Source organism: Arenibaculum sp. (assembly GCF_035998295.1).
GTDB lineage: Bacteria > Pseudomonadota > Alphaproteobacteria > Azospirillales > Azospirillaceae > DASYHS01.
The window spans coordinates 1-53,487 of record NZ_DASYHS010000033.1 but is presented as its reverse complement, the minus strand read 5'-3'; the positions used below and the strand labels follow the sequence as shown (position 1 = coordinate 53,487).

General features: G+C 70.6%; 56 protein-coding genes. 34 read left to right on the top strand and 22 right to left on the bottom strand.

Going from position 1 to position 53,487, the window contains the following annotated elements; genetic code table 11:
* From VGO20_RS03390 to VGO20_RS03345, 10 genes are all read left to right on the top strand, one after another.
* The coding region (locus VGO20_RS03390) for an LLM class flavin-dependent oxidoreductase (RefSeq protein ID WP_327500879.1) at positions 1-1,231 on the top strand (1,231 nt) is incomplete at its 5' end.
* Positions 1,232-1,323: 92 nt separating this feature from the next.
* On the top strand, positions 1,324-2,250 hold the full coding sequence (locus VGO20_RS03385) for a ketopantoate reductase family protein (RefSeq protein ID WP_327500878.1): 927 nt from the start codon (positions 1,324-1,326) through the stop codon (positions 2,248-2,250).
* A gap of 48 nt (positions 2,251-2,298) precedes the next feature.
* Positions 2,299-2,982, top strand: coding sequence for an RraA family protein (locus tag VGO20_RS03380; RefSeq protein WP_327500877.1), 684 nt, complete (start codon positions 2,299-2,301; stop codon positions 2,980-2,982).
* Between the two features lie 75 nt (positions 2,983-3,057).
* Positions 3,058-4,104, top strand: coding sequence for a cytochrome c oxidase subunit II (coxB, locus tag VGO20_RS03375; protein ID WP_327500876.1), 1,047 nt, complete (start codon positions 3,058-3,060; stop codon positions 4,102-4,104).
* Positions 4,101-6,020: a cytochrome c oxidase subunit I gene (gene ctaD / locus VGO20_RS03370; protein WP_327500875.1), complete on the top strand. Its 1,920-nt coding sequence runs from the start codon at positions 4,101-4,103 to the stop codon at positions 6,018-6,020. The genes coxB and ctaD overlap by 4 nt, the downstream gene beginning before the upstream one ends.
* A 3-nt stretch (positions 6,021-6,023) precedes the next feature.
* Positions 6,024-6,626 (top strand): cytochrome c oxidase subunit 3, encoded by a 603-nt coding sequence (locus tag VGO20_RS03365; protein WP_327500874.1) that lies wholly within the window; start codon positions 6,024-6,026, stop codon positions 6,624-6,626.
* Positions 6,627-6,637: 11 nt separating this feature from the next.
* Positions 6,638-7,033, top strand: coding sequence for a hypothetical protein (locus VGO20_RS03360; protein WP_327500873.1), 396 nt, complete (start codon positions 6,638-6,640; stop codon positions 7,031-7,033).
* A gap of 35 nt (positions 7,034-7,068) precedes the next feature.
* Complete coding sequence (locus VGO20_RS03355) at positions 7,069-7,467, top strand: c-type cytochrome (RefSeq protein ID WP_327500872.1); 399 nt, start codon at positions 7,069-7,071, stop codon at positions 7,465-7,467.
* Between the two features lie 3 nt (positions 7,468-7,470).
* Entirely contained in the window at positions 7,471-8,049 is a 579-nt protein-coding gene (locus VGO20_RS03350) for a c-type cytochrome (RefSeq protein ID WP_327500871.1), read from the top strand.
* The gene (locus VGO20_RS03345) at positions 8,046-8,426 is read left to right on the top strand and encodes a c-type cytochrome (protein ID WP_327500870.1); all 381 of its coding nucleotides are present in this window, start codon (positions 8,046-8,048) and stop codon (positions 8,424-8,426) included. Before VGO20_RS03350 ends, VGO20_RS03345 begins: the two co-directional genes overlap by 4 nt.
* Here VGO20_RS03345 and VGO20_RS03340 read toward each other — a convergent pair.
* Positions 8,411-9,211 (bottom strand): cytochrome c oxidase assembly protein, encoded by an 801-nt coding sequence (locus VGO20_RS03340; RefSeq protein WP_327500869.1) that lies wholly within the window; start codon positions 9,209-9,211, stop codon positions 8,411-8,413. The genes VGO20_RS03345 and VGO20_RS03340 overlap by 16 nt on opposite strands.
* Positions 9,212-9,326: 115 nt before the next feature.
* Positions 9,327-9,743, bottom strand: coding sequence for a tautomerase family protein (locus tag VGO20_RS03335; RefSeq protein WP_327500868.1), 417 nt, complete (start codon positions 9,741-9,743; stop codon positions 9,327-9,329).
* 97 nt (positions 9,744-9,840) lie between these two features.
* On the opposite strand from VGO20_RS03335, the gene VGO20_RS03330 reads away from it, so the two are divergent.
* The 6 genes from VGO20_RS03330 to VGO20_RS03305 all read left to right on the top strand — a co-directional run bounded on the left by VGO20_RS03330 (position 9,841) and on the right by VGO20_RS03305 (position 17,423).
* Positions 9,841-10,704 carry a LysR substrate-binding domain-containing protein gene (locus tag VGO20_RS03330; protein ID WP_327500867.1) on the top strand — a complete coding sequence of 288 codons (864 nt, stop codon included), beginning with the start codon at positions 9,841-9,843 and terminating at the stop codon, positions 10,702-10,704.
* Positions 10,705-10,828: 124 nt separating this feature from the next.
* Positions 10,829-11,377 carry a vitamin K epoxide reductase family protein gene (locus tag VGO20_RS03325; protein WP_327500866.1) on the top strand — a complete coding sequence of 183 codons (549 nt, stop codon included), beginning with the start codon at positions 10,829-10,831 and terminating at the stop codon, positions 11,375-11,377.
* A gap of 8 nt (positions 11,378-11,385) precedes the next feature.
* Positions 11,386-12,210: an alpha/beta fold hydrolase gene (locus VGO20_RS03320; protein WP_327500865.1), complete on the top strand. Its 825-nt coding sequence runs from the start codon at positions 11,386-11,388 to the stop codon at positions 12,208-12,210.
* Between the two features lie 1,006 nt (positions 12,211-13,216).
* Positions 13,217-14,236, top strand: a complete 1,020-nt coding sequence (locus VGO20_RS03315) for a hypothetical protein (protein WP_327500864.1) — start codon at positions 13,217-13,219, stop codon at positions 14,234-14,236.
* 53 nt (positions 14,237-14,289) lie between these two features.
* On the top strand, positions 14,290-16,095 hold the full coding sequence (locus VGO20_RS03310) for a type I secretion system permease/ATPase (RefSeq protein WP_414639773.1): 1,806 nt from the start codon (positions 14,290-14,292) through the stop codon (positions 16,093-16,095).
* Positions 16,096-16,172: 77 nt separating this feature from the next.
* Positions 16,173-17,423: an HlyD family type I secretion periplasmic adaptor subunit gene (locus VGO20_RS03305; RefSeq protein WP_327500863.1), complete on the top strand. Its 1,251-nt coding sequence runs from the start codon at positions 16,173-16,175 to the stop codon at positions 17,421-17,423.
* A gap of 234 nt (positions 17,424-17,657) precedes the next feature.
* Here the strand turns inward: VGO20_RS03305 and VGO20_RS03300 are convergent, their stop codons facing one another.
* The 5 genes from VGO20_RS03300 to VGO20_RS03280 are packed head-to-tail and all read right to left on the bottom strand — an operon-like array spanning position 17,658 to position 22,386.
* Entirely contained in the window at positions 17,658-18,653 is a 996-nt protein-coding gene (locus tag VGO20_RS03300; protein ID WP_327500862.1) for a c-type cytochrome, read from the bottom strand.
* 10 nt (positions 18,654-18,663) lie between these two features.
* The gene (locus VGO20_RS03295) at positions 18,664-20,436 is read right to left on the bottom strand and encodes a GMC family oxidoreductase (protein WP_327500861.1); all 1,773 of its coding nucleotides are present in this window, start codon (positions 20,434-20,436) and stop codon (positions 18,664-18,666) included.
* 20 nt (positions 20,437-20,456) lie between these two features.
* On the bottom strand, positions 20,457-21,218 hold the full coding sequence (locus VGO20_RS03290; RefSeq protein WP_327500860.1) for a gluconate 2-dehydrogenase subunit 3 family protein: 762 nt from the start codon (positions 21,216-21,218) through the stop codon (positions 20,457-20,459).
* Positions 21,215-21,619 carry a hypothetical protein gene (locus VGO20_RS03285; protein WP_327500859.1) on the bottom strand — a complete coding sequence of 135 codons (405 nt, stop codon included), beginning with the start codon at positions 21,617-21,619 and terminating at the stop codon, positions 21,215-21,217. The genes VGO20_RS03290 and VGO20_RS03285 overlap by 4 nt, the downstream gene beginning before the upstream one ends.
* Positions 21,616-22,386 (bottom strand): c-type cytochrome, encoded by a 771-nt coding sequence (locus VGO20_RS03280; RefSeq protein ID WP_327500858.1) that lies wholly within the window; start codon positions 22,384-22,386, stop codon positions 21,616-21,618. The genes VGO20_RS03285 and VGO20_RS03280 overlap by 4 nt, the downstream gene beginning before the upstream one ends.
* Before the next feature lie 149 nt (positions 22,387-22,535).
* Here VGO20_RS03280 and VGO20_RS03275 point away from each other — a divergent pair, with 149 nt between their 5' ends.
* Positions 22,536-22,913 carry a c-type cytochrome gene (locus VGO20_RS03275; protein ID WP_327500857.1) on the top strand — a complete coding sequence of 126 codons (378 nt, stop codon included), beginning with the start codon at positions 22,536-22,538 and terminating at the stop codon, positions 22,911-22,913.
* A 45-nt stretch (positions 22,914-22,958) separates the two neighbouring features.
* On the opposite strand, the gene VGO20_RS03270 is transcribed toward VGO20_RS03275, so the two are convergent.
* Positions 22,959-23,258: an AzlD family protein gene (locus VGO20_RS03270; protein ID WP_327500856.1), complete on the bottom strand. Its 300-nt coding sequence runs from the start codon at positions 23,256-23,258 to the stop codon at positions 22,959-22,961.
* Positions 23,255-23,959, bottom strand: coding sequence for an AzlC family ABC transporter permease (locus VGO20_RS03265; protein WP_327500855.1), 705 nt, complete (start codon positions 23,957-23,959; stop codon positions 23,255-23,257). Before VGO20_RS03265 ends, VGO20_RS03270 begins: the two co-directional genes overlap by 4 nt.
* A 150-nt stretch (positions 23,960-24,109) precedes the next feature.
* On the opposite strand from VGO20_RS03265, the gene VGO20_RS03260 reads away from it, so the two are divergent.
* The 6 genes from VGO20_RS03260 to VGO20_RS03235 all read left to right on the top strand — a co-directional run bounded on the left by VGO20_RS03260 (position 24,110) and on the right by VGO20_RS03235 (position 29,951).
* Positions 24,110-24,574, top strand: a complete 465-nt coding sequence (locus VGO20_RS03260; RefSeq protein ID WP_327500854.1) for an Lrp/AsnC family transcriptional regulator — start codon at positions 24,110-24,112, stop codon at positions 24,572-24,574.
* 91 nt (positions 24,575-24,665) lie between these two features.
* Complete coding sequence (locus VGO20_RS03255; RefSeq protein WP_327500853.1) at positions 24,666-26,207, top strand: UxaA family hydrolase; 1,542 nt, start codon at positions 24,666-24,668, stop codon at positions 26,205-26,207.
* Between the two features lie 53 nt (positions 26,208-26,260).
* A complete protein-coding gene (locus VGO20_RS03250; RefSeq protein ID WP_327500852.1) occupies positions 26,261-27,115 on the top strand; it encodes a DeoR/GlpR family DNA-binding transcription regulator in 855 nt (284 codons plus the stop codon).
* Positions 27,116-27,142: 27 nt separating this feature from the next.
* Complete coding sequence (locus tag VGO20_RS03245; protein ID WP_327500851.1) at positions 27,143-28,111, top strand: sialic acid TRAP transporter substrate-binding protein SiaP; 969 nt, start codon at positions 27,143-27,145, stop codon at positions 28,109-28,111.
* Positions 28,112-28,122: 11 nt separating this feature from the next.
* Positions 28,123-28,677 (top strand): TRAP transporter small permease, encoded by a 555-nt coding sequence (locus tag VGO20_RS03240; RefSeq protein WP_327500850.1) that lies wholly within the window; start codon positions 28,123-28,125, stop codon positions 28,675-28,677.
* Positions 28,674-29,951, top strand: coding sequence for a TRAP transporter large permease (locus VGO20_RS03235; RefSeq protein WP_327500849.1), 1,278 nt, complete (start codon positions 28,674-28,676; stop codon positions 29,949-29,951). The genes VGO20_RS03240 and VGO20_RS03235 overlap by 4 nt, the downstream gene beginning before the upstream one ends.
* Positions 29,952-29,967: 16 nt before the next feature.
* Here the strand turns inward: VGO20_RS03235 and VGO20_RS03230 are convergent, their stop codons facing one another.
* Positions 29,968-30,984 carry a Gfo/Idh/MocA family protein gene (locus VGO20_RS03230; protein WP_327500848.1) on the bottom strand — a complete coding sequence of 339 codons (1,017 nt, stop codon included), beginning with the start codon at positions 30,982-30,984 and terminating at the stop codon, positions 29,968-29,970.
* A 113-nt stretch (positions 30,985-31,097) separates the two neighbouring features.
* Between VGO20_RS03230 and uxaC the strand changes: the two genes are divergently transcribed.
* The 8 genes from uxaC (at position 31,098) to VGO20_RS03190 (ending at position 38,226) form a co-directional block, all read left to right on the top strand.
* On the top strand, positions 31,098-32,507 hold the full coding sequence (gene uxaC / locus VGO20_RS03225; protein ID WP_327500847.1) for a glucuronate isomerase: 1,410 nt from the start codon (positions 31,098-31,100) through the stop codon (positions 32,505-32,507).
* A 38-nt stretch (positions 32,508-32,545) separates the two neighbouring features.
* Entirely contained in the window at positions 32,546-33,523 is a 978-nt protein-coding gene (locus tag VGO20_RS03220; protein ID WP_327500846.1) for a TRAP transporter substrate-binding protein, read from the top strand.
* A gap of 67 nt (positions 33,524-33,590) precedes the next feature.
* A complete protein-coding gene (locus VGO20_RS03215) occupies positions 33,591-34,169 on the top strand; it encodes a TRAP transporter small permease (RefSeq protein ID WP_327500845.1) in 579 nt (192 codons plus the stop codon).
* Positions 34,170-34,172: 3 nt separating this feature from the next.
* A complete protein-coding gene (locus tag VGO20_RS03210) occupies positions 34,173-35,453 on the top strand; it encodes a TRAP transporter large permease (protein ID WP_327500844.1) in 1,281 nt (426 codons plus the stop codon).
* A 9-nt stretch (positions 35,454-35,462) separates the two neighbouring features.
* Positions 35,463-36,239 (top strand): FadR/GntR family transcriptional regulator, encoded by a 777-nt coding sequence (locus VGO20_RS03205; protein WP_327500843.1) that lies wholly within the window; start codon positions 35,463-35,465, stop codon positions 36,237-36,239.
* A 30-nt stretch (positions 36,240-36,269) separates the two neighbouring features.
* Complete coding sequence (gene kduI / locus VGO20_RS03200; RefSeq protein WP_327500842.1) at positions 36,270-37,118, top strand: 5-dehydro-4-deoxy-D-glucuronate isomerase; 849 nt, start codon at positions 36,270-36,272, stop codon at positions 37,116-37,118.
* Entirely contained in the window at positions 37,115-37,879 is a 765-nt protein-coding gene (gene kduD, locus VGO20_RS03195) for a 2-dehydro-3-deoxy-D-gluconate 5-dehydrogenase KduD (RefSeq protein ID WP_327500841.1), read from the top strand. Before kduI ends, kduD begins: the two co-directional genes overlap by 4 nt.
* Positions 37,880-37,887: 8 nt before the next feature.
* On the top strand, positions 37,888-38,226 hold the full coding sequence (locus VGO20_RS03190; protein ID WP_327500840.1) for a cupin domain-containing protein: 339 nt from the start codon (positions 37,888-37,890) through the stop codon (positions 38,224-38,226).
* A 27-nt stretch (positions 38,227-38,253) separates the two neighbouring features.
* Here VGO20_RS03190 and VGO20_RS03185 read toward each other — a convergent pair whose 3' ends face one another.
* The 12 genes from VGO20_RS03185 to VGO20_RS03130 are packed head-to-tail and all read right to left on the bottom strand — an operon-like array spanning position 38,254 to position 50,870.
* Positions 38,254-39,054, bottom strand: coding sequence for a class II aldolase/adducin family protein (locus tag VGO20_RS03185; RefSeq protein ID WP_327500839.1), 801 nt, complete (start codon positions 39,052-39,054; stop codon positions 38,254-38,256).
* Positions 39,055-39,107: 53 nt separating this feature from the next.
* Complete coding sequence (locus VGO20_RS03180) at positions 39,108-39,941, bottom strand: IclR family transcriptional regulator (protein ID WP_327500838.1); 834 nt, start codon at positions 39,939-39,941, stop codon at positions 39,108-39,110.
* Positions 39,942-39,976: 35 nt separating this feature from the next.
* Entirely contained in the window at positions 39,977-41,113 is a 1,137-nt protein-coding gene (locus VGO20_RS03175) for an FAS1-like dehydratase domain-containing protein (RefSeq protein WP_327500837.1), read from the bottom strand.
* Positions 41,114-41,125: 12 nt separating this feature from the next.
* On the bottom strand, positions 41,126-43,219 hold the full coding sequence (locus VGO20_RS03170; protein WP_327500836.1) for an acetate--CoA ligase family protein: 2,094 nt from the start codon (positions 43,217-43,219) through the stop codon (positions 41,126-41,128).
* Complete coding sequence (locus VGO20_RS03165) at positions 43,216-43,638, bottom strand: carboxymuconolactone decarboxylase family protein (protein ID WP_327500835.1); 423 nt, start codon at positions 43,636-43,638, stop codon at positions 43,216-43,218. Before VGO20_RS03165 ends, VGO20_RS03170 begins: the two co-directional genes overlap by 4 nt.
* On the bottom strand, positions 43,638-44,870 hold the full coding sequence (locus VGO20_RS03160; protein WP_327500834.1) for an iron-containing alcohol dehydrogenase family protein: 1,233 nt from the start codon (positions 44,868-44,870) through the stop codon (positions 43,638-43,640). The genes VGO20_RS03165 and VGO20_RS03160 overlap by 1 nt, the downstream gene beginning before the upstream one ends.
* 20 nt (positions 44,871-44,890) lie before the next feature.
* Complete coding sequence (locus VGO20_RS03155) at positions 44,891-45,769, bottom strand: TauD/TfdA dioxygenase family protein (RefSeq protein WP_327500833.1); 879 nt, start codon at positions 45,767-45,769, stop codon at positions 44,891-44,893.
* A 44-nt stretch (positions 45,770-45,813) separates the two neighbouring features.
* Entirely contained in the window at positions 45,814-46,824 is a 1,011-nt protein-coding gene (locus VGO20_RS03150) for a ketopantoate reductase family protein (protein ID WP_327500832.1), read from the bottom strand.
* Between the two features lie 18 nt (positions 46,825-46,842).
* A complete protein-coding gene (locus VGO20_RS03145) occupies positions 46,843-47,628 on the bottom strand; it encodes an ABC transporter permease (protein ID WP_327500831.1) in 786 nt (261 codons plus the stop codon).
* Positions 47,625-48,542: an ABC transporter ATP-binding protein gene (locus VGO20_RS03140; RefSeq protein WP_327500830.1), complete on the bottom strand. Its 918-nt coding sequence runs from the start codon at positions 48,540-48,542 to the stop codon at positions 47,625-47,627. The genes VGO20_RS03145 and VGO20_RS03140 overlap by 4 nt, the downstream gene beginning before the upstream one ends.
* 33 nt (positions 48,543-48,575) lie before the next feature.
* Positions 48,576-49,682, bottom strand: a complete 1,107-nt coding sequence (locus VGO20_RS03135) for a mandelate racemase/muconate lactonizing enzyme family protein (RefSeq protein ID WP_327500829.1) — start codon at positions 49,680-49,682, stop codon at positions 48,576-48,578.
* A gap of 60 nt (positions 49,683-49,742) precedes the next feature.
* Positions 49,743-50,870, bottom strand: a complete 1,128-nt coding sequence (locus tag VGO20_RS03130) for an ABC transporter substrate-binding protein (RefSeq protein ID WP_327500828.1) — start codon at positions 50,868-50,870, stop codon at positions 49,743-49,745.
* A 159-nt stretch (positions 50,871-51,029) separates the two neighbouring features.
* Between VGO20_RS03130 and VGO20_RS03125 the strand changes: the two genes are divergently transcribed.
* The 3 genes from VGO20_RS03125 to VGO20_RS03115 form a co-directional block, all read left to right on the top strand.
* A complete protein-coding gene (locus tag VGO20_RS03125) occupies positions 51,030-52,019 on the top strand; it encodes a cyclase family protein (RefSeq protein ID WP_327500827.1) in 990 nt (329 codons plus the stop codon).
* 16 nt (positions 52,020-52,035) lie between these two features.
* Positions 52,036-52,797 (top strand): SDR family NAD(P)-dependent oxidoreductase, encoded by a 762-nt coding sequence (locus tag VGO20_RS03120; RefSeq protein ID WP_327500826.1) that lies wholly within the window; start codon positions 52,036-52,038, stop codon positions 52,795-52,797.
* A 17-nt stretch (positions 52,798-52,814) separates the two neighbouring features.
* A partial coding sequence (locus VGO20_RS03115) for a mandelate racemase/muconate lactonizing enzyme family protein (RefSeq protein ID WP_327500825.1) occupies positions 52,815-53,487 on the top strand: 673 nt, incomplete at its 3' end.

Genomic DNA, 53,487 nt, shown 5'->3' with positions numbered 1-53,487 from the left:
GGCCGAAGCCGCCGGCATCGACTTCGTGTTCATCGCCGACGGGCTGTACATCCACGAGAAGTCGGTCCCGCACTTCCTGAACCGGTTCGAGCCGATCGCGCTCCTGTCGGCCCTGGCCACGATGACCTCGAAGATCGGCCTCGCGGGCACGGTGTCGACCTCCTACAGCGACCCCTTCACGGCCGCCCGGCAGCTCGCCTCGGTCGATGCGCTGAGCGGCGGCCGGGCCGGATGGAACGCCGTGACCTCGGCGCTGGAAGGGGCCGGCAAGAACTACAGCCGGGCCCATCCCGACCACACCCTGCGCTACGAGATCGCCGAGGAGTATCTCGAGGTGATCAAGGGGCTGTGGGACAGCTGGGAAGACGACGCCTTCCTGCGCGACCGCGCGACCGGGCGCTTCTTCGATCCGGCCAAGATGCACCGGCTGGACCACAAGGGCCGCTTCTTCTCGGTCGAGGGCCCGCTCAACATCGCGCGCTCGGCCCAGGGCCAGCCGGTGGTGTTCCTGGCCGGGTCCTCGGACGAGGGCATCCGCGTAGCCGGCCGGCACGCGGACGCCGTGTTCAGCAACGGCGGGACCTTCGAGGAATGCCGCACCTTCTACCGCCGGGTCAAGGACAGCGCCGTGGCCCATGGCCGGCGCCCGGACGACGTCAAGATCTTCCCCGGCATCGGCCCGATCGTCGGCGCCACCGAGCAGGAGGCGGAAAGGAAGTACATCGAGATCCGCGACCTGATGTCGATCGACGACGCGCTGGCCTATCTCGGCCATTTCTTCGAGCAGCACGATTTCAGCGCCTATCCGCTCGACGGCCCCTTCCCCGACCTGGGCAACCTCGGCAAGGACGGCTTCCAGTCCACGACCGACAACATCAAGCGGCTCGCCCGCGAGCGCGGCATGACCTTGCGCGAGGTCGCGCTCGAGGCCGCGACGCGGCGCGTGCACATCGGCACGTCGGAAGGGCTGATCGGGACCGGGGAGAAGGTCGCGGACGAGCTGATCCGCTGGGTCGAGGGCGGGGCGGCCGACGGCTTCATGCTGGGGCTTCCGGTCGTGGGCTCCGGCCTGGACGACTTCGTGGAGCACGTGCTGCCGGTGCTGGCGGCGCGCGGGTACCACGACATGGCCCTGCGCGGCGCCACGCTCAGGGACCATCTGGGCCTGCCCTTCCGCGAGAACCGCCACGCCCGGATGCCCGAGCAGGACATGGCCTTCGCCGCCCGTTGAGGGCGGGGCTGGGGGGCGGCGGGACCGGGTGGACGGGCGCCTCGCCGCGGTGAGAGCATCCGGGACTTCGGTTCACTGGACGGATGGATGCGATGCGGATCGTCATCATGGGCAGCGGCGGCATCGGCGGCTATTTCGGCGCGAAGCTCGCCAGGGCCGGCCACGACGTCGTCTTCGTCGCCCGGGGGGAACACCTCCGGGCGATCCGGGAGAACGGGCTGCGCGTCAGCTCGGAGGTCGACGGCGACTGGACCGTCGACGCGCCGGCCGTCGCGACGCTGGACGGGCAACCGCCCGCCGACCTCGTCCTGTTCTGCGTGAAGTCGTTCGACACCGAGGATGCGGCCGAGCTGGTCCGGCCGGTGCTCGGCCCCGGCACCGGCGTGCTGTCGCTGCAGAACGGCGTCGACAACGAGGACAAGCTGGCACGCATCCTCGGTGCCGGCCGTGCGGTCGGCGGCATCGCCTATGCCTTCGTCCACATCGCCGCCCCCGGCGTGATCGCCCACCAGCAGCTCGCCCGCATCGTCTGCGGCGAGTTCGGCGGCACGGCTCCGGGACGCCTGCCGGCTTTCGCCGAGGCCGGGGCGGCGGCCGGCATCCGGGTGGACGTCGTCCCGGACATCCGCCGCTCGCTGTGGGAGAAATACGTGTTCCTGACCGCCTTCGCCGGCGCGACCGCGCTGACGCGGATGCCGGCGCAGGCGGTTCGGGAGGTGCCGGAACTGCGCCGCCTGTGGCAGCGCCAGATCGACGAGCTGCTGGCGCTGGCGCGGGCCGAGGCGGCCGGCCTGGACGAGGGGGTGGCGGAACGCTGCGCGGCCTTCCTCGGGTCGGTCGCGCCGATCAGCTACACCTCGCTCTATCACGACCTGATGCAGGGCAGGCGCCTGGAACTCGAGACGCTGCACGGCCATGCCGTCCGGCTCGGCGAGCGGCACGCCATCCCAACGCCGACGCTGTCCGCGGTCTATGCCGGCCTCCTGCCGTATCGCGACGGGCCCCCCAAGGTGACTTGAGCCGACCGCGGCACCCGCGGTCCACAACGTAGCATGGAGAACCGAGACATGTTGGAGTGGAGCACTGACGAGGAGCTGTTCGCGCTGATGCGGACCGAGCTTTCGACCTGCCCGGTGAGCGACGTGATGGAGCAGCTGGGCTTCCTGCACCCGATGCTGCCTCCCGAAATCCGCCCGGTGCGCAGCGACCTGGTCCTGGTCGGGCGCGCGATGCCGGTGCAGGACGAACCGCCGGTTCCCTACGGCGTCCCGGTGCGGTTCGATGCCAAGCCCTTCGGGCTGCTGTTCGAATCGATCGACGCGCTTCGCCCGAACGAGGTGTACATCGCGAGCGGCGGGCCGATCCACGCCGCGCGCTTCGGCGAGTTCCTGAGCATGCGGGCGCTGGCCCTGGGTGCCGCCGGCGCAGTCATCAACGGCAGCATCCGCGACGCCGGCCGCGTCCTCGAGCTGGGCCTGCCGGTCTTCGCCCAGGGCACCTACGCCTACGGCCTGCAGCGCCGGCACAACGTCGTCGACTACCGCTGCTCGATCAGGATCGGGGAGGTGCGCGTCAGGCCGGGCGACCTGATCTTCGGCGACGGCGACGGCGTCTGCGTCATCCCGCACGAGGCCGAGCGGGAGATCATCCCGAAGGCGGTCGCCAAGAACCGGCTGGAGCGCAGCGTGCGCGAGGAGATCCTCGCCGGCCGGAGCCTGGCCGACGCCTACGCCAAATACGCCGTGATGTAGGCGGCGCGAGGCACGCAACCGGAGCCTCGGACCAGAGACACGGAACCGCGGCGGCCCCCGGTCGTTTGCACTGGGATGACCGCCACGCCAAGCCCGTTCGGCCCGTCCGGCCGCCGCAGGACGGCGCAAGCGGCCGCCCGGCTCGCCGCAGCCGGCGCGCTGCTGGCCGGCTGTGCTAGCGACGGCAGCCAGTCCGCCCTGAACCCGAAGAGCCCCGACGCGGCGCTGATCGCGCAGCTGTGGTGGTGGTTCCTCGGCGTGTCGGCCGTGGTCTTGGCCGTCGTCGTCCTGGTCCTCGCAGTCGGGCTCCTGCGCGGGCGCGGTGCGCAAGGCGCGCGGCCCCTGCCGGAGAGCCGGCGGTGGGCGCTGGTGGTCTCCGGCGGCATCGTCGCCCCGGCGGTCGCGATCCTCGGCATCGTCGTGTCCGGCCTGTGGATCGGCCGCGAGACCGGCGCGCGGCCAACACCGCCGGACGTCACCGTGGAGGTGGCCGGCAAGCTCTGGTGGTGGGAGGTGCGCTACCGGGACGCGCAGGGCGGGCTGATCGCGACCACCGCCAACGAGATCCACCTGCCGGTGGGCCGCATGGTGCGGCTGCTGCTCCTGTCCGACAACGTGATCCACAGCTTCTGGGTCCCGAACCTCGACGGGAAGACCGACATGATCCCCGGCCAAGTGAACGAGCTGTGGTTCGCCCCGGGAGAGGCCGGGACCTATCGCGGGCAGTGCGCGGAGCTGTGCGGCGTGCAGCACGCGCTGATGGGCTTCCTGGTCGTCGCGACGGAGCCGGCGGAGTTCGAGGCCTGGCTGGCCCACCAAGCCCGTCCGGCCGCGGAGCCCGAAGGCGCGCTCGCACGGCGCGGGCGCGAGGTGTTCCAGCAGTCCTGCGCGCGCTGCCATACGGTCCGCGGCACCGCCGCCAGGGGCGGGCAAGGCCCCGACCTCACCCATCTCGCCGGCCGGCGCACGCTGGCGGCGGCGACGATCCCGAACACGCGCGGCCATCTGGGCGGCTGGATCGCCGACCCGCAGAGCATCAAGCCCGGCAACCTGATGCCGGGCTTCGCCCTCGACCCGCCCGACCTGCACGCGCTGCTGGCCTATCTGGAGCAGCTGGAATGACCCTGACGGACAGGACGTTCGACCCGGGGGCGCCGGCCGTCCGCGACGACCCCGAGGAGACCCGCCGGCTGGAGGAGACATGGCGGTCGCCGTCGGGGCCGGTCGGCTGGTTCATGCCGGTCAACCAGCGGATCATCGGCCGCCGGTTCATCGTCACCGCCTTCGTGTTCTTCCTGCTGGCCGGCGCGCTCGGCCTGCTGATACGCCTGCAGCTCGCGGTGCCGGAGAACTCCCTGCTCGGGCCGGAGCTGTACAACCAGATCGTGACCACCCACGGCACGACGATGATGTTCCTGTTCGCGATCCCGGTGGTGGAGGGGTTCGCGATCTTCATGGCGCCGATGATGATCGGCTCGCGGGACATGGCGTTCCCGCGCCTGAACGCCTTCGGCTACTACGTCTACCTGATCGGCGGGGTCGCCTTCTTCGGCTCGCTGTTCGTCGGCCTGGCACCGGCGGCCGGCTGGTTCAACTACGTGCCGCTGGCGAACAAGGAGTTCTCGCCGGGCCTCGGCGTCGGCATCTGGACGACGATGATCACCTTCATCGAGGTCTCGGCCCTGACCGCGGCGGTCGAGCTGATCGTCACGATCCTCAAGCTGCGCGCGCCCGGCATGTCGCTGAACCGGATGCCGCTGTTCGTGTGGTCGGTCCTGGTGATGGCGTTCATGATCCTGTTCGCGATGCCGACGATCATCGTCGCCAGCCTGCTGCTGATCCTGGACCGGCTGGTGGACACGAAGTTCTTCATCGTCGAGGCCGGGGGCGAGCCGCTGCTGTGGCAGCACCTGTTCTGGTTCTTCGGCCATCCCGAGGTCTACATCATCCTGGTGCCGGCCCTGGGCGTGATCTCCAGCGTCATCACGACCTTCACCGGCCGGCCGATCTTCGGCTACACGGCGCTGGTCGTCTCGCTGGTGGCGACCGGCTTCATCAGCTTCGGGCTGTGGGTGCACCACATGTTCGCGACCGGCCTGCCGCAGCTCGGGCTCAGCTTCTTCATGGCGGCAAGCGCGATGATCGCGATCCCCAACGGCGTGCAGGTGTTCTGCTGGCTGGCGAGCCTGTGGGGCGCGAAGATCCGGCTGGCGACGCCGATGCTATGGGTGCTGGGCTTCTTCGTGATCTTCGTGATCGGCGGGCTGACCGGCGTCATGGTGGCCTCGATCCCGTTCGACCTGCAGGTCCACGGGACATTCTTCCTGGTCGCCCATTTCCACTACGTGCTGATCGGCGGGGCCGTCTTCCCGCTGATCGGCGGGCTGTACTACTGGTACCCGAAGATGACCGGGAGGCTGATGAGCGAGCGGCTGGGAAAGTGGAGCTTCTGGCTTGCCTTCCTCGGCTTCAACCTGACCTTCTTCCCGATGCACCAGCTCGGCATGGAGGGCATGCCGCGGCGCATCTACACCTATATCGACGGGCTGGGCTGGGAGGGCATGAACCTGCTGGCGACCGCCGGTTCCGTCGTGCTTGCGCTCGGCTTCCTGCTCACGGCCTTCAACTTCTGGGTCAGCATGCGGCGCGGCCGCCCGGCCGGCGACGATCCCTGGGGGGCGCCGACCCTGGAATGGCGGACCAGCTCCCCGCCGGCCCCCTACAACCACCGCCACGTCGCGGTCGTCCACGGGCGGTATCCGCTGTGGCAGGAGCGCGAGGCCGGCCGACGCGAGGTCGTGATCGGCCTGCGCAGCGACCGGCGGGAGATGGTGGTGACCAGCATCCTCGACGCCGAGCCGCAATCGGTGCAGGTCCTGCCCGGACCGACGATCTGGCCCTTCGTCTCGGCGGTGGCCGCCTCCACTGGGTTCATCGGCATCCTGGTCAGCCCGATCTTCTTCGTGATCGGCTTCTTCCTGGCCTTCTTCAGCTTCGTCGGCTGGCTCTGGCCGCGGCGGCCCTGGCGGGAGGACTGAGGGATGGACACCCGAAGCACCGTCGACGTCGCCGGCTTCAGCCGCTTCGCAGCCAACCGCCACCCGCTGTGGTGGGGCGTGCTGTGGCTGATCATGATCGAGCTGACCGTGGTGAGCGCGTTCATCGTCAGCTACTTCTACCTGATGCGCAGCGCGGAGGCCTGGCCGCCGGCCGGGATCGAGCCGCCGCCGCTGCTCTGGCCGAGCGTCAACCTCGCCCTGCTGCTGGCGAGCATGGTGACGATGTGGTGGGCGAGCTGGGGCCTGAATCGCGACAACCGCGCCGTCCTGATCGCGGGGCTGTCGCTCAGTCTGCTGTTCCACTGCACGGTCCTGGCCCTGCGCTGGCGGGAGATGCAGCTCTTCGGGTTCAAGTGGAGCGACCACGCCTACGGCTCGATCGTCTGGACCATCACCGGCTTCCACTTTACCCATATCGCCTCGGCCATCGTCGGGACCGCGGTGGTCCTCGTCCTGGCGATCAGGGGCTATTTCAATCCGGAACGGCAGCTCGCCGTCGTGGTCGACACGCTGTACTGGTACTTCGTGTCCGCCGCCTGGGTGCCGTTCTACCTCACCCTCTACTGGGCCCCGCGCCTGCTGTGAGGGAGCGTCCGATGGCACCACCGCGCGACGGCGACACGCACGACGGGGAGCCCCCCTTCCGGGGGCGTTCCGCCGCATGGCTTTGGCTCGGCTGGGGGATCGGGCCGGCGGCCTGGGCGCTGCACCAGAACGTCAGCTACGCGCTGGTCCCGGCCCTGTGCGAGGCCGGGGACGGCGCGTGGCTGCATCTGGTCACGGCGGTGGCGCTGGCGCTCGCGGCGGCGGCGCTGCTGCTGTCGTGGCGGAACTGGCGGCGCGCCGGCCGCGGCTGGCCGGGGCCGGAGGGCGGCCCGGCGGCGCGCAGCCGCTTCATGGCCTTCGCCGGCATGATGATCGCGGCGTTGAGCCTGGCCGGGATCGCGGTCGAGGGGATTCCGAACTTCATCCTGGACCCGTGCGTGCGATGAACGGGACGTCCGGCGCGGCCAGCCGTTACCAAAGCATGGAAACGACGACGAAAGGCGGAACCACCGCGGGAACGCTGCTCCTCGCCCTGTCGCTGCTGGCCGGCTGCGGCGAGGGCGGCGCCTACGACGCGGCCATGACGGTGCCGGGCGGCGACCCCGAGGCCGGCCACTTCCTGGTCCGGGCCCATGGCTGCGGCGCATGCCACCGCATCGACGGCGTGCGCGGCCCGGACGCCAATGTGGGGCCGCCGCTGAACGCGCTGTCGAGCCAGGTCTACATCGCCGGCGTCCTGCCCAACCTGCCGGAGAACATGGTGCGCTGGCTGATGGACCCGCCCGCGATCGACCCGCGCACGGCGATGCCCGACCTGGGGCTCAGCGAGCGGGAGGCGACGGACATCGCGGCCTTCCTCTATTCCCTCGAGGGTGGCTGAGCGATGCCGGCCCGCAGCACCGTGCGCAAGGCATTCCTGTTCGTCGTCGGGCTGGCGGCCCTCGGCGCGGCCGGCGGCCTGGCCTTCGTCTATTCCGGGATCTACGATATCTCGGCGATCGCCCAGCATACGCGGCCGGTCTACTGGATCTTCGACGTGGCGCTGCGGCGCTCGGTGGCGATCCGCGCGCCCGAGGCCGTGCCGGTCGACCTCGACGACCCGGAGCTGCTGGAGACGGGCTTCGACCATTACCAGGTGCACTGCGTCCAGTGCCACGGGGCGCCCGGCGTGGCGCCGCAGCCCTTCGCCCTGGGCATGACGCCGCTGCCGGCCAACCTGGCGCACAGCGCGCGGAACTGGAGCCCGGAGGAGATCTTCTGGATCGTCGAGAACGGCGTGAAGATGAGCGGAATGCCGGCCTGGAAGTTCCGCATGAGCCCGGAAGAGATGTGGGCCGTGACGGCTTTCGTCATGCACCTGCCGACGATCGCGCCGGTACGCTACAGGGCGATGGTGGAACAGGGCGGCCTCGCCGGGCCGCAACCCGCCCCGCAGCTGTCCAGCCGATGGGGGGCGCCATGACCGGGCGGGCCCGCGTGCTCCTTGCGGCCGCGCTTCTGGCGGCCGGGCCGGGCTTGGCCGGTGCGCAGGATGCCCCGGACGAGGGGCGCGAGCTGCTCGGCGATGCCGAGACCGGACAGAAGGCGCTGCGCCAGTACGCCTGCACGACCTGCCACGTCGTCCCGGGCATCGTCGGCGCCAGCGTCCATGTCGGCCCGCCCCTGGAGGGCATGGCCACGCGCCGCTACATCGCCGGCGTGCTGCCGAACCGGCCTGAGAACATGATCCGCTGGCTGATGGACCCGCAGGAGGTGGACCCGCTGAGCGCGATGCCGGACCTGGGCGTCACGCCAGAGCACGCCCGCGACATCGCCGCCTATCTCTACGGCCTGGACTGAACCGGATCGCCGCGGCGCTCCAGCCGAGAGAGCAGCGACGCAACGCCCGCGAGCCCGGCGACGAGGAACACGGCGCAGCCCGGCACCCACATGATCAGCCCGCCCAACTGCTGGTCGGCCAGTGGCGACAGCCCCCAGGGCCAGCTCGTCGCCTCGTGGCTCTCGTACCAGGCGCCGCCCGCCAGGGTCAGGAACGCGCCCAGCAGTCCCATCTGGAGGGAGGTCAGGAACCCGGCCCCGACCGCCACCAGCGCCGGCGCAGCCCCGTCCGGCAGCAGCACGCGCCACAGCAGGAGCGCCGCGCCGAACAGGCTGAGATGCATCGCCCAGTAGGCGCCGTCGCTCCGGAGCGTCGCGTCGTAGGGCACCGGCAGATGCCAGAACCACAGCAGGACCGCGAAGGCCGCGGGACCGACCCAGGCCAGGCCCGGCAGGCGCCCGATCCGAACGCCGCCCAGCAAGGCGGCGAACGCCCGCTCCGGGCGGCCGAGGACCACCAGCGGGGCCGCGACCAGCGTCAACAGCATGTGTTGGGCCACGCGGGCGGAGAACAGGGCGACGGTCAGGTTGCACAGCGGCGACACCAGGCATGCCGCCACCAGCAGCCAGCCGACCGCGAAAGCGCCGGCGCGGAGTGCCCCGACATCCCGCGCGCGGGCGGCACCCAGGCCGTAGCCGAGCATCGCGGCGCCCAGACCCGCGAGCAGCCAGGGGTCCAGGTTCCAGGCGCCCATCAGTTCGCCTGGAACCGGCGGGCTTCCGCAATAGGGGATGTAGGCCGTCATGCCGCGTCCGGCTCCCGGGTTTCGATCCTTCGGAGCGCCGTCCGTCGGGTCCGGGCGGCGCATACACCCCGCCAACAGGCCGGAAGTGCCGAAGTCGCGGGTCCGGATCGCGGGATCAGGCCGCGGCCCGGTCGCGGAGCTTGCCCGCGATGTAGCGGTGCTCCTGCGTCAGGCCGCCGAACCCGTAGGCGTCGGCGCGGACCTCGTGGACGAGGGCGTAGCTCTCCTCGTGCAGGTCGCCCAGGACGCCGCGCATGAAGCCGTACACCTCCGACAGGTACTGCTCCTTCTGGTCCTTGGTGTTCGTCCCTTCCACCACCTTGATGTCCAGCCAGAAGCTTGCCTTGCCCTGGTCGGCAAGGCTCCTGCCGCCCACGATCCAATGTTCCGGCGCCGTGTACTCGAGCGCCACCGCGGTGATGGCCGGGTTCTTCTTCAGGATTCCGGCCGTCAGCCCGACCAGCCCGTCGGCGATGGCCGCGGACAGCTCGGGCGATGCGGCTGCTGAGACTTTGACGTTCAGGATCGGCATGGTTGCACCCTCCGTTGATGAGGAGGCCAGGGTAGGACGGGGTCATGGTTCAGGAAAACGAATTTACCTGATCGAATAGTTCAATTATGTTAATCCAATGATCCGCAACCTCGACATCGGCACGCTTCGCGCGTTCCTGCTGATCGCCGGCGGGCACAGCTTCGCGGAGACCGCCGGCCTCGTCGGAAGGTCCCCATCCGCCATAAGCCTCCAGATCCAGCGGCTGGAGGCGGAGATCGGGGCGAAGGTCCTGCGCAGGAACAATCGGGAGGTGGCGCTCACGCTGCCGGGCGAGCGGCTCCTGGGCTTGGCGCGGCGGCTGGTCCAGGCCAACGACGAGGCGGTGCAGGCTTTCCGGCCGGCATCCGCCCCCTCGGCACCGCTGCGTTTCGGGACGACGCAGGATTTCGCCGAGGCCGCGCTTCCCGACGTGCTGCGGCGCTTCTCGCTCGAGCACCCCGGCGTGGACCTAGTCCTCCGGGTCGACCGGTCCGCGAAGCTCATCGAGGCCGTGCACGGGGGCGAGCTGGACCTGGCGGTCGCCATACGCCGGGACGATCCGCTAGCGCGCGACGTGCTCGTCGAGCTTCCGATGCTGTGGATCGGCCGGGACGCCGGTTCCGACGGGCCGACGGACCCCCTGCGGCTCGCCCTTTTCGAGGCGCCCTGCACCTTCCGCTCGGCCGCCCTCGACGCCCTCGGGGCCGCGGGAAGGACCTACAAGCTGTCGTTCACCAGCCCCAGCCTCTCGGGCCTGCGCTCCGCCGCCCTTGCCGGCCTGGGCGTGACCGTCCGCACGAAGCACATGCTCGGGGCCGGCCTCGCGGACGTGGCCGGGCGCCTGGGCCTTCCGGATCTCCCGTCGGTGGCGTTCGCGTTCTACGCGGCCGCCGACGGCCATACGACGGCCTGCGAGGACCTGGCCGAGCTTTGCCGCAGGGCGCTGGCCGCCGGCGAATAGTCCTGGCAGCGGGAACCGGCCCGGGAACGCCTGTTGAATACCACGAGCCTTGCCCTGCCGGAGCGCTCCCCGCGCGGCGGGCTTACGGGCCAGAGCCAGAACCGGAGCCAGAAAAGGACGCGAGATGACTGCGCAGACCCTGCTTCGCGAGACGCTCAGCGGCGACATGCCGCCGCGGCGGCTGCAACGGCGCATGCAGCACGACCGGGGCCGCGACATGCGGCTCCGCCGCGCGACCGTGGCGGTGTCGCTGGCCGGCATCGCCAGCATGGGGATCGTCGCCCTGTACCAGACCGGCGTCATCCGGCACCTTCCCGACCCGCCCACGCGCTGGCCGCATTTCCACTCCGACAAGGTCAATGCGTCCGAGGAGGCGTTCGGGTACGGCATGCCGGACGGCCCGATCACGCTGGTGGCCCATGCCGTCAACCTGGCCCTGGCCGCGGCCGGGCCGCCGGGCCGGGCGCGCACGCGGCCCTGGCTGCCGCTGCTGGCGGCCGCCGTCTCGGCCCCGCAGGCGGCCGTCGCGGCCAAGTACCTGTTCCATCAGATGCCCTATGTGGACGAGGCTTGGTGCCCCTACTGCGTCACGGACGCCCTGATGCATTTCGCCACGCTCGGCCTCGTGGCACCGGAGGCGCTGCGCGCGCTCGAGAGCCTGATGCGGCGATAGGGGGAGGCATGCAGTCCCGGACCCTCGCCGTCGACGGGATCGCGATGCGCTGGATCGAGGAGGGCGAGGGCGCCCCCGTGGTGCTGGTGCACGGGATACCGACCTCGCCGGCGCTCTGGCGCCACGTCGTGCCGCGGATATCCGGCGCGCGCTGCCTGGCCTGGGAAATGGTCGGGTACGGCGCCTCCATTGCGGAAGGCCGCGGCCGGGTCATCTCGGTGGCGCGCCAGGCGGACTACCTGGCCGCCTTCCTCGACGCGCTGGGGATCGGGAAGGCCGTGCTGGCCGGTCACGATATCGGCGGCGGAGTGGTGCAGATCCTGGCTGTCCGCCGGCCGGACCTCTGCGCGGGACTTTTCCTGACCAATGCCGTCGGCTACGACTCCTGGCCCGTTCCCGCCGTCAAGGCGCTGCGCCTGGCCGGCGGCGTCCTGCGCCGCCTGCCGCCCGCCGCGCTGAAGCCGGTCCTGGCCACGCTGTTCGCCCGCGGCCACGACGACGCCTCGCGCGCCAAGGAGGCGATGCGGGTGCATTGGCTCCCCTATGCCGGGGGCGAAGGCCCCGCCGGATTCGTACGGCAGATCCGGTCCTTCGATGTCGAGGACACGCTGGCCGTCGCGGGCGACCTGAAGCGGTTGCGGGTCCCGGCCCGGATCGTTTGGGGGGCCGCCGACCGGTTCCAGAAGATACGCTACGGCGAGCGCTTCGCGCGGGACCTGTCCGCACCCCTCCATCCCATCCCGTCGGGCAAGCACTTCACGCCCGAGGACCATCCCGACATGGTCGCCGAGGGCATCCGGCAGGTGCTGGCGGACGCGGCGGGCCGCGCCTGAGGGCATGGACCCGCCGCGCTTCGTGCGGCCTATCGTTCCCCGGGGCCCCGGCCCGTGTCCGGCAGGCTGCGCATCGCCGGATCTGCGCCCGGCCACGACCTGCGTATCCGCCGTGGCCTACGGGTCCTGGGCCACGCCCATGGCCGGCCAAGTAGGGGTACAGGGGCGGCTGTCCGACGCCCATGGGCCCGTGGCAGCCCTGGCAGGCGGGCACGCCCTGCTCGCGGATGCCGGCGGTGGCGATGGGGGCGCCCAGTTGAACCATGTCCTGCTTGGGCTCCGGCACTTCGGCGGGATAGGGCACGTCCTCCAGGGAAGCGTACCAGGTGGCGACGTCGCGCATCTGCTCGCACGTCAGCAGGCCGGCGACGGCCTGCATGGCCTCGTTGGGGCGCAGGCCCGCCGCGTAGTCCTGGAGCGTCTTGAACAGGTACCAGGCGGACTGGCCCGTCAGCCGCGGGAACGCGCCGCTGCCGTCGCCCGCTCCGGTCAGTCCGCGGCACTGGACGCACGCCCAGTTCGCCTCTCCATAGGTGCCGCCGATGACGGTCATCCGGCCGCGGACGAGGGAAAACGAACCCTCAGGGTCGGGCGAGTTCCTCGGCCGTAGCCGCACGTCAGAAAAGCCGGCTCGCTCCGACCGGCTCAGCTTCAATGTGCAGGCCCTGCTGCAAGCCGCCCGGGCTTTTCCGGTTGTGGAGTGCCTGTTCAAAGATCACGAGAGTTGCTTATTGTATCATATAATGTAGATCGGGACCTTTATAAAGATAAAAACATAAACTGAAGAGCGGCTGTGATACCGCTTTTCCAATGCCGTGGCTGCTCATATCGATCACTGACAACGTGATCAGGAACTATTTTGACGCGGTGCGGTTCAGGCTGCCGCGACGTCGCCCGCTCCAAGCCATTAGGTGGCGCCGTACCTCGGCAAATACGTATACGGAGAGTTGACATGGCAGATGAACGGACGACAGACGCCCAAGCGGAAACCGCACGGACAAGTTCGGTGCAGATCGGCCCGGGTGTCGCCGGTACTGATGGCGACGATTTCCTGGTCGGGATGACCGGCGACCTCAGCGTGTCGGGAGGCGACGGCAACGACGTCCTGATCGCCGGCACCAACGAAGATACCGGCAACGTCTTCCTCGCCGACCTTCAGGCGCTGAACGGCTCGGGCGTCAACGGCACGGCCGTGCTCACGATGGAAGACGAGAACACGTTGACCACGCGCATCGTGGCGGACGGCCTCGAGCCGGGCCAGCCGCACCCGCAGCACATCCACGGCCGGTTCGCCGATACGGCCGAAGGACCGGGGACGGGCGAGCCGATCGATTCGGTCTCTCCCACCCTGCTCGCCGACGATGATGGCGACGGCTTCATCGAACTCGCGGAGGGTCTCGATACTTACGGTCCCATCCTCGTGCCGCTAACATCGCCTCCGGGCGGCGAGGTCGCAAACTTCCCGACCGCCCCGGGCGGCACGATCTTCTTCGAGGAGACATACGACCTGAGCGACCCGGCCGCGCTCGCCGACGGCGTCACCGCGGACGATCTCACCCCGCTCGACCTGCGCGAGATCGTCCTGCACGGCGCCTTCGTGCCGGAGGGGGCCGGTGACGGCACGGACGGCGAGGTCGATGGCGGCCCGCGTGAGTACGTCCCGGTGCTGCCGGTCGCCTCCGGCGAGATCCAGGAGGCGCCCACGGCCTTCGGTGCCGTGCTCGACGGCGGGGCAGGGGACGATCGGCTCCTCGGCAGCGCTCTGACCGACATCCTGTTCGGCGGCGACGGTGCGGACGAGTTCATCTACACGGGTGGTCAGGATCTCGTCGCCGACTTCGACGCCGAGGAGGGCGACCGCCTCATCCTCGCAAACGGCCAGGATCTCCAGGGAGCCTTGGAGAACGCGACCGAAACCGACCGGGGCGTGACGTTGTCCTTCGGTGAGGAGGATGCCCTGACCCTCGCCGGTCTGACGCTCGACGAGGCGCAGCAGCAACTGGGCGGCGACGACATGGCGGCCTGAGCCGCCGGTACCGCCCTTACCGGGCCCGCTTCGCAGAGGCGGGCCCATTCTTCATCGCGCATGGGGCGCGGCCGAGGGAGGCGACGATCGAAGCGCGAAGTCCGTGGGCTGCATGCCGGCCGCTCCTGATGTGGGTCGGCCTGTTCAGCTTCTGCGCCAACCTCCTGATGTTGGCCGTGCCCCTCTACACTCTCCAGATCTTCGACCGGGTGCTGACGAGCCGGAGCACCGAGACGCTGGCGATGCTGACCCTGATAGTGGTTGGCGCCCTGGCCGTGTTCGGGATCCTGGAGGCGGTCCGCTCGCGCATCCTGGTGCGCGTCAGCAACTGGTTCCAAAACACGCTCAGCCCGGTCCTGTTCGCGCGCGCGGTCGAGGTGGCCCCGCTGCATCCCGGCTCGGCCGCGGATGGGCTGCGCGACCTATCGACGCTACGGGGATTCCTGAGCGGACCCGGCGTCGTGCACCTGTTCGACGTGCCGTGGGTGCCGATCTATGTCGGCGTGATCGTCCTGATCCACCCGCTGCTCGGCGCGGTGGCAGCACTCGGCGCCGTCGCGCTCGGTGCCATGGCGCTGTTCAGCGAACTGGCCACCCGCCGGGCGCTGGGTGCGGCGAATGCCGGCTACGCGGCCATGCTCGCCCGAGCCGACGGGCATGTCCGCCGCGCCGAGGCGGTCGGGGCCATGGGAATGCTCCCGCAACTGGTCGCAGACTGGCAGCGGCAGAACCGGGACGTGCTGCGCGACCATGCCGCGGCCAGCGACCGGGCCGGCCTTTGCGCATCGATCACCCGTTTCCTGCGCCCGACGCTCCAGGTCGCGATTCTCGGGGTCGGCGCCTATCTGGTGCTCCAGCGGGCGCTCACGCCGGGCGCCATGATCGCCGCCTCGATCATCCTTTCGCGCGCACTGGCACCGGTCGAGCAGATGGTCGGCACCTGGAAGGCGTTCGTGGCCGCCCGCGCGGCCAACCGCCGCCTGAATGAACGGCTGGCGGCACCGATGCCGGTACGGAGTTCGACCCGGATGCCGGACCCGGAAGGACGGGTCGATGTCGAGCGCGCGACGGTTACCGCGCCCGGCGGGCTCGTGCCGGTGCTCCGACACGTCCAGTTCAGCCTGGCGCCGGGCGAGAGCCTTGGCGTGATCGGGCCGTCGGCGGCCGGCAAGTCGTCGCTCGCGCGCCTGCTCGTCGGCCTCTGGCCGGCCACCTCGGGCCAGGCGCGCCTGGACGGCGTGGACCTGTTCACCTGGGATCGCGCCGACCTGGGCCGTCACGTCGGCTATCTTCCGCAGGACGTCGACCTGCTGGACGGCCCCGTGCGGCAGGTCATCGCCCGCATGGACCCGGGCGCGGAAGACGCCGCCGTCATCGCCGCGGCCAAGCTGGCAGGCGCCCACGAGATGGTGCTGCGCCTGCCGCTCGGATACGACACGGTGATCGGTCGCGACCGGCACCAGCTGTCGGGCGGTCAGCGGCAGCGCCTCGGGCTGGCGCGCGCCTTCTACGGCAATCCGAGGCTGCTCGTCCTCGACGAGCCAAACGCCAACCTCGATGCCGAAGGCGAGCGCGCACTCATAGATGCCCTGGAACAGGCGCGGGCGCTCGGCATCACAGCCATCATCATCGCGCACCGGCCGAGCGTCCTTGTCCATGTCGACAAACTGCTGATACTGCGCGACGGCCGGATGGAGATGTACGGACCGCGCGCGGAGATCATGGCGCAGGTCGCGCCTCAGCGGTCCGCCGCAGCCGGGCAGCGGACGGCCGGAGCCGGAGTGATCGGGACCGCCATGAACGTTGCGTCGTTCCAGCCGAAGCGGGCGCCCGGCCCCGCCGCGGAGGACGCCCCGTGATCCGGATCCAGCAGACGGGTCGGCCCGTTTCCGTTCGAAGCCCGACCGCCACCGCCCGCGGACCGATCCTACTCGGCATGGCTACCCTGGTGCTGGCGGTCGGTGGGTTCGGCGCATGGGCGGCCCTCGCGCCGCTTCGGAGCGCCGCCCTGGCCGCGGGCGAGGTCGTGGCGAGCAGCCATCGCAAGACCGTCCAGCATCTGGAGGGCGGGATGGTCGCCCAAATCCGGGTGCAGGACGGCAGCATTGTCGCGGCCGGAGACGTGCTCGTCCGGCTCGACGATACCCGGGTACGGACGGAGGTAGCCCGACTGGAGGGGCGGCGCGACGAGGCGCTGGCCCGCGCAGCCCGCCTGATCGCCGAACGCGACGGCGCCGAGCGGATCGACTTTCCAGCGGCGCTTACCGAGCGCGCCGGAGAGGCACGGGCCCGGCAGGCGATGCGGGCACAGACCGCCATGTTCGAGGCGCGCCGCGCCCTGCTGCAGGACAGGGAAGCGATCCTGCGGCAGCGCATAGCCCAGCACGGTGTGCAACTCGTTTCCATCGAGGACCAGGAGAAGGCGGAAAGCCGGCAGCTCGCCCTGATCGAGGAGGAACTGGCGGGGGTCCGCCAACTGATGGAGAAGGGGCTGGAACGCAAGCCGCGCCTGTTGGCCTTGCAGCGCACCGCTGCCGGGATCGAGGCCCGCCGCGCCGCACATCTCGGCAGGATCGCCGAACTGCGCCAGAGCGTCGCCGGGATCGAACTGGAGATTGCCGAGTTGCGGGCCGAAAGACTGGGCGTCGTCACGGAGGAACTGGAGTCCGTGCAGGCGGCGCTCGGCGACGTCGAGGAGCGCCTGATCGCCGCCAGGGACACGCTGAGGCGCACTGTGGTCCGCGCTCCGCAGGACGGGGTTGTCGTGGGGCTGCAGCTGCATACGGTCGGCGGCATCATCGCCCCGGGGGAGCCGATCCTCGACCTGAGCCCGCGGCGCGACCGGCTGGTCGTCGACGTTCGCGTGGCACCCGAGGACATCGACGTGGTGCGGGCGGGGCTCCCCGCCCAGGTGCGTCTGACCGCGTTCAAGCAGCGGGTGACGCCGACGGTCGACGGCTCGGTCGTCCTGGTCTCCGCCGACCGGCTGGAGGACGCGACGACGGGGGCACCGTTCTACCAGGCCCGGATCGCGCTCGACCCGGCATCGCTGGGAACCCTTCCCGATGCGAACCTCTACCCGGGAATGCCGGCCGAGGCGATCATCGTGACGGGCGAGCGCACCCTGCTCGACTACCTGCTCGCCCCTGTCCTGGAGTCGATGCGCCGCGGCCTGCTGGAGGATTAGGTCAGGTTCCGCCGGCGCAAGCGGCAGTCGGACTTCACGGGCTGCCGCGACACGGCGACGCCCCTGCGTCACGTGCATCAGGCGCTGGCGGAGACGAGGTGATCGTGGCGGATGCGGGCAGCCCGGACGGGGCGGCGGTCGAGGCGGCGTGCCCCGGTGCCCGCCTAGCGGATGCGGGAAAGGCTTCTCGACACTCTTTGCGGTCCAGCGATGAGCTACCCCTCATCGGCCCGTCTACTCATCATCGGGACCCCCGCCCGCGTTCTGCGGCCGGCCGGTCGTCGTCATGGTGTTGAGGTCGGCGTCTCCGGTGGCCCCCGGCGGCAGTTCCCCCTCTTCGAGCGGAGGGCGGAGCACGCCGAGGGGGAAGTCCGGTTCCGGCGCATCTCCCATCGCCGGATCGGCGCCGGGGACGACGACCTCATCCGTCGTGGCCTCCGGATTCTGCAGTACCCCCATGGCCGGCGCCTGACGGCCGGTGCCGGGAGCGGCCTCCCGGTCGGTCGCGCCTTCGTCCCCGAAGCCGAGGTCGACCGGCGTCACCTCCTCCGGGCGAAGGGATGCGAAATAGACGGCGACGGCTTCGATCTGCTCGTCCGTCATGGCCTTGGCGATCAGTTCCATCACGTTCATCGGATCGCCGTCGCGCCGGCCCTGCTTCCAGAGGTGAAGCTGATGGGCGGTGTAGGGGGCGTATTGCCCGGCCAGGTAGGGATACAGGGGCGGCTGTCCGACGCCCATGGGGCCGTGGCAGCCCTGGCAGGCGGGCACACCCTGCTCGCGGATGCCGGCGGTGGCGATGCGGGCACCCAGCTGGACCATGTCCTGCTTGGGCGCCGGCACTTCGGCGGGATAGGGCACGTCCTCCAGGGAGGCGTACCAGGCGGCGACGTCGCGCATCTGCTCGCGCGTCAGCAGGCGGGCGACGGCCTGCATGGCCTCGTTGGGGCGCAGGCCGGCCGCGTAGTCCTGGAGCGTCTTGAACAGGTACCAGGCGGACTGGTCCGTCAGCCGCGGGAACGCGCCGCTGCCGTCGCCCGCCCCGGTCAGCCCGTGGCACTGGACGCACGCCCAGCTCGCCTCTCCATAGGTGCCGCCGATGGCAATCATGCGCCCGCGGACGAGGGAGGCCTCGTCGGGCGCGGGCGTCCGCCCCCAGTCCTGGGCCATGACGGCGCTCGTGGCCAGGACCGCTGCGAGCCCGGTGGCGAGGAGACCTGCGGCCTTCATGCCCGCCCCCTCACGCCTGGACCAGCGGACGGGGGTCCTTGAGGTACTGGTTGATCATGGCGTCCGCCGCCCAGTAGGTCAGCGCCCCCACCGTCGCCGTCGGGTTGTAGCCGGCGTTCTGCGGGAAGACGCAGGCGCCCATGACCCAGAGATTGTGCAGGTCCCAGGACTGGAGATAGCGGTTCACCACCGACGTCGCGGGGTCCGTGCCCATGATCGCGCCGCCGGTGTTGTGCGTCGTCTGATAGGGCACGATGGAATAGTGGTCGTCCAGCCAGCCGACCGAGACGTATTTGCCGCCCATGGCCTCGGCGATCTCCCACGCCCGCTCGGTCACGTACCGGCTCATCAGGCGGTCGTTCCAGGGGAAGTCGAAGGTGACCATGCCCAGCGGCTGGCCGAAGGCGTCCCGGTATGTCGGGTCCAGGCCCAGATAGTTGTTCGGGTGCGGCGTGGAGGAGCCGTGGACGGTGAGCGACACCGTGCTGTTGTAGTGGCGGGCCACCGCCTCCTTCCACGCGGCGCCCCATCGGGGCGTGCCGTCGGGGACGGGGTGGTGGTGGATGGGGCGGCCGGTGGTCTGGTAGGCGGCGATGTAGGCGCCGCCTATGAAGCCCAGCTCCGAATGGTCGAAGCTGCCGTTGTTGAACTCGTTGACCGCGGTCCCCAGGGCGCCGGCCCCCATGAAGGGGTTGATGTGCTTGTCGCCGTCGTAGAAGACGCCGAGCCCGCTCATGGTCTGGTAGGTGTAGTTCCGGCCCACCGTGCCGGTGCGGGTCCTGGGATCGTAGGGCCGGCCGATGCCGGACTGCAGCATCAGGATCGGGTTGTGGTGGGCGAAGCTGCACAGGACCACCATCCCCGCCGGCTGCACCACCTCCCGGCCGCTGGCGTCGACATAGACGACGCCGGTCGCCAGCTTGGCGTCGCGGTCCCACTCGACCCGCAGCACGTAGCAGCCCGTGCGCAGCTCGAAGTTCGGGTTGGCGAGCGCGAAGGGCAGGATGCAGGTCTGGGCGCTGGCCTTGGCGAAATGCTCGCAGCCATAGGTCTCGCAGAACCCGCAATACATGCAGGGCTTCAGCTTGGCGCCATAGGGGTTGGTGTAGTGCCGGGTCACGTTGGAGGACGGGACCGGGAACGGCTGGTAGCCCAGGGCCCGCGCGCCCTGCTCGAACAGGTATCCGGAGTGGGACTGCTTCATGGGCGGGTTGGGATAGGGCTCGCTGCGCGGGCCTTCGAACGGGTTCCCGCCCGTCACCAGCTCCCCCGTCTCGTCGACGAACGGCAGGCCGCCGGTGCCGAGGATCTTCTCGATGTAGGTGTAGTAGGGCTCCAGTTCCTCGTAGGTTATGCCCCAGTCCTGGATGGTCACCTCGTCGGACAGGAAGCCGCTGCCGTAGCGCTCCTCCACCCAGCTCTTCAGGACGAACCACTCCGGCTGGAAGCGCCACGTCTGGCCGTTCCAGTGCACGAGGGCGCCGCCGACCCCCTCGCCGGGAAGGAAGGAGCCGAGCTGGCGCATCGGCAGGGCCTGCTGGTCCACGAAGTTGCGGAAGCTGAGGGTCTGGACCTTCGGGTTCTGCATCAGGGCGTGGCGGACCGAATACTTCAGCTCGTCGTGCATGCTGGGCGACTGGAAGTCGGGAACGGTCTTGCGCATCTGGCCCCGTTCCAGCGCGGTCACGCTGTACCCGGCCTCGGCAAGCTCCTTGCCCAGGATCGAGGCGGTCATCCCGCCGCCGACGAGGACCACGTCCACCGGCTTCATCCGCACTGCCATCTCGTTCCTCTCCCCGGCGCTCAGCCGTGCTCGTGCCCCTTCAGGTGCATGCGCCGCGCCTCCTGGTTGGCGAGCGAGATCGGCGGCCGGGTGTAGGGCCGGTCGTAGAGCTCCACCAGATCGACGTACTGGGCGAAGGCGCCGGGGAACCCGACCATGCGCCAGGCCACCATGTCCCGGTTGCCGCCATAGGCCGGGTCGGCGAACCAGCCCTCCACCGTGTTGGCCAGCAGCGTTTCGAAGAAGACCGGGGAGGGCAGGGAGGGCAGCTCCGCCGCCCCGCTTTCGAGCGCCGAGAGCGCCTGGTCCTGGACCTCCGGGGCCAGTTCCCAGAACTCCGCGCCGAAGCGGCCGGCGATCCACTCCCGCGCTTCCCGGATGCCGGTCCGGTACAGCTCCGCCGGGTTGTAGCGGAGCTGGTAGCCCTGCTGCGGCGGCGCGTCGGGTTTCCAGGGCCCCTCCAGGTACATGCGGGCGCCGCTGCCATAGGCGCCGGCGAGCTGCTGGTCGATGAAGGTGACGACGCCCGCCCATGCCGCGCCGGGCCATTGTTCGTCCGGGGGGATCAGGCGGTCCACCGCCGCCTCCACGAAGCGCGCCTCCTCGGTCGTGAAGAAGAACAGCAGCGTCTCGTCGGCCCCGGCGGCCCCTTGCGGCGCCGGCGCGGCGCCGGGCGGAGCGGCGGCCGGAAGCTCCTGGGCGCGGGCGGAGGCGGGCAGCCCGGCGATGCCGGCGGCCGCCGTGGTCTTCAGAAGGTCGCGGCGGCTGAAGCGGCCGGTCATCGGCTTTCCTCCCGGTTTCCGGGGTCGGGGGCGGGCACGGGCACCGCATCGCCGCGTAGCACCACGGCCATGCACCAGGGATAGGCGTCCGTATCCGCGTAGGCGTCGCAGAGCGCCGGCCGGGGCAGGGGCGGAAGCTCGTTCGCGCCGGCGATCTCGGTCGCCGGGTCGGACGGGCCGCTGACGCCGGTGGTGGTGCCGTCGGTCGTGCCGGCGCCGACCGGGGCCGACTGCGCTTCGGACCGGCCCGGCTGCTGGCCCTGTCCTTGCTGCTGGTTCGGGCCGGAGCTGCGTCCGGCCTGATCGGTGCCGCCGCCCTGGTTGCCCTGGGCCAGCGAAACGTCGGGCGTGGCGAGGGCCAGCAGGCAGAAGAGCGCGGGCGGCGCGAAGGCCATCCTCATCGTCCTGCCTCCCGGCCGGCCGCATCCCGGCCCACCGCCACCATCCCGGCACCGGTCGCACCGCGTTCGGGCGTGACCCGGTCCGGCCGGAGCGACGCGTAATAAAGGCTGACGGCGCGGATCTGCGTCTGCGTCATGGCCTTCGCGATGTGCTCCATGATCGCGAACCCGTCGCCATGCCGGCGCCCGGTGCGCCACGCCTCGAGCTGGTCCGCCAGGTATCCGGCGTCCTGGCCGGCCAGGAACGGATATGTCGGGGGCAGGCCGACCCCTTCGGGGCCGTGGCAGTTGACGCAGGCCTGCACGCCCTGCTCATCGGCGCCGACGGCGGCGATCACCGCGCCCTGCTGCAGGAGATGGCCGTCGGCCTCGGGCGGCGCCCCGTAGGGCGCGTCCTCGATCGCGGCGTAGTAGAACGACACGTCGCGCATCTCGTCTTCCGTCAGCGCTTCGGCGATCGGGGTCATGATGTCGCTCCGCCGCACGCCGGAGGCGTAGTCGCGCAGGCTGTCGTACAGGTATTCGTAGACCTGGTCGGCCAGCCGCGGGTATCCGCCGGCGGCGTCGCCGGCCCCGTCCATGCCGTGGCACTTGAAGCATTCGCCCCCGACCTGCCGGCTCTGCGCGCCCACGACCACGGCTCGTCCGCGCTGGATCGCGCCGGTGTCCGGAAGGTCGGGAGCCACATCCTGCGCCGTGGCCGTGATGCCGCCCGCCACTACCGTCAGGGCCGCAGCGGCGGAGCATATGGTTGGCAAGGTCCGCATGGAGTCGGCCCGCTTCCGCCTCTGCCGTTCGGGATGGTGTCTGATGAACCCGAGGAAAGCTGTATCGTTCCGTTACGGATCTCAGGAACGCCGCCGCCCGGACGGGTGTTGCCTGAACGCCCGTCTCCGTCCACGAGGAAGTGAACCGCATGCCCGCCGTCCGTAACTTCGCCGTCCCGGCGGCAATGCTCCTGCTCGCGGGGTGCGACGGGGGCGAGGCGGCGGCCCCCGGGCACCGGGTCCAAGGGGCGGATGCCGGGCGCGGGCCGGTCCTGATGGCGCAGTACGGCTGTACGGCCTGCCACAGGATCCCTGGCGTGGCCGGACCTCGCGGCGTGGTCGGCCCGCCGCTGACGGGCTTCGCCGGGCGGGTGATGATCGCGGGCTCGTTCCCGAACACGCCCGCCAACCTCGTCGCCTGGCTGCGGGACCCGCCCGCCATGCTGCCGGTCACGGCCATGCCCGACATGGGCGTCGGGGAGGCGGAGGCGCGCGACATGGCCGCCTATCTCTACACCCTCGACTGAACCCCCGACTGAACCCCGACCGGACCTTCGGCCGGTCGCGGCGGCCTATCCGAGGAGGTGCCGGAGCAGGCCGGCCGATCCGACCGCGATCGCGACCACCGCCAGCATCGGCAGACGGGCGGCCGCCACGACGGTGATGCCGAGCGCCAGCAGATCCGCCGGGCGCGGCGACACGAAATAGGGCGCGATCACCGCGAGGAGCACGCAGCCGGGTGCTGCGTTCATCACCGCCTCGGCGCGCGGGCCGAGCCTGCGGTTGCGCAGGAGGATGTAGCCTCCGATCCGCGTCGCGTAGGTGGCGGCCGCCATCAGCAGGATGGTCGCGAGGTTGATCGGGGGGATCATCGGGGCTTCGCCGACCAGAACGCCGCCGCGAGTCCCGCCGCCGTTCCGGCGACCACGAACCAGGCGCCGGGAACCAGGAGATGGGTGAGTGCCGCGACGACGAGGCTGACCAGCCATGGCCGGGCGGCCGCGGGCCCCTTCCACATCCCGGCCACGATGACGAGGAACACCGCCGGGAAGGCCATGTCGAAGCCGTAGGCCTCGACGTCGCCGAGCAGCGGGCCGACCGCGGCGCCAAGGGTCGTCGAGCCGAGCCAGCCCAGGTAGATCGTGCCGGCGCAGCCTATGTAGAAGCCGAGGCTGAAGGGTAGCCGAGCCCCGGCTTGCGCCCGTTTGAGCGTATCGGCGTAGCTGAGCGCCCAGCTCTCGTCCGACATGAAGAACAGCACGACGAGAGCCTTCCACCGCGGCAGGTGCTGGATGAAGGGCGTGAGCACCGCTCCCATGAGCAGGTGGCGGCTGTTGATCAGGAAGGTGACGCCGACGATGAGCAGGAGCGGCGGCGGCGAGGCCCACAGGCCCACGGCCGCGAACTCGGACCCTCCCGCGTAGTTCGATCCCGTCATGAGGGGCACTTCGAGGAAGCGCAGTCCCTTCTGCGTCGCCTGCGCGCCGAGGACGAGGCCGTACGCGATCACGGCCAGCAGGACGGGCACCGATTCGGCGATGCCGCGCGTCACCTCGGACCGGAGGCGGGACATGCGCCGCTCGGGCCCGCTCTCGGGGCGTGTGCCTGTCGTTTCCATGCACGTCACGATAGGGCGGGTCGTCCGCAATCGGGTTGCGAAGATGCCCGCGAAAAGCGGAAAGTCGGCATCCGATGCCAAATCATGGCCGTATGGGAGTACCGGATGCCAATCGTCCTGGACGAGATCGACAAGCGCATTCTGAGAGCGCTCCAGCGCGACGGGCGCATGCCGAACAACGAGCTCGCCCGCGAGGTCGGGCTGTCCGCGTCCCCCTGCCTGCGCCGCGTGCGGCTCCTGGAGGAGGCGGGGGTGATCGACCGCTACGTGGCCGTCCTGAACCCCGCCAAGATCGGCAAGGGCCAGACGTTCTTCACGCGCATCTGGCTGAGCGCCCAGGACGAGGACACCATCGGGCACTTCATCGCCGAGGTGAGGAAACTGCCCCAGGTGCTGGAATGCTACATAATGCTCGGCGACTGCGATGCGCTGGTGCGCGTGGTGGCAGCAGACATCGACGACTATCGGCGCTTCCAGTCCGAGCACCTCAGCCGGATCAAGGGCGTGCAGAACGTGAAGACCGACGTTCCCAGCCAGACGGTCAAGCAGACGTCGGAACTGCCGCTGTAGCGGTCCGGAGTTCGGACTTGCCAAGATGGAGCAAGTCCGATCACATTCCATCAAGAGCGAGCACGGTGAAGGCTCGCCGGGGAGGACGCGCATGACGACGACGCTGTCTCGGACGATCCGTCTGAACGCGGCCGACAACGTGGTGCTGGCCCGTTCGGAGCTGGCGCCCGGCACGGTCGTCGAGGCCGAGGGACCTGGCGGCCGCGTCGTCGCCCGCGACCTCGTCCCGGCCGGGCACAAGATGGCGACCGCGCCGATCGCCGAGGGCGAGCCGGTGCGCCGCTACAACCAGGTGATCGGCTTCGCGACCGAGGCGATCGAGCCCGGCGCGCATGTCCATGTCCACAATGTCGGCCTGCACGGATTCGCGCGCGACTATGCCTTCGGCGCCGACGCCCGGCCGACCGACTACGTTCCCGACGCGGCGCGGGCCACGTTCCAGGGCTATCGGCGGCCCGGCGGCAGGGTCGGCACGCGCAACTACCTGGGCGTGCTGACCAGCGTCAACTGCTCGGCCACGGTCGCGCGCATGATCGCCGAGCGGTGCGGGCGCGACCTGCTGGGCGATTTTCCCGGCATCGACGGCGTCGTCGCCCTGACCCACGGCACCGGCTGCGGCATGGCCGACAACGGCGACGGCTACGCCAACCTCCAGCGCGTGCTGTGGGGCTATGCCCGCAACCCCAATTTCGCCGGCATCCTGATGGTCGGGCTCGGCTGCGAGGTCAACCAGATCGACTTCCTGCTCGAAGCCTACGGGATCGAGCGCGGCCCCGGCTTCCAGGTCATGAACATCCAGGACGGCGGCGGCACCCGGCGCACGGTCGAGGCCGGCGTCGCGATGATGCGCGACATGCTGCCCGAGGCGGCGAAGTCGGTGCGCGAGACGGTCAGCGCGAGCGAGCTGGTCGTGGCGCTGCAATGCGGCGGCTCCGACGGCTATTCCGGCGTGACCGCCAACCCCGCCCTGGGCGCGGCCGCGGACCTGGTGGTCCGCCACGGCGGCACGGCGGTGCTGTCCGAGACGCCGGAGATCTACGGCGCCGAGCACCTGCTGACGCGCCGCGCCGTGAGCCGCGAGGTGGGGGAGAAGCTGATCGCGCGCATCCGCTGGTGGGAGGACTACACCGCGCGCAACGGCGGGGAGATGAACAACAACCCGTCGCCCGGCAACAAGAAGGGCGGGCTGACGACGATCCTGGAGAAGTCGCTGGGCGCGGCGGCCAAGGGCGGCACGACCAACCTCGTCGAGGTCTACCGCTACGCCGAGCCGGTCACCGCCAAGGGCTTCGTGTTCATGGACACCCCGGGCTACGACCCGTGCTCGGTGACCGGGCAGGTGGCGGGCGGCGCCAACGTGGTCTGCTTCACGACCGGGCGCGGCTCGGTCTCCGGCTTCAAGCCGGCGCCCTGCCTCAAGCTCGCCACCAACACGCCGATGTACCGCCGCCTCGAAGAGGACATGGACATCGACTGCGGCGGCATCGTCGATGGCGGGACGAGCGTCGCCGAGATGGGCGAGCGCATCTTCGAGCTGATCCTCGCCACGGCGTCGGGACAGCCGACCCGCAGCGAGGCCCAGGGCTTCGGCGACAACGAGTTCGTCCCGTGGCAGATCGGTGCGGTGATGTGACGGGCCGGCGGGCGGTGGGGCAACGGACGGAAGGGGTCGGGCAGGGGCCGGAGATGATCCCGGCCCGTCGCCGGGCCCTGATCGTCGAGAGCGCGCGGCGCCACGGCGCCGTGTCGGTGGCCGAGATGGCGGTGGCCCTCGCGGCCTCGGCGGCGACCATCCGCCGCGACATCGAGCACCTGACCGAGCACGGCTATCTGGTCCGCGCGCGGGGCGGCGCCATCCTGCCGACGGCCGCCGAGGCCACCTTCGAACCCGAGGCGGCGATCGCCAAGCGGACGGCCGAACGGGAGAAGGAGGCGATCGGGCGCGCCGCCGCGGAGCTGGTGGCGCCGGGCCAGAGCCTGATCCTCGACAGCGGCTCGACGACCCTGGCAGCCGCCTGCGCCCTGGCGGCGCGCCGCATCCCCGTCACCGCCGTCACCAACGACCTCGTGATCGCCGGCGTCCTCGGCCGGGCAGCCATGGGCCGGGTGATCGTGACGGGCGGGACCTTGCGGCCGGGCTCCAACACCCTGCTGGGCGAGCCGGGCGAGGCCTTGCTGCGGAACCTCCATGCCGAGGTCGCCTTCCTGGGCGCCCACGCCGTCAGCGGGGCGGTGATGACCGAGACATCGCTCGACGCGGCACGCTTCAAGCGCGAGGTGATGACGGCGGCGCGGCGGGTCGTCCTGCTGGTCGACCACACCAAGTTCGGCGATCCGGCCTTCTGCACGATCGGGTCGCTCGATTCCATCCATGCCGTCGTCACCGACGACCGGACGCCTCCGGACGTCGTCGAGTCCCTGCGCGAACGCGGGCTCGCGGTGACGGTCGCGGTCGTCGGCGGTGCCGACGGCCCCGCGCGCAGCGGGGCAGGGTACGCCCGGCAACGGGCCGGGCAACGGAAGGTGCCCACGAACTCATAAAACCATAAGACAGGAGGAGACGTGCCCATGAAGAAGCTTCTGCTCGGCGCCCTGGCGATTGCCGCACTCGCGGTGCCGCAATTCGCGCGTGCGGCGGAAACGCTGCAGTTCGCCCATGTCTACGAGACCTCGGAGCCCTACCACAAATGGGCGCTGTGGGCCGCGGACGAGATCGCGAAGCGGACCGACGGCCGCTACGAGGTGAAGGTCTTCCCCGCCTCCTCGCTGGGCAAGGAGACCGACATCAACCAGGGCCTCACCCTGGGGACGGTCGACATCATCTACACCGGGACCAACTTCGCGGCGCGCTCCTACCCGCCGCTGGCGCTGGGCACCGCGCCCTACATGTTCCGCGACCGCGCTCATTGGGAGGCCTATGCCGGGTCCGACCTGTTCCAGGAGCTGGCGAGCGGCTACGAGGAGGCGACGGGCAACGAGATCGTGGCGCTCCTCTACTACGGCGAGCGGCACGTCACCTCCAAGACGCCGATCGACACGCCCGAGCAGATGAAGGGCATGAAGATCCGCGTGCCCGACGCGCCGATGTACGTGATGTTCCCCAATGCCGTCGGCGCCAACCCGACGCCGATCGCGTTCGCCGAGGTCTACCTGGCGCTCCAGCAGGGCACCGTGGATGCCCAGGAGAACCCGCTGCCGACCATCCTGGCGAAGAAGTTCCACGAGCCGACGCCGGTGATCAACCTGACCGGCCACGTCACCGAGAGCTTGCTGACCGTGATCGGCGCGCCGACCTGGAACCAGCTTTCGGAGGAGGACCGCAAGATCTTCACCGAGGTCCTGCAGGAAGCGGCGGCCAAGTCCAACGCCGACATCGTCGCGGCCGAGGAGGAACTCGTCACCGGCTTCGAGAAGATGGGGGCGACCGTCAACAAGGTCGACCGCGCGCCCTTCCGGGAGATGGTGATGAAGGTCCATCTGGGCCCGGACGTGCCCTGGTCCAAGGACCAGTACGACCGCCTGCAGGCTCTGCAGTAGGTCTCGCCGCGGTGGTCGGCACCCACCACGACCCGGGAACGTCCGGCGCTCCGGCGCCGGGCGTTCCCGCCCCGCCGTCGGAGGGGCGGACGGGCCTCTCCGGCTACGGCCTGGAGGACGGCGCCGCGTTCCTGGTGTTCTGGGCGCTGGCCGTCGTCGTGTTCCTGCAGTTCTTCACCCGCTACGTCCTGAACGACAGCCTCGCCTGGACCGAGGAGGGGGCCCGCTACCTGCTGATCGCCGTCACCTTCCTGGGAGGCGGCATGGCCGTGCGGCGCCGCGCCCAGATCGCGGTGGAGTATTTCCACCTCTACATGCCCAGGCGCCTTTCCGCCGTGGTGCTGTCGGTCTGCGACCTGCTCTCGCTGGCGTTCTACGGCTACGCCGCCTGGCTCGCCTGGACCATGGTCGGGATGATGCGGACCCAGCGGATGGCGGTGATCGACATGTCCATGAGCGTGCTTTACGCCGTCGTCCTGGCCGGGCTCGTCGCGATGACCCTGCGCGCGGCCCAATCGGCCTGGCGACGCCTGCGCAACCCCGAGACAGGACCCGCCACACCATGACCATGCTCGTCCTGTTCGGTTCGCTGTTCCTGATGATGGCGGTCGGCGTGCCGATCGCCGTCGCGCTGGCCGGCTCGTCGCTCTTCTACGTCCTCGCCGTCGGAATGCCGGACGTCGTCGTCCTGCACCGCATGGTCAACGGCATCGACAGCTTCCCGCTGCTGGCGATCCCGTTCTTCATCCTCGCCGGCAACCTGATGAACTCCGCGCAGATCACCGAGCGCATCTTCGGCTTCGCGATGGCCCTGTTCGGCTGGATGCGCGGCGGCCTCGGCCACGTCAACGTCGCCGGTTCCGTCCTGTTCGCGGGGATGTCGGGGGCGGCGGTCGCCGATGCCGGGGGGCTCGGCACGATCGAGATCAAGGCGATGCGGGACCATGGCTACGACGACCGGTTCGCGGTCGGCATCACCGCCGCCTCGTCGACCATCGGCCCGATTATCCCGCCCTCGCTGCCGCTGGTGGTCTACGGCGTCATGGCCAACGCCTCGGTTGGGCAGCTTTTCGCCGCCGGCTTCATTCCCGGCATCGGCATGGCGGTGGCGCTGATGGCATGGGTCGCCTGGACCGCGCGCCGGCGCGGCTACAAGCGCGACGCCGCCTTCTCTGTGCGCCGGCTGGCCGTGTCGGTGAAGGAGGCGTTCCTGGCGCTGATGACGCCCGTGATCCTGATCGGCGGCATGGTCAGCGGCATGTTCACCCCGACCGAGGCGGCGATCGCGGCGGTGGTCTACGCGATGTTCCTGGGCATGGTCGTGTACCGCACGTTGAGCCTGAGGGACCTGCTCCGCGTCAGCATGGACACGATCGAGACGACGGCGGTGATCCTGATCATCGTCGCCGGCGCCTCGATATTCGGCTGGGTCCTGACGTCGGCCCAGGCGACCGAGCGGCTCTCGACCTGGGTCCTCGGGCTGACCGACAACCCGATCCTGATCCTGCTCCTGGCGAACCTGCTGCTGCTGGTGGTCGGTTGCTTCCTGGAGACGATCGCCGCGATCACGATCCTGGTGCCGGTCCTGCTGCCGATCGTGATGAAGATCGGCGTCGACCCCGTGCAGTTCGGCATCGTCATGGTGCTGAACCTGATGATCGGCCTGCTGACGCCGCCGGTCGGGATGGTGCTCTACGTCCTGTCCCGGGTCGCCAACCTGCCCTTCGAGGAATGTGCCAAGGCCTGCGCTCCCTTCCTGATCCCGCTGGTGGGGGTGCTGCTGCTGGTCACGTTCTGGCCCGGCTTCTCGATGTGGCTTCCGACCCTCGTCTATCGCTGACGTCTGCCGCCGGTGGTCACACCGGCTCGCAGGCGCCGGTGGCGGCCGAGCGCAGGATCGCCTCGATGAGCCGGTGGACGTCGAGGGCTTCGCGTCCGCCGGCCCGCGGGGCGCCGCCGGACGCGACCGCCTCCAGGAAGTCGGCCAGGACGGCGCGGTGGTGGTGGTGCGGGAACGCCATGGGATCGGCGCCCGCTCCGCCGCCGGCCGCCCCGTCGTCCATCGTCACCTCTCCGCCGTCGTGGAAGCGGGCGGACAGGCTGGTCCCGTCCAGCCGGGCCGTGCCCGCGGTCCCGATCAGGTCGATGGCGTCCGGATAGCCGGGATAGGCGCAGGTCGTCGCGCCGACCGTGCCGAGGGCGCCGTTCCCGAAGCGGAGCACCGCGACCGCCAGGTCCTCGGTTTCCATCCGGTGCACCGGGGTCGTCGTCGCTTGCGCCGTCACCGCGACCGGCAGGCCGGCCAGCGAGACCAGCAGGTCCAGCGTGTGGATGCCCTGGGTCAGCAGCACGCCCCCGCCGTCGCGCGCCCTGGTGCCCCGGCCCGGCTGGTCGTAATAGCTCTGCGGCCGCCAGTTGTAGAGCCTCGCCGAGGCGCCGACGATCGCGCCGAGCCTGCCCTGCCGGACCAGGTCGGCGAGCGCGACCGCGACCGGCCGGAACCGGTGCTGCAGGACCACGCCGAGCGTGATCCCCGCATCGCGCGCGGCGGCGACCAGCGCCTGGGCGCGGTCGAGCGAAATCTCCAGCGGCTTCTCCAGCAGGACGTGCTTGCCCGCGGCGGCGGCGCGCCGGACGAGGTCGAGATGCGTGGACGGTGGGGTCAGCACCATCACCGCGTCTATGGTCCGGTCCGCGAAGATCGCCTCGACGTCGCCGGTCACCGGCAGCCCGTAGGCCTCGGCGAAGGCCCGCCTCCTGTCCGCGGTGGGACTGTAGGCGGCGGCGACCTCCACCCGGCCGCGAAGCTCGATCAGGCTCCTGGCATGGGGGGCGACGGCCATTCCGAGGCCGATGACGGCGACGCGGATCATGCTCTCCTCCCTATTCGACAAGTCATCATACAAATATTCATATCTTGTATGTTGACATTACCATCGGACGGCGTGACGATGAAGCCAGGACGCGTGGCGACACGGCGGAAAACATGGCCTCTCCGATCGATCCCGACCTGCTGTTCCCCGCCGAGGCACGGACCCGGGCGATCGCCCGCGAACTCCACGCCGGCATCCGGGACCTGCCGATCGTCAGCCCCCATGGCCACACCGACCCGCGGTGGTACGCGCTGAACGAGCCGTTTCCGGACCCGGCGCGGCTCCTGATCGTGCCCGACCACTACGTCTTCCGCATGCTGTTCAGCCAGGGGGTGCGGCTGGAGGATCTCGGCGTCCCGACGCCCGACGGGTCTCCCGTCGAGACCGACGGCCGCGCGATCTGGCGGCGCTTCGCGGAGAACTACCACCTGTTCCGCGGCACGCCGACGCGGCTCTGGTTCGACTACGTGCTCTCGACCCTGTTCGGTATCGACGACCTGCCGAGCGCCGCCACGGCGGACCGGCACTACGACCGCATCGCCGAGCTTCTCCGACAGGAGGCCTACCGGCCGCGGGCGCTGTTCGAGCGCTTCAACATCGAGGTGATCGCCACCACCGAGGGGGCGCTCGACGACCTGCGCTGGCACGCGATGATCCGGGACAGCGGCTGGCGGGGGCGCGTAGTCACCGCCTACCGGCCCGATGCCGTCGTCGACCCGGAGTTCGACGGCTTCGACGCCAATCTCGACGCGCTGGGCGAGATCGCCGGTACCGACACGGGCACGTGGAGCGGCTATCTGGAAGCCCACCGCGTCCGCCGCGCCTATTTCAAGGAGTTCGGCGCCACGTCCACCGACCACGGCCACCCGACGGCCGAAACCGCGAACCTGTCCCTGGCGGAGGCGGCGTCGCTGTTCGACCGCGTGCGCAGCCGCAAGGCGGACGCCGCCGACAAGCGCTTGTTCCGGGCCCAGATGCTGACCGAGATGGCGAAGATGAGCCTGGACGACGGTCTGGTGATGCAGATCCATCCGGGTTCCTGGCGCAACCATTCGCCGGCCGTGGCGGCGCAGTTCGGCCGCGACAAGGGCTTCGACATTCCCACGCGCACCGACTACGTCGCGGCGCTCCGGCCTCTGCTCGACCTGGTCGGCCTCGAGCCGAGCCTGACGGTCATCCTCTTCACGCTCGACGAGACGAGCTATTCGCGTGAGCTGGCGCCGCTTGCGGGCGTCTACCCCGCCCTCAGGCTCGGGCCAGCGTGGTGGTTCCACGACAGCCCCGAGGGCATGCGCCGCTTCCGCGAGGCGACCACCGAGACCGCCGGCTTCTACAACACGGTCGGCTTCAACGACGACACGAGGGCGTTTCCGTCGATCCCGGCCCGACACGACGTCGCGCGCCGCGTCGACTGCGCATTCCTCGCCCGCCTCGTCTGCGAGCATCGCTTGCGGGAGGAAGAGGCGCACGAGCTTGCGCAACAGCTCGCCCATACGCTCGCCAAGAAGGCGTATCGGCTCTAACGGGCAGCGATGCCCCAACGGGAGAACGGGAGGAAACGATGTTGCGCACTTTGAGCTTCGCAGCCGCCACGGCGGTGGCTGCCACCCTGATGGCCTCGTCGGCCGGCGCGGAGATCGTGCTGCGCTCGTCCGACACCCACCCCGACGGCTATCCCACCGTCGAGGCGGTGAAACACATGGGCCAGCTCCTGGAGGAGCGTACCGACGGGCGCATCAAGATCGACGTCTATCATTCCGCCCAGCTCGGCGAGGAGAAGGACACGATCGAGCAGACCCGCGCGGGCGTGATCGACCTCAACCGCGTGTCCATGGGGCCGTTCAACGGGCTGGTCCCGGAGACCCGGGTCGTGTCGCTGCCGTACATCTTCCGCTCGACCGACCACATGCGCGCGGTGATGGACGGCGAGATCGGCGAGGAGATCCTGGCGGCGTTCGAGCCGCACGGCCTGGTCGGGCTGGCCTATTACGACAGCGGCGCGCGCTCCTTCTACAACTCGAACAAGGAGATCGGTTCGCTCGAAGACCTGCAGGGCATGAAGTTCCGGGTCATGCAGTCCGACATCTTCGTCGATATGGTCAACGCGCTCGGCGCCAACGCGACTCCCATGCCCTATGGCGAGGTCTATTCGGCGATCGAGACCGGCATCATCGACGGCGCGGAGAACAACTTCCCGAGCTACGAGTCCGCCAAGCATTCGGAAGTCGCCAAGTTCTACTCGCTCGACGAGCACCTGATCGTTCCGGAAGTGCTGGTGATGGCGAAGTCCAGCTGGGACCGGCTCTCGCCCGAGGACCAGCAGCTCGTCCGCCAGGCGGCGAAGGACAGCGTCGCCAGGCAGCGCGAGATGTGGGAAGCGCGCGAGCGGGAGTCGCGCTCGATGGTCGAGGCGGCGGGCTCGAAGATCACCACCCCGGACAAGCAGCCCTTCATCGACGCGATGGCGCCCGTCTACGAGAAGCACGTCACCGATCCGAAGCTGCAGGATCTCGTGCAGCGGATCCAGGCGGTACGCTAGGCCGGCAACGCGGGCGGCGCGGCCCACGGGCTTGCGCCGCCCTCCACTTTCGTCGGGGAGGGGCGAAATGCAGGACGGTCCTGGGAAGGGCGTCATGGCGCGCGTCGCGCGCGTGCTGTCGGCGGTCAGCACGGTCGCGCTGTGGGCGGCCGGCGCCGGCCTGGTCCTGATGACCGCGGTCGTCGCCTGGCAGGTCTACGGGCGCTACGTGCTCAACCGTTCGCCGAGCTGGACCGAGCCCGGCGCGGTGATGCTGATGAGCTGGTTCATCCTGCTCGGCGCCGCCGCGGGCGTGCGCGAGAACAACCATCTCGGCTTCGACGTGCTCGTCTATCTGCTGCCGCGGGGCGCCAAGGGGGTCCTGCGCACGATCTCGGATCTCGTCGTCCTCGCCTTCGGCGCCGGCATGGTCTGGTACGGAGGCCAGCTCGCCGCGCTGACCTGGGGCTCGACCCTGCCTTCGCTCGGCATTTCGGGCGCCTTCGACTATCTCCCCGTCGTCGTCGGCGGCGTCCTGATCGCGCTCTTCGCGCTGGAGCGCATCGCGCTGCGTCTCGGCGGCGCGCCGGTGGACCAGGAGCTCGACGAGGCGCCGGCCGCCGGGGAGCGCGAAGAGGCGGCCGGCGCCGCGCAGGCGAGGGGCTGAGCCATGGAACTCTGGATACTGTTCGGCGTCTTCGCCGTGCTCCTGCTGATCGGGGTGCCGATCGCCTTCTGCCTGGGTGCCGCCAGCTTCGCCGCCGTCGCCTATATGGGCCTGCCGCCGCTGGTCGTGTTCCAGCGCCTGAACTCGGGCATGAGCGTCTTCTCGCTCCTGGCGATCCCCTTCTTCATCTATGCCGGCGACCTGATGGTGCGCGGGGGGATCGCGCGCCGCATCGTCGCGTTCGCCGGGTCGCTCGTCGGCCATATCCGCGGCGGCCTCGGCCAGGTGAACATCGCGGCATCCACCCTCTTCGGCGGCATCTCCGGCTCGGCGGTGGCGGAAGCGGCGGCGGTCGGCGGGTTGATGATCCCGCAGATGAAGGCGCGCGGCTACGGGGTGGACTACGCCGTGAACGTCACCTCGATGGCGGCGCTGATCGCGCTCCTGCTGCCGCCCTCGCACAACATGATCATCTATTCCATCTCGGCCGGTGGGAAGATCTCGATCGCCGACCTGTTCACCGCCGGCATCCTGCCCGGCCTGCTGCTGGCGCTGGCGCTCATGACGACCGCCTATTTCGTCGCGCGCCGGCGCGGCTACCCGACCGAGGCGTTCCCGGGCCTCGTCGCCGTGGCGCATCTCGCCGCCGTCGCCGTGCCCGGCCTCCTGCTCATCGCGATCATCTTCGGGGGCGTGCGCTCGGGCGTGTTCACCGCCACCGAAAGCTCTTGCATCGCGGTCCTCTACGCGCTGCTGGTGACGGTCCTCGTCTACCGCGAGATGACGTGGCGCGACTTCGTCCATGCCACCCTGGGCGCGGTCCGCACCACGGCGACGGTGCTGCTCATCATCGGCACGGCGGCGGCCTTCAGTTGGCTGATGGCCTACCTGAAGGTCCCGGCCTCGCTGGTCGCATGGATGAACGCGATCTCCGACGACCCGCTCGTCATCATCCTGCTGCTCAACGTCCTGATGCTCCTTCTCGGCACCTTCATGGACATGGGGCCGATGATCATCATCACGACGCCGATCTTCCTGCCGGTGGCGCAGGCCTACGGCATCGATCCCGTGCATTTCGGCGTCATCATGGTCCTGAACCTGGGCATCGGGCTCAACACGCCGCCGGTCGGCATCGTCCAGTTCGTCACCTGCGCGGTCGCGCGGATTTCCGTCTGGGAGGCCATGCGCAGCATCTGGCCCTTCTACTTCGCCGGCCTTCTCGTGCTAGGGCTGGTCACCTATGTCCCGGCGATCTCGCTCTGGCTGCCGGGCGTGTTCAGGTAGGGGATCGGAATGACGATGGAGCCCTCGACGGCGTCGAAGACCGAACGCAGGCCCAAGCTCTCGGAACGCGTGGTCTCGGCGATCCGCTCCCAGGTGCTGTCGGGCGAGATACCGCCCGGCGACAAGCTGCCGACCGAGAGCCGGCTGACCGAGATGTTCGGCGTCAGCCGGACGGTGGTCCGCGAAGCGATCGCGACCCTCGCCGCCGACGGCCTCGTGGAGGCCCGGCAGGGTGCCGGCGTGTTCGTGAAGCAGCACCCCGCGCATGCCTTCGGATCGATCGGGCTGGAGACCGGCAACAGGATCTCCCATGCGCTCAACATCCTCGAAGTGCGTATGGGCATCGAGATCGAGAGCGCGGGCCTGGCCGCGCTGCGTCGCAACGGCGCCCAGGAGGCGCAGATCCAGGAGGCGTTCTTCGACTTCGACCGCCTGCTGGCGCTCGGCGAGACGACCGGCAAGGCCGACTTCGCCTTCCACCGGGCGATCGCCGCCGCCACCAACAACCCGTTCTACGTCGAGGTGCTCGACGCCCTCGGCACGCGGGCGATCCCCTGCGACGTCACCTCGCCCTGGGGCACCGACAGCGCGCTCAGCCGCGAGTACCAGGAAGGACTGCAGCGCGAGCATCTCGCGATCCTGAAGGCCATTTCCGCCAGCGACCCGGACGCCGCCCGCGCCGCGATGCGCGCCCACCTGTCGGCCAGCCAGCAGCGCTACCGGGCGCGGCTGAGCGGGCAGCAGGCCGGCTACGCCTCGGCCAGGACCGGCCCGCCCGCGACCTGATCCCCAATGCCATCCGGAGACCCATCGCCCATGACAGAGAGCCACATCGACCACACCGTCCGCTACGCGATCGATCCCGCGGCGGCGGCGCGCATGGGCACCGACGAACTCCGGACGCATTTCCACGTCGGCGGCCTGTTCGAGCCGGGACGGATCAACCTCGTCTACACCCATTACGACCGCATGATCGTCGGCGGCGCGGTCCCGCTCGGGAGCCCGATCGCGCTCCCGGCGATCCGGCCGACCGGCACGAAGGGCTTCCTCGACCGGCGGGAACTCGTGGCGGTCAACATCGGCGGCGAAGGGACGGTCGAGGTCGGGGGCAGGCCCTACCTGCTCGGCCCGCGCGACATGATCTATGTCGGCATGGGGGAGACGGTCTCCTTCGCCTCGGCCGACCCGGCCTCGCCGGCGAGGTTCTATCTCCTGAGCGCCCCGGCCCATCAGGGCCTTCCGACGCGCCACATCCGCATAGGCGACGCGAAGCGCGTCGATCTCGGCAGCCAGGCGACGTCCAACGAGCGCTCGATCTTCCAGTTCATCCATCCCGAAGGCGCCAGGACCTGCCAGCTCGTCGTCGGGATGACCCAGCTCGCCCCGGGGTCGGTCTGGAACACCATGCCCTGCCACGTCCACGACCGGCGCATGGAGGCCTATCTCTATTTCGACCTGCCGGAGGCGGCGCGCGTCTTCCACTTCATGGGCGAGCCTGCCGAGACGCGCCACCTGGTGATGCGCAACGAGGAGGCCGTGCTGTCCGCGCCCTGGTCGATCCATTCCGGCTGCGGCACCGCCAGCTACGCCTTCATCTGGGCCATGGCCGGGGACAACGTCGACTACGCCGACGTCGATCCCGTGCCCATGGAGGCGCTGCGATGACCGTTCCGGCCGCCTTCAGCCTCGCCGGCAGGCGGATCGTCGTCACCGGGGCCAACACCGGGATCGGGCAGGGCATCGCCGTCTCGATCGCGCGTGCGGGCGGCACGGTGATCGGCGTCGGCCGGTCGCCGATGGACGGGACGGCGGCAATGGTCGAGGCGGAGGGCGCCGGGTTCCACCCCGTCCGGTGCGACCTGTCCGACGTCCCGGGGGCCTGCGCCCGGCTCGACGCCGTCTGGGCCGAGCTGGGGCCGGTCGACGGGCTCGTCAACAATGCCGGCATCATCCGCCGCGCCGACGCGCTCGACCTCACGCAGGCGGACTGGGACGAGGTGATGGACCTGAACCTCAAGGCGCTGTTCTTCCTGAGCCAGGCTTTCGCCCGTCGGCTCGTCGCCGAGGGGCGGCCGGGCCGGATCGTCAACGTCGCCTCGCTCCTGAGCTTCCAGGGCGGCATCCGCGTCGCGTCCTACACGGCCTCCAAGCACGGCGTGCTCGGCATCACGCGGCTGCTCGCCTGCGAATGGGCGGCCAGGGGCATCAACGTCAATGCCGTGGCGCCGGGATACGTCGAGACCAACAATACGCAGGCGCTGCGCGCGGACCCCGGCCGCAGCGCCGCGATTCTCGAGCGCATCCCGGCCGGCCGCTGGGGCGTGCCGGAGGATATCGGCGACGCCGCCGTGTTCCTTCTCGCCCCGGCTTCGAACTACGTGCATGGCGCCGTCATCCCCGTCGATGGCGGCTGGCTCGCGAGATGAGGACCGACATGACCGACACCAGGCTCTTCGTCCGCCGGCAGGAAGGCGAATGGACGGATCTCGGCCAGGGCAACCGCAGGCGCGTCCTCGTGCACACGGACGAGCTGATGGTCGTCGAGTTCGCCTTCGACGAGGGCGGCGTGGGCGCGCCCCATTCGCATCCGCACGTGCAGGCGAGCTACGTCGCCCGAGGCCGGTTCGAAGTGACGGTCGGCGACCGGACCGAGACGCTTTCGGCTGGCGACAGCTTCATCGTCCCGTCCGGCACGGTCCATGGCGTGAAGGCGCTGGAGGCGGGCCTCCTCGTCGACAGCTTCACGCCGCTTCGCGCCGACTTCCTGGAGTGACGGCGGCCGTCGTATCGCCCCCCGCGCTCAGTCCCGGTAGCCGGGGCTGGTGCGGTCGAGCATCCGCAACAGCGCCGGCCAGATTCGCGCATTGGCTTTGCGGCCGGGATCCTCGAAGGCCCGGGCGACCTGTTCGGCGACCGTGTCCGCGGGATGGATCAGCTCGGCGCCGGTGGACAGCAGCGCCACCTGCGCCTGGCAAGCGCGCTCGAGGTAGTACATGACGTCCCACGCCTCGGCGATCGTCCGTCCGCACGCCAGCAGCCCGTGGTTGCGCAGCAGCATCACCATCCGGTCGGCGCCTAGCGACGCCTGCAGCCGCTTGCGCTCGGCGTCCGTGAAGAACACGCCGTCGTAGTCGTGATGGGCGATGCGGCCGTGGAAGCGCATGGCGTGCTGGGTCAGCGGCATCAGGCCCTGTTTCATGCAGGAGACCGCGATGCCGGCCGCGGTGTGGGAGTGCATGACGCAGGTGACGTCCGGGCGGGCCATGTGGACGGCGCTGTGGATCGTGAAGCCGCCGGGATTGATGCCGAGCCCGGTCGTATCCGAGACCACGTTGCCGTCGACGTCGACCTTGACCAGGCTCGACGCCGTGATCTCGTCGAACATCAGCCCGTAGGGATTGATCAGGAAATGGTCGTGCCGGCCCGGCACCCGGGCGGAGATGTGGGTGTAGATCAGGTCGGTGAAGCGGAAGTGGTGGAACAGCCGATAGCACGCCGCGAGATCGACGCGGACCGTCCATTCGTCGTCGGCCGTGCCGGCCGGCCTGCGCGACGGCAGGATGGCCTGCGATTGGGCCTGCGGCTGGGGCTGGGCGACCATGCGTTCCCTCCTTGTCTGTCCGGAAACGGGTTTCCGGCGTGGAGCCGGCGGCCTCAGCCGCTGGCGACCTTGCGGCGCATCCGGGCGGGGCGCGCCGGCGTGGAGCCGGTGCCCTCGCCGCGGCCGCCGCCGAACGGGTAGACGGGACTGCCCATGCGGTGCGAGAGGACGCGGGCGGCGTCGTGCAGCGCCTCGACCAGCCGCGGCACGTCCTGCGGGCTCAGGACATGGACCGGGAAGGCGATGCCGAGCGAGCCCGTGATCTCCTGGTCCTCGTTCAGGATCGGCGCCGCGATGGCGCCCAGGCCCTGGGTCGTTTCGCCCATGGCCTGGGCGTAGCCCGCCGTCCGGATCTGGGCCAGCATGCGCTTGAGCGCCTCGCGGTCGGTCACGGTCGCCGTCGTGAAGGCGGGCATGCCGTAGCGGTCGAGCAGCTCGTCGACGCGCGCCTCGGGCAGGAAGGCCAGCAGGACGCGGCCGGCCGCGGTCGAGTGCAGCGGCATCCGCGTTCCCGCGCGCCAGGCGGAGTTGAGGAGCAGCGGCCCCTCGATGCCGAGCAGGTAGACGACGTCGTCCCCGTCCATCATCGACAGCCGGGCGCTGTGGCCGGTCTTCTCGACGAGCTGGCGCATCAGCGGCAGCGCCTCGCGTGACAGCCGGTGGAAGTTGACGAACCGGGACCCGAGCATGAAGGCGCCGAGGCCGACCGCGTAGCGGCGCGTCCGCGGGTCCTGGGTGACCATGCCGTTGGCGCGCAGCGTGCTCAGGATCTTGGAGACCTGGCTCTTGGGCAGGCCGAGCTTCTCCGCGATCTCGCCGACCCCGAGGTCGGCCTGGTTGCCCATGAACTCCCTCAGCACCTGAAGCGCCGAGTTCAACGACTTCATCACTACCGTCTCCCGCGGTTCCACGCGCCGTTCCGTCACGGCCGGCGCGGCAGTTCGATCACGGCCGTGCCTCGTGCCGTCACTTGGCCCAGCTGGTTTTCCGCCCAGATCTCCGCATCGACCAGCCCGCGGTCGTCCTCGATCCGCTTGCCGGCGACCTTGCCTTTGGTGAAGGTCGTGTCGCCGAAGATCACGGGCAGTTTCAAACGTACGCCAAGGTAACGCAGGAAACCGTCGTCGCCCATCCAATTGGTAACGCAGCCGGTCATAAAGCCGATGCGCTGCGGACCGTTGTCGTAAGGCCCGGGCATGCCGAGTTCCGACACCGCGACCTTTGCGTTCTGGTGGCCGATCGACGGGCTGATCGCAGCCGCGTAGTAGCTGGGGTCGTAGTTGTTGGGGATGCGGTCCGGCGCATGCCGCGCCCAGTAGCTGTACTGCCATTTGAGCTTGGTCGACTTGTAGCCGGACGTGCCGACGGCGCCGGCGTAGTAGCAGGTCATGTCGAGCTGGCTCAGCGGCCCGCGCACGGTGCCCGGCATCTCGGCGCCGACCTCGACGTCCTCCCAGTACAGCGTGTCGGCGCCGCGCCGGTACTCGTTGAGAACGGCGTCCTCGATCGCCTGGAGCTCGGCCGCGCCGTAGCGGTGCGGCTCGCGCGCCTCGTAGCGCAGGCCGCCCTCGGCGGTCTGGCGCGGAACCCGGAAGCAGTGCGACAGGACGCTCGCTACCGTCCGGCCGTGCTGGTTCGTATAGGCGACGTCGCCGGTCTGGACGATCATCCGCGGCACCTGCTTGCCCGAGACCTCCCGGACGTCGGCCAGCCTGGCGCGCGCGGTTATGGCGTCGTTGCGGCGCACCGGTTCGTGGAAGGTCCAGTCGGAGCCGGAATAGAACCACTGGATGTCCGGAAGGCCAGGGGCGACGACGGCGTCGAACACGCCGAACAGGAAGGTCGGCGGGGCGATGATGCCGCCCCAGCGGGTCCCGGCCGCGTAGTCGGGATCGCAGTAGAGCGGGTTGTCGTCGCCGAGGCCCCAGGCGTAGTGCCGGATGGTGTCGCGGGTCGCCTCGTAGTTCCATTGCTCGACCCTGATATCCTGGCCGAGAAGGGCGCTCGCCTGTTCGAGCGCGTCGGCGGGCAGGGACGGGGCGTGCAGCGTGCTGTCCATGTGTCCTGTTCCTTATCGGTTGTCGGCGCTTCGTGTGACGACGAGCGCGTCGACGGCGACCGCGCCCAGGCCTTCCGGCCGGACGATAAGCGGGTTGATGTCGAGCTCGTCGACCCAGGTCTCGACCTGGAAGGCGTCGGCCAGGCGATGCATGACCGCGACCGCCGCGTCGACGTCCAGCCGGGCGCGGCCGCGGGCACCCGTCAGCAGCGGGTGGATGCGCAGGCGCCGCAGCGCCTCGGCGATCTCCTGCGGGCCGGCGGGCAGGGCCAGGAAGGCCACGTCCTCCAGGACCTCGGCCCAGATCCCGCCGGCCCCCAGCATCAGGACGCGGCCGAGTTCCGGGTCGACCGAGCCGCCGACGATCAGCTCGACGCCGTCGCGCACCATCGCCTGGACCTGCATGCCGTCGATGCGGGCGTGCGGCGCCTTCTCCGCGACGCTGCGCGCGATCGTCCTCCAGGCCTGCTCCAGCGCCGCCGAATCGGCGAGCCCGACGGCGACGCCGCCGACCTCCGTCTTGTGCGCGATGTCCGGCGAGGCGACCTTGAGCACGACCGGGAAGCCGACCTCGCCTGCGAAGCGCAGGGCCTCCTCCGGGGTCCGGCACAGCGCTTCCGGGACCATCGGCACGCCGGCGCGGGCCAGGAACCCGGCGGCCGTGCGCTCGGCCGCGTGCGCGGGCGCCGCGGCCTCGACGGGCGGCGCCGCGGCGGCGGCCGCGCGGCGGCGCCGCGCCAGCGCCGCCACCACCCGCTCGGCCGAGGGCAGCACCAGCAGCCCGGCTTCGAGAAGGGTCCGGCGGTCGTCGCGCTCCAGCAGGTCGCTCGAGGACAGGAACGTGACGGCGACGTGCTTGCCGCGCGCCCGCGCGCCGTCCGCCAGCTCGGCCAACCAGGGCACCAGTGCCCGGTAGTCGTGGGCGAGGCTGGTCAGGACCAGCAGCAGCGTGCCGACCGCGGGGTCGGCGAGCACCAGCTCCGCGCAGCGGGCATAGCCGCGCTCGTCCGTGAACAGCGCGGTGTCGACCGGGTTGGCCACCGTCATCTGCGGCGGCAGCAGGGCGCGCAGGCCGTCCCGTGTCCCGGCGTCGAAGCCGGGAATGGCGAGCCCGTGGTCGGCCGCGGCGTCCGAGATCAGGACGCCGAGGCCGCCGGAGATCGTGAGGACGCCGAGCCCGTCCGCCGCATCGCCGGAGGCGGGGCCGAGCACGTCGAGGGCGAGCACGAGGTCCAGCAGCTCGTCGAGGGTGCCGATCTCGACCAGTCCCGCCTGGCGGGCGACGTCGCGCCAGACCCGGGCCGAGCCCGCGAGCTTGCCGGTATGTGAGGCCGACGCGGCGCGCCCGAGGTCGGAGCGGCCGGCGCGCAGGACGACCAGGGCCTTGCCTTCGGCCCGGGCGCGCCGGGCGAGCGGCAGCAGCCGGTGCCCGTCCTTGAGGCCTTCGACGAACAGCGCGATCGTCCGGCAGTCGGGATCGTCGATGAAGTGCTCGACGAAGTCGAGGACCCCGAGATCGGCCTCGTTGCCGGTCGAGATCCAGCTCGTCAGGCCGATGTCCAGGTCGTTGAAGCTCTGCAGCAGCGAATTGCCGAGCGCCCCGCTCTGGGTGACCAGGGCGAGCGGGCCGGGCCGCGGCATGCGCCGGCGCAGTTCGGTCGAGAAGGTGGCCGTGACGCCCTGCCGGGGGTTCAGCAGGCCGACGCAGTTCGGGCCGACCAGCCGGACGCCGTGCCGGCGGCAGATCCGCACCAGCTCCTCCTGCAGCTCCGGGGCGCCCGCCTCGGTGAAGCCGCTCGCGATCGAGATCGCGAAGGGGATGCCGCGGCGCCCGCATGCCTCGAGCGCGGGCGCGACGCCGCCGGCGGGTACCAGGAGCAGCGCCAGGTCGATGCCGTCGGGAAGGTCGTCGACCGTGGGGACGCAGAGGACGCCGCCGATCTCGCCGTATTTCGGGTTGACGGCGTAGACCGCGCCGGCGAAGCCGTACCGCCGGAGATAGCCGAGGGGGCGGCCCGCCAGCTTGCCGGCGTCCGGCGACGCACCGACGACCGCGATCGCGCGCGGCGCCAGCAGCCGGTCGAGGGATGCGGGTTCCACGGTCACCGGCGGACGCTCTCCGCCTCGCGCCGCATCTCCGCCTCGATCTCTGCGGCGTAGTCGCAGACCTTGTAGCCGGTCTTGCCCCAGGTGGTGACGCCGCAGACATGGAGGACCTGCAGGCAGCCGTCGGTCAGCTCGCCGAGGGTCAGTCCTTCCTTCATCGCGGCGCGGAGGTGGTTCTTGGCGCCGTCGAGGTTGCCGGTCACGACGTCGAGCAGGACGTAGATCAGTTCCTTCGTCTTGAGGTCGAGCGATCCTTCCGGCGGCCGCTGGTAGATGTGCTCGCGCATCCGCAGGTAGCCGGCGAAGTATCCGGGCGCGTAGTCCATCATCGCGCGGATCGGCTCGGGCACGTTCCCGAGGGTTTCCATGAAGTGCTCCCGGCCGCGCTCGACTTCGTCGCGGATGTCGTCACTCGCCATTACCAGGCCCTTTTCAGCAGTTCGAGGATCGGCTCCGCGGACGCGGTCGGCCGCGGGTTGAAGTAGAGGCCGCGATCGGCCAGCGTGTGCTCGGCGATCGCCGGCAGCATGTCCTCCGCAAGGCCGGCGTCGCGCAGCCGCGTCGGCACTCCGGCGTCGTGCTGGAGCTTGCGCACCGCCTCGATCCCGGCCCGCGCGGCCGCCGCCTCGTCGAGGTCGCGGCCACCCACCCCCGTCGCCGCCCCCATCGCCTCGGCCATCGTCGCCAGCGCGCCGGCGGCCACCGGCAGGTTGTAGGCCAGCGCGTGCGGCAGCATGATCGCGTTGGCGACGCCGTGGGACAGCCCGCCGAGCGCGCCCAGGCAATGGCAGACGGCATGATGGATGCCGACCCGGGCGTTCGAGATGACCATGCCCGAGAGATGCGCGCCGGCGAGCACGCCGGCCCGGTGCCCGACCTCGTCCGGTTCGGCGACCATCGCGGGGATTGCCTTGGTCAGGATGCGGATGCCGTGCAGCGCCAGCCCTTCGGAGATCGGGTTGCGCAGGCGCGAGTAGAGGCCCTCGGCGCAGTGGGCGAAGGCGTTCATCGCGGTGGCCGCCACGATCGGGGCCGGCACCTCGACGTTGGCGGCGGGGTCGAGCACGATCAGCCGCGAGGCGAGGGTGACGTGCCAGAACAGCAGCTTGCGCCCATCGGCATCGCGGATGCCCAGGCCCGGCGTCACCTCGGCGGCCGAGGCGGTGGTCGGTACCGCGATCACCGGCAGCTTCGGGCTGGGCAGGTCCTTGGGATAGAACCTGTCGGGCGGCACGAAGCGCGACGCGTGCTCGGGCAGCCGCCCGCCCTCGGCGAGCAGGATCGCGACCGCCTTGGCCGTGTCGGAGGCGCTGCCGCCCCCGACCGCGACGAAGCCGTCGATCCGGTGCTCGCGGGCCAGCTCCGCCGCCTCCTCGACCAGGGCCACCGCCGAATGCTCGACGACGCGGTCGAACAGGTGCTGCACGCGCCCGCCGAGCGCGTCTAGCACGCGCTTCAGCACGCCGCTGCGGCGCGTGTTGGGCCCGCACACCACCATCAGGCGGCGGCAGCCGAGCGCGTCGACCTCGCCGCCCATGTCGGCGATGGCGCCCGGCCACATGATCACGCGGGCCGCGGTGTTGGTGTAGTTGATCCAGTCGGACGGGGTGACGGCGGGGGCCGCGCCCGGCGCCGCTTGCGACACGGTCATCTCGTTCTCCTCACCGCCGGTCAGGCGGCCTCCTGGCGGTCCTCGTCGAGGACCCGGCCGCACGGCGTGCCGGAAATGCTGGTCCGGTGCATCAGGCGGACCTGCCGGTGATCGTTGTCCGGGACCGCCATGTGCAGCGTGCAGCGGTTGTCCCACATCAGGATGTCGTTGGGCCGCCAGCGATGGCGGTAGGTGAACTGGACCTGCGTCTGGTGCGCGAACAGGAAGCCGAGGACCGCGTCGCTCTCCTCCTCGTCGAGGCCGACGATCCCGGTGGTCACGGCGATGCTGACGTAGAGCGCCTTGCGGCCGGTCTCGGGATGGACGCGCACGACCGGCTGGACGATGCGCGGGTTGGCCTTCTTCATGTCGCGGACCTGGCCCTGGTCCAGGTTCTTCAGGTCCCTGGTCTTGGAGAACAGCTCGTGGACGGCCTCGAGCGGGTCGATGAAGGCGCGGAAGGCCGGCGACAGCATCTCGTAGGCCAGGTACTGGTTGGCGAATATCGTATCGCCGCCGATGTCGGGGATCTTCAGGCAGCGCAGCACCGATCCGAGCGCCGGCCGCGCGGTGAAGGACAGGTCCGAATGCCAGTGCCGTCCGGCATTGCGCGTCTGGGCGGGCCTGCCCTCGCCGTCGCGGTTCGACAGCAGGAAGATCTCCGGATGCTCGGGGTGCCGGTAATGGACCAGCGGATAGTCCTCGACCGGGCCGAAATACCGGCTGAAGCGGATGTGGTCCTCCGGGGCGATGTCCTGGTCGCGCAGCAGCAGGACGCCATGCTCCAGCCATGCCCGGCGTATCGCTCCGACCGTGTCGGGATCCAGCGGGCGGCTCAGGTCGACGCCGCGGATCTCGGCGCCGAGCCCGTAGGAGAGCTGGTGGACGTCGACGGGCATGGCGGTTCCCTCCTAAGTTTCATATAAAGAAACTATGTTTCTATTCAGTCTACGGTGTTCCCGTCCCGTGTCAACCGGGTGGCCCGGTCGGCGAGCAGGGCGAGGCAGGCATGGACCGCTTCGGTCGCCGGCACCGGGACCTCCGCCAGCGCCGCCAGCTCGACGACGGCGCCGACGATGGGACCGACCTCCATCGGCCGGCCGCGCTCGCGGTCCTGGAGCATCGACGCCTTGATGCCGTGCATCCCCTCGGCGCGGCGCAGGCGCGTCTGCGCGCCGTAGGCGGGGGCGGCGCCGAACGCGGCGGCCACGGCGATCGCCTCCTCCATCAGCCGCAGGCAGAGCGGCCGGGAGAGGGGATGGGTCGCGGTCTCGGCGACGGTGGCGCCGGTCAGCGCGCCGATCGGATTGACCGCCAGGTTGCCGAGCAGCTTGCCCCAGGCCCGGGCGCGGATGTCGGTCACGACGGGGGCCTCGACCGCCGCCTCGCCGAAGGCGGCCGAGAGGCGCCGCAGCCGCCCGGTGACGCTGCCGTCGAGCTCGCCGATCGGGAAGTGGTCGTCCGCGGTGATCATGTGGCGGATCACGCCGGGCTCGACCACTTCGGCGGCCTTGAAGGCGAGGGCGGGAACGATCCGCCCGACGTCGAGATGGCGGGCGAGGGCGCCCTCGGGATCGACCGCGGCGACGGGACGTCCGTCATGCGGCCCGCCGTGGCGGTGGAAATACCACCATGGGACGCCGTTCTGGATCGGCACGACGAGCTCCGCCGACCGGCCGACCGCCCCGAGCTCGGCGGCGAGCGGCGGGAGCTGGTACGCCTTGAGCGTGACCAGAAGGACGTCGACCGGCCCGACCTCGGCGGCGCCGGCGGCGGCGCGCAGGTCCGTCGCGACCTCGGTGCGGCCGTCGCTGCCGATCAGGGTCAGCCCGCGGCGGCCGATCGCCTCGAGCTGCGCGCCGCGCGCGACCGCGACGACGTCGTGTCCGCCCAGCGCGAGGCGTGCCGCCAGGAAGCCGCCGATGGCCCCGGTGCCGTAGACGCAGATCCGCATGGCCGTGCGCTCCCGTCCCTAGCGGCCGCCGGACGACAGCTTGTCCGGCGCGTCCCAGAACACGACGCGCCGGTGCAGCCAGTCCGCGAACAGGAACAGCGACACGCCGATGGCGGCGAGGATGATCAGGACGCTGAACACGCCCGGCGTATCGAGGCGGAACATCAACTGGCCCATCAGGTAGCCGAGGCCGGCCTCGGAGGCGACGAACTCGGCGGTGATGGCGCCCAGCAGGGCGAGGACGACCGCCGTCTTCATGCCGGCGAAGATGAAGGGGGCGGCGCTCGGCAGGCGGACGTAGCGGAACTCGGCCCAGGTCCCGCCCTTGAGCGAGCGGATCAGGTTGATGCGGTCCTGGTCGATCGTGCGCAACCCGACGATCACGTTCACGAGGACCGGGAACAGGGCGACGATCATCGTGATCATGATCTTGGATTCGATGCCGAACCCGACCCAGATCATCATCAGCGGCGCCAGCGCCACCTTGGGCATGGCCTGGAGCGCCAGGATGTAGGGGTAGAACATGATCTCGAAGACGCGGCTCAGCGCGATGGGCGCCCCGATCGCGATGCCGAAGAAGACGCCGAGGCCGTAGCCCGCGAACACCTCCTGGGCGGTGACGGCGAGATGCCTCTGGAACAGGCCGCTCTGGAACCCGCCGACGAGCGCGCCGAGGATCTGGCGCGGCGTCGGCAGGATGATCTGCGGCACGTCGAACAGCCAGATGTATCCTTCCCAGACGGCGATCAGCACCACGAAGACGAGGGTGGGCGCGAGGATGCGGTACAGGCGGTCCCGGCTCATTCGATCTCTCCACGGCTGTGCAGATGGGCGCGGATGCGGCGGCTGAACTCGGCGAAGCGCGGACTGTCGACCATCGTGAAGTCGCGCGGGCGGGGCAGGTCGACGTCGATCATCTCGAGGATGCGGCCGGGCCGCGCGCTCATGACCGCCACCCGGTCGGCCAGGAACACCGCCTCGGTGATCGAGTGCGTGACGAACAGGACGGTCTTGCGCTGCTGCATCCAGATGCGCTGCAGTTCCTGGGTCATGGTCTCGCGGGTCAGGGCGTCGAGCGCGCCGAACGGCTCGTCCATCAGCAGCAGCGCCGGGTCGTGGGCGAGGGCGCGGGCCATGCCCACGCGCTGCTGCATGCCTCCGGAAAGCTCGGACGGGTACTTGTCGCCAAACCCGTCGAGGCCGACCAGGCGGAGCAGCTCCAGGCCGCGCTCGCGCCATCCGGCCCGGTCGGGGCGGCGCTGGACCTTGAGCGGCAGCAGCACGTTGTCGAGGATGGTCGACCACGGCAGCAGGGTCGCGTTCTGGAAGACGAAGCCGATGTCGTCGCGCGGGTCGCCGGCCGGCGCGCCATCGACGGCGGCCGAGCCGCTGCTCGTCTGCACCAGCCCGGCCAGCACCTTGAGCAGCGTGGACTTGCCGCAGCCGCTGGGACCGACGATCGCGCAGAACTCGCCATGCGCCACCGTCAGGTCGATGCCGTCCAGCGCGGTCAGCCGCTCCCCCGAACGCGTGGCATAGGCGACGCTGAGACCCGCGACGTCGATCATCGGCCGCTGGCCGGCCGCCGGCACGGGGCGCAGCGCCGCCTGCTTGGCCGCGGCGCGGGACGGCCGGGCGGCCGGGTCGGCGCCGTTCGATCCGGTGCGCCCCAGCGCCGTCGCGGCGCCGGGCGGCGGTTGCCTCGGGGTCGATGCCATCGGTCGTCACCTCTCGATCAAGCTGGGGGCAAGTCAGATCCGATGCCGGGCGATCATCGCGCGATCGGGCGTCAGGCCGAGCCCGGGCCCCTCGGGGGGCGCCGCGTGGCCGTCCTCGATACGCAGCGGCTCCTCGAACGGGTGCGGCCACCACGGCACGATCTCCAGCGTCAGTCCGTTGGGCACCGCGCACATCAGATGCGCGTTGATCCCGGGGAAGACGTGCGAGGCGACCGGGATGCCGCGCAGCTCGGCGGCGGCGGCCACCTTGCGCCATGGCGTGATGCCGCCCAGGCGCTGGAGATTGGGCATCAGGATGTCGGCGGCGCCGAGCGCCAGCATCCGTTCGAACTCGGCGGCGCCGAAATTGGTCTCGCCGGTGGCGATGGCCATCGGGACCGCCGCCCGCACCACGGCGCAGTCCTCGATCTGCGCCGCCGGCACCGGCTCCTCCAGCCACCACAGGTCGAAGTCGGCCAGCGCGGCCGCGGATGCGACGGCCTGCTTCGGCGTCCATTGCTGGTTGGCGTCGGCGATGATCCGCACATGCGGCCCGACGGCGTCGCGCACCGCGGCGAGGCGCGCGCGGTCGCCCTCGCGGCCGTGGCCTAGCTTGATCTTGACCGCGCGATGGCCGGCTTCGGCGTGGCCCGCGACCTCGGCCGCCAGTTCGGCGGTCGAGAGCGCGAGCGAGCCGCCGCTGCCGTAGACCGGGATCGCGGTGCGCGCGCCGCCGAGCAGGCGGTGCAGCGGCTGGCCGCTCGCCTTGCCGAGAATGTCCCACAGCGCCAGGTCGATGGCCGCCATGGCGGCGAGCCCGGCGCCGGACTGGCCGAGGAAGACCAGGGCGTCCCACATCGCCCGCCAGTTCGCCTCGACGCCGCGGGCGTCGCGCCCTTCGAGCCGGGCGCCCAGCGCGGCGGTCAGGCCGGCCAGCGTCGCGGCGTCGTCGCGGCCGAAGGCGAAGGCATGGCCGTGACCTTCCAGCCCGGCGTCGGTCCCGACCCGCGCCAGCACGATCTCGACGCTGGGGAAGGTGCGGATCGCCGCGCGGAACGGCGGGTCGAGGGCGAAGGACAGGACGTCCACCTCGACGGACCGGATGAGCGGGTCGTTCCCAGGAGAGCGGATCGGGGTCATCGGGACCTCCGGAAAAGCTAGGCAGGTCGGGCGGGGGCCACGCGGCCCCCGCCCGGCCGATCACTCCGCGACCTCGTAGCCGCGCGCGAGCTCCCGGATCTCCTCGGGATCGAAGTTGTTGATCTCGTCGATCAGCGCGTTCGTGTAGATGGCGTCGGCCTCGACCCCGGCGTCGATGTCGCCGAGCTTCTTGAGCATGTCGAGGTAGGTCGTGACGTCGACCTCGTGCATATAGCCCCACTGGTCGCGCGGCACGGCCATGTTGTCGATGCGCATGTGCTCGAGGCGGGCCAGCAGTGCCCGCACCGACTGTTCCAGCGCGGCCTCCTCATCGACGTTGGTCGGCTTCTGCTCGGGATACTTCTCCCAATGGATGCGGACGGCGGCCTCCGGGTTCTCGAGCGCGAAGATCGTCGCCTTGGCGTTGCCGCGGGCGAGCTTCACCAGCAGGTCGCGCTTCTCCTCCAGCGTCTCCTCGCGCGCGATCAGGGCGGTCTGGAAGCTGATGCGGTCCGACAGCGGCGAGGTCAGGATGCGCAGGTCGTATTCCTCGGGGTTCACGTTCTCGATCGCGGCATAGACGCTGTCGTACATCGCCAGCGCGTCGACCTGCTTGGTCATCCACAGCGCGGCGGCGGCCTGCCCGCCATAGCCGACCTCGACGAAGGTGACGTCCTTCTCGGGATCGAGGCCGGCATCCTCGAGCACCGCCTTGACGATCGGGATCGTCGCGGTCGCGAGGCCGACGACCCCCAGCTTCTTGCCCTTGAGGTCGGCCAGCGTCTTGATCGGGCTGTCCTCGGGAACGGCGGGCATCTGAAAGTTGTGGACGATCATGTTGTAGAAGGCGACCAGGTCGGCGCCCATCGCGTTCGGCTGCATCAGCCCGACCGAGGTGCCGGCATGGACGACGTCGGCCTCGCCGGTGATCACCATCTGGGCGCCGAGCGAGGAGCCCTTGGCCGACTTGATCTCGACCTCCAGGCCTTCCTGCTCCCAGAAGCCGAGCGCCTGGGGGATCGACGTCAGGGTCGAGGTGCCGGGCTCCAGCGAGGCAGAGGAGATCACCACGCTGAGCTTGTCCTGCGCGCCGGCACCGGCGGCACTCGTGCCGAGCGCGGCCGCGGCCAGCAGAAGGCCGGTCGCCGCACGGCGGAGGACAGGTCTGAGATGGACTTGGGTCGTCATCGCGTTCCCTCCCGTTGGGACGAGTGTAGTTTCTCGTATGGAAACCGTGTTTCTAATTTATTGCCTATCATTGCCCTCCTCGGCTAGGCTGTCAACCCTGACCGCACACGGACGGGAACGAGGGCTAAACCCCGGCGGCGATCCGGACAGGAGGGGAGGATGCTCGACTATCGGCAGTTGCTCGCGCGTACCGACGCGCCCGCCGGCTCGTCCTGGGGGCTGTTCGGGCCCGGCGACGAGCTCGGGACCCTGAACTTCCTGACCCCGGAATGCGCGACGCGCGCCGCCTCGCTGGTGCGCCGCGGCGCGGTCTTCAACCTCGACCACGCCCTCGACGCCTTCGACCCGCCCGTCGCGCGCCACCGCCACCAGCCGCGCCACGTCATCTTCTCGAACGGCAGCGACCACCGCGACGACCACCTCGACGGGCTCTACCTGCAGGGGTCGAGCCAGATCGACGGGCTGCGCCATTTCCGCCATCCCGACCACGGGTTCTACAACGGCGTCCCCGACGCGGCGGTCGGCCCGGGCAGTCCGGCGATCGGCATCAACCGCTTCGCCGAGCGCGGCATCGTCGGCCGCGGCGTGCTGGTCGACGTCGACCGCCATCTGCGCCGCCACGGCCGCGCGCTCGACCATCGCGCCGGCGAGGCGTTCCCGGCGTCGCTGCTCGACGCGGCCGCCGCCGAGCAGGGCGTGGCCTTCGAGCCCGGCGACATCCTGCTGCTGCGGACGGGCTGGCTGGACTTCTACTTCAACCGCATGAGCGCCGACGAACGCCGGGCGCTGCCCGGCAACCTCCGTTCCCCCGGGCTGCTCCAGGCACATGAGACGCTGGCCTGGCTGTGGGACCATCGGGTCGCGCTGGCGGCTTCCGACAATGCCGGGCTGGAGGCGATCCCGGCGGTGGCCGGATCGCCCTTCATCCCGACGCGCGAGCGGGCAGCCGGCGTGGACCCCATCCATTCCGGGCTGATGCACCCGACGATGATCGCCCTGCTCGGTCTCGCCATCGGCGAGCTGTGGGACCTGGAGGCGCTGGCCGCGGACTGCGCCGCCACGGGCGTGTGGGAGTTCATGGTCGTCGCCAAGCCCCTCAACGTCACGGGCGGCGTCGGCTCGCCGGCGAACGCGGTCGCGATCAAATGAACGAGGGAGGACGGCGATGACGGAAGTGGTAGTGGTCAGCGGCGCCACGTCGGGGATCGGGGAGGCCTGCGCCCGCCGCTTCCTCGACGAGGGTGCCCGGGTCGTCGCGATCGGCCGGCGGGCCGACCGGCTGGAGGCGCTCGCCGCGTCTGCCGCCGCCGGGGGCGCAGCGGGCGCGCTGCTGCCCCTGGAGCTCGATCTGCGCGACCGCGCCGCCGTCGAGCGGGCCTTCTCGGACCTGCCCGACAGCCATCGCGAGGTCACCGTTCTGGTCAACAATGCCGGGCTGGCGCTCGGCCCGGCTTCCGCGCTCCAGGGCACGCCCGAGCAGTGGGACACGATGGTGGACACCAACATCAAGGGCGTCCTGCACCTGACCGGGGCGATCCTGCCGGGGATGGTCGAGCGCGACCGCGGCCACGTCATCAACATCGGGTCGATCGGCGGCAGCTATGCCGGCGGCAGCACGGTCTACGGCGGCACCAAGGCGTTCGTGCACCACTTCTCGCTGGCGCTGCGCCGCGACCTGCTGGGCCGGCGGGTGCGCGTGACCTGCGTCGAGCCGGGTTCGGTCGCGACCGAGTTCAACCTCGTCCGCCTCGGCGATGCCGGCAAGGCCGCCGAGGCCCATCGCGGCTACCGGCCGATGTCCGCCGACGAGCTGGCCGAAATCGTCCATTACTGCCACCGGCTGCCGGCCCACATGAACGTCAACCGGATCGAGCTGATGCCGATCATGCAGGCGCCCAGCGCCTTCGCGATCGCGCGCGAGGACTGAGGGCGGAGGAGGGGCGCATGCGCATCGATACGGTCGAGACCCGGATCGTCAGCCTGCCGCTGGAGCGGCCGGTGGTCACGCCGATCCACCACATCACCACCGTCGACACGGTGCTGACGACGCTGCGCACCGACGAGGGCGTGGAGGGGATCGCCTACAACTGGGTGTTCGGGGTCCCGCGGGCGCGCGTGGTCAAGGCCATGATCGACGATCTGGCCGGGCTGGTGCGCGGGGCCGACCCGCTGGAGACGGCGGCGCTGTGGGCGCGGATGTGGAGCGACGTCAACTTCCTCGGCCGTTCCGGCGTCGCGATGCTGGCGCTCTCCGCGCTCGACGTCGCCTGCTGGGACGTCAAGGGCAGGGCGCTCGGCCTGCCGCTCTACCGCCTGCTCGGCGGCGCGCGGCGCGCGGTCCCCGCCTATGCCGGCGGCCTGTTCCTCTCCGACCCGCTCGACGCCATCGTCGAGGAGGCGCGGGGCTACGTCGCCCGGGGTTTCCGCGCCGTCAAGATGCGCGCCGGCGCCGCGAGCCTGGCCGACGACGTCGAACGGGTGGCGGCGGTGCGCGCGGCGATCGGCCCCGAGGTCGCGTTGATGGTCGACGTCGTCCAGGGCTGGACGCCCGAGCAGGCGATCCGGGCCGGCCGGGCGCTGGAACCCTTCGGCCTCGGCTGGATCGAGGACCCCGTCG

Excerpts from the sequence above, each read along its gene's own strand:
- VGO20_RS03385 (WP_327500878.1), top strand. The coding sequence starts at position 1,324 with ATGCGGATCGTCATCATGGGCAGCGGCGGCATCGGCGGCTATTTCGGC.
- VGO20_RS03380 (WP_327500877.1), top strand. The coding sequence starts at position 2,299 with ATGTTGGAGTGGAGCACTGACGAGGAGCTGTTCGCGCTGATGCGGACC.
- coxB (WP_327500876.1), top strand. The coding sequence starts at position 3,058 with ATGACCGCCACGCCAAGCCCGTTCGGCCCGTCCGGCCGCCGCAGGACG.
- ctaD (WP_327500875.1), top strand. The coding sequence starts at position 4,101 with ATGACCCTGACGGACAGGACGTTCGACCCGGGGGCGCCGGCCGTCCGC.
- VGO20_RS03365 (WP_327500874.1), top strand. The coding sequence starts at position 6,024 with ATGGACACCCGAAGCACCGTCGACGTCGCCGGCTTCAGCCGCTTCGCA.
- VGO20_RS03360 (WP_327500873.1), top strand. The coding sequence starts at position 6,638 with ATGGCACCACCGCGCGACGGCGACACGCACGACGGGGAGCCCCCCTTC.
- VGO20_RS03355 (WP_327500872.1), top strand. The coding sequence starts at position 7,069 with ATGGAAACGACGACGAAAGGCGGAACCACCGCGGGAACGCTGCTCCTC.
- VGO20_RS03350 (WP_327500871.1), top strand. The coding sequence starts at position 7,471 with ATGCCGGCCCGCAGCACCGTGCGCAAGGCATTCCTGTTCGTCGTCGGG.
- VGO20_RS03345 (WP_327500870.1), top strand. The coding sequence starts at position 8,046 with ATGACCGGGCGGGCCCGCGTGCTCCTTGCGGCCGCGCTTCTGGCGGCC.
- VGO20_RS03340 (WP_327500869.1), bottom strand. The coding sequence starts at position 9,211 with ATGACGGCCTACATCCCCTATTGCGGAAGCCCGCCGGTTCCAGGCGAA.
- VGO20_RS03335 (WP_327500868.1), bottom strand. The coding sequence starts at position 9,743 with ATGCCGATCCTGAACGTCAAAGTCTCAGCAGCCGCATCGCCCGAGCTG.
- VGO20_RS03330 (WP_327500867.1), top strand. The coding sequence starts at position 9,841 with ATGATCCGCAACCTCGACATCGGCACGCTTCGCGCGTTCCTGCTGATC.
- VGO20_RS03325 (WP_327500866.1), top strand. The coding sequence starts at position 10,829 with ATGACTGCGCAGACCCTGCTTCGCGAGACGCTCAGCGGCGACATGCCG.
- VGO20_RS03320 (WP_327500865.1), top strand. The coding sequence starts at position 11,386 with ATGCAGTCCCGGACCCTCGCCGTCGACGGGATCGCGATGCGCTGGATC.
- VGO20_RS03305 (WP_327500863.1), top strand. The coding sequence starts at position 16,173 with ATGGCTACCCTGGTGCTGGCGGTCGGTGGGTTCGGCGCATGGGCGGCC.
- VGO20_RS03300 (WP_327500862.1), bottom strand. The coding sequence starts at position 18,653 with ATGAAGGCCGCAGGTCTCCTCGCCACCGGGCTCGCAGCGGTCCTGGCC.
- VGO20_RS03295 (WP_327500861.1), bottom strand. The coding sequence starts at position 20,436 with ATGGCAGTGCGGATGAAGCCGGTGGACGTGGTCCTCGTCGGCGGCGGG.
- VGO20_RS03290 (WP_327500860.1), bottom strand. The coding sequence starts at position 21,218 with ATGACCGGCCGCTTCAGCCGCCGCGACCTTCTGAAGACCACGGCGGCC.
- VGO20_RS03285 (WP_327500859.1), bottom strand. The coding sequence starts at position 21,619 with ATGAGGATGGCCTTCGCGCCGCCCGCGCTCTTCTGCCTGCTGGCCCTC.
- VGO20_RS03280 (WP_327500858.1), bottom strand. The coding sequence starts at position 22,386 with ATGCGGACCTTGCCAACCATATGCTCCGCCGCTGCGGCCCTGACGGTA.
- VGO20_RS03275 (WP_327500857.1), top strand. The coding sequence starts at position 22,536 with ATGCCCGCCGTCCGTAACTTCGCCGTCCCGGCGGCAATGCTCCTGCTC.
- VGO20_RS03270 (WP_327500856.1), bottom strand. The coding sequence starts at position 23,258 with ATGATCCCCCCGATCAACCTCGCGACCATCCTGCTGATGGCGGCCGCC.
- VGO20_RS03265 (WP_327500855.1), bottom strand. The coding sequence starts at position 23,959 with ATGTCCCGCCTCCGGTCCGAGGTGACGCGCGGCATCGCCGAATCGGTG.
- VGO20_RS03260 (WP_327500854.1), top strand. The coding sequence starts at position 24,110 with ATGCCAATCGTCCTGGACGAGATCGACAAGCGCATTCTGAGAGCGCTC.
- VGO20_RS03255 (WP_327500853.1), top strand. The coding sequence starts at position 24,666 with ATGACGACGACGCTGTCTCGGACGATCCGTCTGAACGCGGCCGACAAC.
- VGO20_RS03250 (WP_327500852.1), top strand. The coding sequence starts at position 26,261 with ATGATCCCGGCCCGTCGCCGGGCCCTGATCGTCGAGAGCGCGCGGCGC.
- VGO20_RS03245 (WP_327500851.1), top strand. The coding sequence starts at position 27,143 with ATGAAGAAGCTTCTGCTCGGCGCCCTGGCGATTGCCGCACTCGCGGTG.
- VGO20_RS03235 (WP_327500849.1), top strand. The coding sequence starts at position 28,674 with ATGACCATGCTCGTCCTGTTCGGTTCGCTGTTCCTGATGATGGCGGTC.
- VGO20_RS03230 (WP_327500848.1), bottom strand. The coding sequence starts at position 30,984 with ATGATCCGCGTCGCCGTCATCGGCCTCGGAATGGCCGTCGCCCCCCAT.
- uxaC (WP_327500847.1), top strand. The coding sequence starts at position 31,098 with ATGGCCTCTCCGATCGATCCCGACCTGCTGTTCCCCGCCGAGGCACGG.
- VGO20_RS03220 (WP_327500846.1), top strand. The coding sequence starts at position 32,546 with ATGTTGCGCACTTTGAGCTTCGCAGCCGCCACGGCGGTGGCTGCCACC.
- VGO20_RS03215 (WP_327500845.1), top strand. The coding sequence starts at position 33,591 with ATGCAGGACGGTCCTGGGAAGGGCGTCATGGCGCGCGTCGCGCGCGTG.
- VGO20_RS03210 (WP_327500844.1), top strand. The coding sequence starts at position 34,173 with ATGGAACTCTGGATACTGTTCGGCGTCTTCGCCGTGCTCCTGCTGATC.
- VGO20_RS03205 (WP_327500843.1), top strand. The coding sequence starts at position 35,463 with ATGACGATGGAGCCCTCGACGGCGTCGAAGACCGAACGCAGGCCCAAG.
- kduI (WP_327500842.1), top strand. The coding sequence starts at position 36,270 with ATGACAGAGAGCCACATCGACCACACCGTCCGCTACGCGATCGATCCC.
- kduD (WP_327500841.1), top strand. The coding sequence starts at position 37,115 with ATGACCGTTCCGGCCGCCTTCAGCCTCGCCGGCAGGCGGATCGTCGTC.
- VGO20_RS03190 (WP_327500840.1), top strand. The coding sequence starts at position 37,888 with ATGACCGACACCAGGCTCTTCGTCCGCCGGCAGGAAGGCGAATGGACG.
- VGO20_RS03185 (WP_327500839.1), bottom strand. The coding sequence starts at position 39,054 with ATGGTCGCCCAGCCCCAGCCGCAGGCCCAATCGCAGGCCATCCTGCCG.
- VGO20_RS03180 (WP_327500838.1), bottom strand. The coding sequence starts at position 39,941 with ATGAAGTCGTTGAACTCGGCGCTTCAGGTGCTGAGGGAGTTCATGGGC.
- VGO20_RS03175 (WP_327500837.1), bottom strand. The coding sequence starts at position 41,113 with ATGGACAGCACGCTGCACGCCCCGTCCCTGCCCGCCGACGCGCTCGAA.
- VGO20_RS03165 (WP_327500835.1), bottom strand. The coding sequence starts at position 43,638 with ATGGCGAGTGACGACATCCGCGACGAAGTCGAGCGCGGCCGGGAGCAC.
- VGO20_RS03160 (WP_327500834.1), bottom strand. The coding sequence starts at position 44,870 with ATGACCGTGTCGCAAGCGGCGCCGGGCGCGGCCCCCGCCGTCACCCCG.
- VGO20_RS03155 (WP_327500833.1), bottom strand. The coding sequence starts at position 45,769 with ATGCCCGTCGACGTCCACCAGCTCTCCTACGGGCTCGGCGCCGAGATC.
- VGO20_RS03150 (WP_327500832.1), bottom strand. The coding sequence starts at position 46,824 with ATGCGGATCTGCGTCTACGGCACCGGGGCCATCGGCGGCTTCCTGGCG.
- VGO20_RS03145 (WP_327500831.1), bottom strand. The coding sequence starts at position 47,628 with ATGAGCCGGGACCGCCTGTACCGCATCCTCGCGCCCACCCTCGTCTTC.
- VGO20_RS03140 (WP_327500830.1), bottom strand. The coding sequence starts at position 48,542 with ATGGCATCGACCCCGAGGCAACCGCCGCCCGGCGCCGCGACGGCGCTG.
- VGO20_RS03135 (WP_327500829.1), bottom strand. The coding sequence starts at position 49,682 with ATGACCCCGATCCGCTCTCCTGGGAACGACCCGCTCATCCGGTCCGTC.
- VGO20_RS03130 (WP_327500828.1), bottom strand. The coding sequence starts at position 50,870 with ATGACGACCCAAGTCCATCTCAGACCTGTCCTCCGCCGTGCGGCGACC.
- VGO20_RS03125 (WP_327500827.1), top strand. The coding sequence starts at position 51,030 with ATGCTCGACTATCGGCAGTTGCTCGCGCGTACCGACGCGCCCGCCGGC.
- VGO20_RS03120 (WP_327500826.1), top strand. The coding sequence starts at position 52,036 with ATGACGGAAGTGGTAGTGGTCAGCGGCGCCACGTCGGGGATCGGGGAG.